Genomic DNA, 57,671 nt, shown 5'->3' with positions numbered 1-57,671 from the left:
CTGCTGGAGCCTCCCGGAGAGTAGCCCGCGAGTAACGCATTCTGCGTAAAACCGGTTAATGATGAAGCGCCGGTGATCCCGGCGGCCAGTTCGTGCATCGCCGTTTTGCCCAATAAAATTGCGCCTTCCTGCCTTAGCCTGGTGATTAGCGGTGCATCCTGTCTGGCGATAATCCCTTCTAACGCGACGGATCCGGCGGTGGTGGGCCATCCGGCCACATCGATGTTGTCTTTTATCAGAATGGGAATGCCTTCCAGCTTTCCCGGAGTCGCACCACGGGCGCGCTTTTCATCGCTGATGAGTGCAGCTGCACGGGCTTCATCTGCAAATAACCCTGTGATGGCATTGAGTGCAAGCCCGGTTTTATCGGCACTTTCAATGCGTGCAATGGCGAGCTCAGTAAGTTCCTGAGAAGTGACGAGCCGGTCATCAAGAGAACGCAGCAATGAAGTGACAGACGCTTTAGCGTAATCATCCGTTGTCATTCTATTTTTCCTCATAAATTGTTGAAGATTTCTGGCCGTGAGTGACCTCCAGAACACGGCCGTAAGAAGCCCCCGGAAAATGGGAGCTGAACCAGAGCGCGTTATGTTCTTTGCACCAGTCGATGGCTTTCTTTCTGGATTGTTCCGCTAAAGACTTATTCTCACAAAATACAGAATTCCAGTGAGGATGCGCAAACTGCACCGGGTTGTGCATGATATCGCCGGTAAAAAGCGCGTAAGCACCGGCTGATTGTAAGGTGATGGAGGCATGGTCAATACTGTGTCCCGGCGTGGGCATAAACTTCAATATTCCGGCAAAAAGTGGTGATGTCTGAATATTAATCGTTTCCAACTTTCCATTTTTAATAAGCGGTAAAATACTGTCTTCATATAACGCCTGGCGTTTTTCATCGGTTTTACAATGTTCTAATTCTGTTTCGGAGCAAATATAGCGGGCATTAGGGAAAAGAGGTTTCCACTCGCCCTCATGGCTCTCAGTATTCCACCCGACATGATCAGTGTGTAAATGCGTTAACAAAACATAGGTGACGTCTTCGGGGGAACATCCGGCCTGATTGAGATTTTGCAGATAGTGAGTATTCAGCTGATGAAATAGCGGAACATTATTCCTGTTGCGATGATTTCCGGTGGCCGTGTCAATAATAATAATATTGTTGGCCGTTTTAATAACCCAGCTGTGGATAGAGAGCTCAATACGTTTATCTGCATCGCCAGCCATATCACAAAGGTGGTCAGGGAACAGCGACGTTAATTTAAATGATGCGGTTTGCTCGGTGATTTTTGAAATTCTACAATTTCCGACGGTCACTGAAATGTGCATATTACTCCCGATAATGTTTGGGCAGGTTGATTGTTAACCTGTTAAGGTCGAAGTATGATTACGCCCACCTGATTATTCAAATCGATTAAAATCATGAAAGATATCAATGAAAATGATTTTGGTAAAATAGACCTTAACCTATTGATCGTACTGGTCATTATGGTTGATGAACGCAGTGTCACCAACACTGCGAAACGGCTTCATCTGGGCCAGCCCGCGATGAGTGCCGCCTTAAAAAGATTGCGTGAGATGTTTGATGATCCGCTTTTTATCCGCACGTCAGAAGGCATGCTCCCCACCTCCCGTGCAGAGAAGCTTGTCGCATCTTTCAGGCCAGCACTTCAAAACGTTCATCGCACAATTTTCGATTTCCCTGTATTTAAACCCGCGACAGACATTCATAATTTTCGTATTGGGATGAGTGACTGGGTCGAACACTGGCTGATGGCCGACTTACTGGAAATAGTCAGTGCCGAAGCACCGGGAATAACCCTGACGGTATTAGCAGCCGATCCTTATAATGATTTGCAAATGATCAAGGATGATAAAGCCGATGTGATTATTTCGGTCGGAAAAGACGTGACGCTGGAAGCGGGCAGAGAAAATCTGGTGCAATTTGGTTTTAAAACCGTATGGGACAGAAAGCAAATTGATATTAAAAAACCGCTGCGTATTGAGGATTTTATAAAATATGGCCATCTTCTGGTTTCGTACAGAGGCGCAAACCAAAGTCTGATTGATCGCCAGCTCGCATTGTCAGAACGCAAAAGAACAGTGAAATATGTCACGCCAAATTTTGCATCACAGCCGCTTATTTTGTCGCGTCTGCCCGTGTTTACCACGGTGCCTGAGGGATTAGTCGATGTCTGGTGCAAACTCTATAATTTTGATTTCGATGATGTCCCGGTTGAAACATCAAAGTATCACCTGTCACTGTTATGGAATAACCGGCGTGAAAAGGAACCGGCGATAGAATGGATTTTGCACAAATTAAAAGCGCTGATATTGGACAAAACAAAAAGCATTCACTCTGAAGAATGAATGCTTTGAGTTACCGCGTACGAAGGCCAAAAAGCTTATTGGGCATCCAGATAATGCTTTAGCGTCATCCGCAGATCGGGCGTTAATTCTTTGATGTTTTTAAGCATCCAGCGTAAATAAGCCGGGTCGTCTTCGGCGATTTCTGCAATCTTTTTACCGCGATACTTGCCGAACATCATGGTGCTGATCAGCGCAGGTCTGCCGGTGATAGTGACCATTTCTTCCGGCGTCCAGTCGGATTCATCCATGATGCGGATGAGTAACGCGGCGGTAATATAGCAGTCAAAAAGCGCACGGTGATGATGCAGTTCTGCCGGGGTTTTCACGTCGAGTTTCAGGGATTTGTACAACGCCATATTGCTGTACTTAATCCCCGGCCATAAACGGCGCGCCAGCTTAACGGTACAAATCCACTGGCCGGACATTTCAGGCAGCATGCGCTGGTCAAAACTGGCGTTATGTGCGACGTAATAAGGGCTGCCGTGGTAGCGGGGAATCACGTCTTCAATCCACGGTTTATCGGCAACCATGGCCTCGGTGATTTTGTGGATCGCCATCGCCTGATGACTTATCGGGCGATCGGGACGCACCAGATCGCTCATCGGATTGACGATCCTTCCGTCCTCAATATCGACAGACGCCACTTCCACCACGCCGCCCTGCAATCCGCAGGTTTCCGTATCAATAACTCGCAACATATTCCACTCCAGAGACCGCCGGACACGTTCTAAAAACGTTAGCCTAACGGAATGATTTCCTCATGCCCACTTTTCTCATCACAAAAAGCACCCGGGAATATCCCACACAGTCCCTCCGCCTATTTACTGTACAGATCACACTTCGCTCTGCTTTCGTGAAAATGCTCACATCGTCCCGTGCAGATGCCCAAACTTACACGGATATTTTCGGCTTTTAGCCGTGGCAATGCGCGAAAAAACTGGCTAACTTCAATAATGAAACGCTATTTTATTTATGTTGGATTGCGGTTTTAACACAATGTGAGCGTGCTCACAAGCCAGGCAAGAACGCAGTCCGGGGGCGCTCTGATGAGCGTTAACTCTCTCAGTAATGGCAGGTATCGCTGTGAAAATAAGTTCTGTTGAAGTCACTGTTTTTACTTATCCGACCCGTCGTGTTTCAGACAGCGCGGGTCATTCGCATCCGGGTGAAGAAAGTCAGGTGAAAATGGCGATGCTGACGATTACCACTGACGAAGGCGATTGCGGCTATTCGTTCGCGCCGCCGGAAGTGGTGCGTCCGCACGTCGTGAACGCATTTTTTAGAAAAGTGCTGATTGGCCAGAATCCGTTTGACCGCGAACGTCTGTGGCAGGATCTGGTTCACTGGCAGCGCGGCAGTGCGCATCAGCTGACCGAGCGTGCGCTGTCGTTTGTCGAGCAGGCGCTGTGGGATCTGATCGGCCGCAAGCTGAATATGCCGGTACACAAACTGCTGGGCGGATTCCGCGAAAAAGTCCCGGCCTACGGCAGCACCATGTGCGGTGACGAGCTGAAAGGCGGCTTGTCGACGCCGGATGAATTCGGTCAGTTTGCCGAAAAACTGGTGGCACGCGGTTATCAGGCTATCAAGCTGCACACCTGGATGCCGCCGGTGGCGTTCGCACCGGATCCGAAAATGGACATCAAAGCCTGCGCCGCTGTGCGTGAAGCGGTCGGGCCGGACATTGAGTTGATGCTCGACGGTTATCACTGGTACAGCCGCAGTCAGGCGCTGACCATCGGCAAAGCACTGGAAAAACTCAACTTCGCGTGGTTCGAAGAGCCGATGGAAGAAGAAAGCATGGCGTCTTACGCGTGGCTGTCGGAAAACCTGTCAATCGACGTGATCGGCCCGGAAAGCCTGGGAGGCAAACACCACAGCCGTGCGGACTGGGTGAAAGCGGGTGCGTGCGACATTCTGCGCGCCGGTGCAAACGGCGTGGGCGGCATTTCGCCGTGCATGAAAGTCGCCAGTCTGGCCGAAGCGTTCGGCATGGATTGTGAAGTTCACGGCAACGGCGCGGCCAGCCTGGCGGTGGTCGGTGCGATCCGCAACTGTCGCTGGTACGAACGCGGCCTGCTGCATCCGTTTCTTGAATATGACGAACCCGCCGCCTACCTGAACAGCATTGTTGACCCGATGGATGAACAGGGTTTTGTGCATCTTTCTAACCGCCCCGGCCTCGGAGAGGACATCAATTTTGAATATATAGAGACCCATACCGTCAGCCGCGACTGACCTGCGGGCAGAAAAAATAATAAACCTCTGACTCTACCCGGAAGGTACATCATGAACTCTGGCACACCCCTCAGGGCGTGGTTTTTCGCGCTCCTGTTGTCGGTGAGCTGCTGGCCGGCGCTGGCGAAAACGCCGCCCGACCAGCTGATCATCGGCATGAACATGAATAACCTGCTGACGCTCGATCCCGCAGCGATGACCGGCAACGACATTGTCGGCATCGTGGTGAATCTTTATGACCCGCTGATTGAGCTTGATCCGCAACAACTGACCAACGTGCGTCCGGCGCTGGCGACCTCGTGGGAGGTCAACGATGCCGGAAATCTGATTACATTTCATCTGCGCGAAGGCGTGAAATTTCACTCCGGTAATCCGGTCACCGCGGACGATGTGGTGTGGTCGATGCGCCGCATTCTTCACCTGAATCTGGCGCAGGCGTCGGTGTGGAAGTCCTACGGATTCACCAAAAAGAACGTCGATGAAATGGTGCGCGCGCCGTCGCCTGATACCGTTGAAATCCGGCTGCCTAAACCGAACGACCCGAAACTGGTGATTTATTCGCTGGCCGCGCTCGGCAGCGTGGTGGCGTTGGACAGCAAAACCGTGCAGGAGCACGAAGTGAACGGCGACTGGGGCAACCGCTGGCTGACCACCAACGAAGCGGGTTCCGGCCCGTTCCGCCTCGACAGCTGGCAGGCGAAAGATGTGCTGAACATGAGCCGTAATCCGCAGTACTGGCGCGGAGAACCGCGACTTTCCCGCGTGGTCTTCCGCCATTTTCAGGAATCCCAGACCCTGCGCCTGATGATTGAAAAAGGCGACCTGGATATTGCCAACAATATGGCGGTGTCCGACGTGACCGCGCTCAGTCATGATCCGGCAATGGTTGTGGATCAGGTGAAAAAGGGCACCATTTATTACGTGGCGATGAGCATGAAAGAGCCGCACTTCGCCAACCCGAAAGTGCGCGAGGCGGTACGCTATCTGATTGATTATCAGGGCATCGGCAAAGCACTGATGACCGGTTACGGTATTGTGCATCAGCGTCCGATTCAGGTTGGCATGCCCGCCACATTGCCGGATCCGGGCTACAAACTCGACATCCCGCGCGCCAGAGCATTACTGGCGGAAGCCGGATATCCGGACGGTTTTGACACCACGCTGCGGGTGCTGGCCGACCAGCCATTCCTCAATATCGCGATTGCCGTGCAGTCCACGCTGATGCAGGCGGGTATTCGCGCCAAAATCGTCACCGGCACCGGCAACCAGATTTACGGCGCGATGCGTGAACGTAAGTTCGCCATGCTGGTAGGGCGCGGCGGCAGCGGCGTGGAACCACATCCGCATTCCAGCCTGCGTTCGCTGGTCTACAACCCGGACAACAGCGATGCGGCGCGCCTCACTAATTTCCAGGGTTGGCGCACCGGTTTCTACGACAAACAGCTGAATACGGATATCGATCAGGCGCTGCTCGAACGCGACCCTGAAAAGCAAAAGCAGGATTACTTTGCGATACAGGAACGTTACGACGCGCTGATCCCTGCGCTGGTGCCGGTTTCGCAAATGGTGGATTCCATCGTGGTGCGCACGGACGTAAAAAATTATCTGCCTCACCCGTCGGCAACCACTTTCCTGCGCGACGTCTACAAAGATGACGCCGTTGACGCACAACAGGCGGGAGGTAAAGGGTTATGACCACGCAAGCTCATACTACGCAAAAACAGCCCACACAAACCCGGACCTGGCATTCCGGCATTCCCGCCGGACGCATCGGCAAACGACTGGTTCAGGTGGCGGTCACGCTGTTCGGCCTGTTGCTGCTGACGTTTTTCATTGGCCGCGTGATGCCGGTGGACCCGGTGCTGGCAATTGTCGGGCCGGACGCCGACCACAGCACTTATCAGCAGGTTTATCATCAGCTTGGTTTTGATAAACCGCTGTGGACGCAGTTTAGCATCTACCTTTCCGGGCTGGCGCACGGCGATTTAGGCAACGCGCTGCTGACCGGCAAACCGGTGACGCAGGACATTCTGCGCGTTTTCCCGGCCACCATGGAACTGGCGACGCTGGCAATCATTCTCGGCGCTGGCGTCGGCATTCCGCTTGGCGTTCTGGCGGCGGCAAAACGCAACAGCATTGCCGATTATGTGGTGCGTATCATCAGCCTGGCCGGGTATTCCACGCCGATATTTTGGGTCGGCATGATGGGATTGCTGGTGTTTTACGCCTGGCTCGGTTGGGTCGGCGGCGCAGGACGCCTGGATTTCAGCCTCGACGGGCAGGTCACGCGGCACAGCGGATTTATGCTGGTCGACGCGCTGATCGCCGGAAATGGGGAAGTCTTCCGCAACGCGCTGAACCACCTAATCCTGCCCGCGTCGCTGCTTGGTTTTCACTCGCTGGCGTACATCAGCCGTATGACCCGCAGCTTTATGCTGGCGCAGCTCTCTCAGGAATTCATCATCACCGCCCGTGTCAAAGGGCTGAGCGAATGGGATGTGCTGTGGAACCACGCGTTCCGCAACATTCTGGTTCAGCTGCTGACTGTGGTCGCGCTGGCCTATGGCTCGCTGCTGGAAGGCGCGGTGCTGATCGAAACCGTCTTCTCCTGGCCGGGTTTTGGTTCCTATCTCACCAGCAGCCTGATGCTCGGCGACATGAACGCCGTGATGGGCTGCGTGCTGGTGGTCGGTATGATTTTCGTGGTGCTGAATCTGCTCTCTGACCTGCTGTATCAGGTCTTTGACCCGAGGACAAAAGTATGACGATTTCCCTCGATTCTGTGGTGCTCAGCGCGGGCGACGAAAAGCGCCAGCGCGTGAAGCGGGCATTTGGCCGCGTCGGGCATTTTCTCTGGCAGATGGCGTGCAATCCGCTGACCGCCATCGGTGGCGCGATTGTTCTGGTGTTAATGATTGTGGCGCTGTTCGCCCCCTGGATTGCGCCGTTCCACCCGCTGGTGCAGGACCTCAATAACGCGCTCATCCCGCCGTCGGCGGCGCACTGGTTTGGCACCGACGAGTTTGGCCGCGATATCTTCAGCCGTCTGGTTTACGGTTCGCGGATCACGCTCTACATCGTGCTGCTGGTGTCCGTCACCGTCGGGCCGCTCGGGTTATTACTCGGCGTGACCGCCGGATATTTCGGCGGCAAAACCGACATGGTGCTGATGCGCGTCACCGATATTTTCATCTCCTTCCCGAGTCTGGTGCTGGCGCTGGCGTTTGTTGCCGCACTCGGGCCGGGGCTGGAACACGTGGTGATCGCGATTACGCTCACCGCCTGGCCGCCGATTGCGCGTCTGGCACGCGCCGAAACGCTCTCGCTGCGTCAGGCCGATTTTATCTCGGCGGTGCGTTTGCAGGGTGCGTCTCCGGTGCGGGTGTTGTGGCGTCACATTGTGCCGCTGTGTCTGCCGTCGGTGATCATCCGCATCACCATGAATATGGCCGGTATTATCCTGACCGCCGCCGGGCTCGGCTTCCTCGGATTAGGCGCACAGCCACCGGATCCGGAGTGGGGCGCGATGATTTCCAGCGGCCGTACTTACATGATGGAGTGCTGGTGGGTGGCGACGATCCCAGGTCTGGCGATCCTGATTAACAGCCTGGCGTTCAACTTCTTAGGAGATGGCCTACGTGACATCCTCGATCCCCGAAATGACTGATGCTCAGGCGTTACTCGACGTGCGCGATCTAAACGTCAGTTTTGTGAATGGCCGCCAGGCGACGCACGCGGTGCGCGGCGTTTCCTTCCAGCTCGGACGTGAAAAGCTGGCGATCGTCGGCGAGTCCGGTTCCGGTAAATCCACCGTCGGACGTGCGTTGCTGCACCTTCATCCGTCAAAAGCCCAGATTACCGCCAGCAAAATGCAGTTCGCTGATGTGGATTTGCTGAATGCTACCGCGAAGCAAATGCGGCAGGTGCGCGGGAAGCGTATCTCCATGATTATGCAGGATCCGAAATACTCGCTGAATCCGGTGCTGTGCGTCGGCGACCAGATTGCCGAAGCGTGGCGCTCGCACCATAAATGTTCGTATAAAGATGCCAAATGCAAAGTGCTGAACATGCTCGACGTGGTGCGGATCCGTGACCCGGAACGTGTGTATGGCCTGTATCCGCACGAAATTTCCGGCGGGCAGGGGCAGCGCATCATGATTGCGATGATGCTGATCACCGATCCGGAAATGGTGATTGCCGACGAACCGACTTCGGCACTCGACGTTTCGGTGCGTTTACAGGTGCTGGCGCTGCTCGACGATCTGGTGAAAACGCGTGGTCTGGGGCTGATTTTTATCAGTCACGACATCAATCTGGTGCGCAGTTTCTGCGACCGCGTGCTGGTGATGTACGCCGGACGCATTGTGGAATCCATCGCTGCCACCGATCTGGATAACGCGCAGCACCCGTACACGCGCGGCCTGCTGAATGCACTGCCGGACATGGATAACCGCCGTTACCCGCTGCCGGTGATGCAGCGTCAGGCCAGCTGGCTGACCGATTAAGGAAACTGAAATGTCTCAAAAAATCATGATCGACGTCCGCAACCTGAACCTCACATTTGGCGAAGGCGCGAAAATCACGCAGGTGCTGACGGATGTCAATATCGCCGTGCGCGAAGGCGAAATTTTCGGGCTGGTCGGCGAATCGGGTTCGGGAAAAACCACCGTCCTTAAATGTCTGGCGGGGCTGTTTACCCACTGGAAAGGGGAGCTGGAAATCGACGGGCAGCAACTCGAACAACGGATTGGCCGAGAGCGTTGCCGTCTGGTGCAGATGGTCTTTCAGGATCCGTACGGTTCGCTGCATCCGCGCCATACCATCGGCGATATTCTGGAAGAACCGCTGCAAATTCACCGCATCGATCAGCGGGATGCGCGCATCAACGCTATCCTGGAAAAAGTCGGTCTGAACCGCGCCTTTCGCAGCCGCTATCCGCATCAGCTTTCCGGCGGACAGCGCCAGCGCGTGGCGATTGCCCGCGCGCTGATCCTCAAACCGCGGGTGTTACTGCTCGACGAACCGACCTCGGCGCTGGATGTTTCCGTGCAGGCTGAAATCCTCAATTTGCTGTTCGATCTTCAAAAAGAGGAAGGACTGACATACCTGATGGTCACGCACGATCTCGGCGTTATCGCGCATCTCTGCCAGCGCGTGGCGGTGATGAAATACGGCAAAATCCTCGAAACGCTGGAAACCGATGCACTTCTGCGTGGCGACATTCAGGACGACTACACCCGCGTTCTGGTTGACGCCAGCCGCGATTACAGCCGCGAAATGGCGGCGAAAGTGATGTTGTGAAAAACACGGACTTCTCGTTCATAGGGCTATCAGCCGTATAACGTTGACGTTTCAGCCAGCGCGTAAAGTGCTGGATACGGCTGATAGCCGTATCTGAATCGAGAGATCATCATGTCTAAAGAAGCGGTGTTCCCTCGTGACGCAAGAAATATAAAGAGTGCGCGTGTTTAGCTGAAGACCAGTCCGGATTTGAAAGATATGTTGCGCTAAGCGTATCTGGATGCCGATCCCGCCGTGATTAATTTCTATGCCGGGTTGGGATTTGCCCAACTGGATGCACTGCCGAATGCATTAGGGGCAGTGCCCATGCTCCTCGGGATTCAGCATATTCTTGCCGCCTGAAACCGCGGGGGTATTAACCCCGCCGTTTCGCAATCCATCCACGCAAAATTCCTTCGGCGCTGACGGTCACAATCCCCAACATAATCAGCAACGCACCGAGGATGAAATTCACTTTCAGCGGTTCGTGCAGCAACACTACGCCCGCGATGATGCCGAAGACCGGCGTCATGAAGGACAAAATGCCCAGACGCGACGCCTGATAACGGCGCATCAGGCTGAACCACGCGAGGTAGCTGGCGAAGGTGACGATGACGGTCTGGAACAGCATACTGCTGACGGAAACCGGGCTGAGGCGAAAATGCGTTTGTCCGGTCAGCCATGCCAGCCCGCCGAGCAGCACGAACGCGCCTGCCAGCTGATAAAACAATGTCATCGTTGCACTGCCAGACGATAATTTACTGCGGCGCACGACGATAGTGGTCATGCCCCAGAACATGCCGGCCAGCAGACCGAAAAAATCCCCGAGCAGCATATTGCTGGCCTGCGGTGCAGTGGCTGAATGCCCGCCAAACAAAAATGCCACAATCACGCCGATAAACGTGATGCCAACGCCCGACCACTGCAGCGCGCTCAGCCGTTCTTCCGGCACCAGAAAATGCAGCCCCAGTGCGGCAAAAATCGGCGCGGTATACAGAAATACCGCCATGTGCGCCGCCGTGGTGAAGCGTAATCCTTCGGCGACAAACATAAATTCGATGGAAAACAGCAGGCCGACAAGCAAACCGGGGCGCAGGGTTTCATGGCTGAACGGGATTTTCCGCTGGCGCACCAGCATCAGGATCAGCACCGCCAGCCCGGCGATCCCCGAACGCAGCGCGACCTGCAACAACGGCGTAATATCAGCCGCCGCGCTTTTGATCGCCACCTGCTGTACACCCCAAATTACACACAATCCTACCATCACGCTGGTAGCCATTCCGTCCAGCGGTTTACGCGCTTCCATTTCCATTCATCCGGTAAAAACTCAGGCCGACAGCTTAGCGCGAAACTAATGATTCAGAGAACGCTCAGTGTGCGGTGGCGCGTTTTTTCCAACGCAAACCGCTGAGTGTGACGGCCATGACGGAAAGCACGGCCAGCGCGGCAGCAGGGGCAAAAACGCTCCACCATGCGCGCTCGATATACGGCATGCCTTCGGCCAGCACGCGTCCCCATTCCGGTACCGGCGGCGGTGCGCCCAGCCCGAGAAATCCGAGTGACGCCAGCGCCAGCGCGATCCCCGGTAAACGTAACATCGCATGGCGCAGTAGCGGGCCACACAGCGCGGGCAGCACGTAAAACACTGTGCGGCGGATGGCGCCCACGCCGACGACCGGCAGCATTTTCATGTACGGGCGCGCCTGAATTTCGCTGACCAGCGCAGCGGTATGTGCCGCGAGCGGTGCCCAGCTTACGGCGGTGACAGCAATCGCCGCGCCGGTCGCGGTCGGGCCATTGACAGCGGCGACAACTAATCCGGCAATCACCGGCGGCAGCGCGTTGGTGACTTCAATCGGTCCGGTCATCGCGCGGGGAAATGCACCAATCAGCAGACCGGCGGCGAGACAAATCAGCGACACCGCCAGCGCCTGCAAACAGGTGTTGAGCGTGCCGTGCGCCACGCGGGCGAGAAGGTCGCGCCCCATCGCATCGGCCCCGAAAGGCAGCGCCAGTGACGGCGATTGTAAGCGCAGATACTCCGACGCCAGCGGGTCACGCGGCAAACCGGCGAGCACCATCATCAGCAGAATCCCCAGACACAGCAGCGGGATCCACACCCGCTGTTTTTCCGGCTGAGCAGTCTGCGCCGGCACCGGCACCGCGCCGAGTTGCAGCGCCCGCCCCAGCAATAGACGGCGTCCGCCGCCCGCCAGCGTTCCCATAACTGACGCCAGCAACAGCAGGATCAGCACGCCCGTCTGCAAGGCCGGTAAATCTCCGGCAGCCGCCGCGCCCAGCGTGGCGCGTCCGAGTCCGGGAATGGCAAAAACCTTTTCCACCGCGATGGCGCCGCCGGTCAGCGAAACCAGCACCAGCCCGGTTAGCGGCATAACGCCCGGCAGCGAACGGGCGATCACCGCCAGCGCGGTATGGCGGCGCGAAATACCCAGCACGCTCCAGGTTGTCAGCCAGCTTTCGCCAAAGGTTCCGGCTAGCGCATCGGAATACAGCCTTCCCAGATAACCACCCGCAGGCAATCCCAACGCCAGCGACGGTAAAACCGCGTACTGCCAGCCGAGCCAGCCGTAAGGCGGAAAGAATTGCAGCCAGACAGCGCCGGTGATCAGCAAAAGCGACGCCAGCAAAAACTCCGGCAGCGCGGTCAGCAGGGCGGCGAAAAAGCCTGCGGGGCGCGGCGTATGACCGCGTAACCCGCGCATCAATGTGCCAGCACACAACAGCAGCGCGAGCACCAGCGCCACCAGCGCCGACGATGCCATTAACGTCAGCGAAACGCCGGTCGCCCGCAGCATGCCCGGCAAGACCGGCAATCCTGAAACCCACGAAACGCCCGCATCGCCTTGCAGCAAACCGCCGAGCCAGTGCGCCAGTGCGTGCCATGGTCCCTGATCTAACCCAAGCGACAGCCGGATAGCGTTCAGCGTTTCCGCCGTTGCTTCCTGCTCGCCGGAACGGGCGCGCAGCAATGACAGCGCCGGATCCGTGCCGGACAGCCACGGCAGCAGGCCAATCAAAACCACAACGGCGGCCAGCGTCAGCACGCGAGAAATCAGCGGTATCAGCGTGTTCGACGGGCGCGGACGTAACCGGCTGACGCCCGCGCAGGTCCGGCAATATATCGATTCGCTCATCAGTCGGCCTGAGAGTTGCGCTGTGTGGCGGCGTTGATCAGCGTGCGTTCACGCGGGTCACGCAGCGCATCACGGACATTTGCGGCTTCGCCCTGGATCACGCGCTCATGCAGCATCGGAATGGCGGCGTCGGTGGCGAGGATCTGATTTTCAGCCAGCATAATGGCCCTGCGACGCGCTTCTCCGGCGGGAAAGGCGGAGGCGCGTTGTAGTGCTTCATCAATTTCCGGACGGCAAAGTTGCGCGATGTTGAACGACCCTTTGCAGGAGAAATCGCTGTAGAGATACGCCACCGGATCGCCGGAATCCAGCACCGTCGCGCGGGATAAAATAAAGGCGTCGAATTTACCCGCGAGCGCATCGGTTTCAATTTGCGAATACTCGCGCACCACCTGTTTCACAGTAAATCCGGCGGCGGTGAGCTGTTGCGCCAGATACACCGCCACTTCCGGGAGTTCGGCGCGGTCGCTGAAGGTCGCCAGCGTGATGGTTTCACCGGCCGGTTTACGCGCCGTCGCCGGATGCGCGACCGGTTGGCGTAACGGCGCCGCCCACGGCAGCGCGGGGCCGAGCAGACCTTGCGCCACATCGGCGCGTTTTTCATAAACGTTATCCACCAGTTGCTGACGATTGATGGCTTCGCGCACCGCCGCCCGCAACGCCGGATCCTGCATCACGCCGAGCCGCGTGTTGAGATACAGCGTGTTAGTGCGAGGCATCGGCACCTCGTGGATTAAGCGTTGATCGAGCAACGGTGCCTGAGATACCGGAATGGCTTCGACAATATCTGCCGTACCGGTGCGTAATGCCGCGCCACGTGCCGTGCCGTCCGGCACAAAACTGACATCGATGCCGCTGGCTTTGGCTTTTTCGCCCCAGTAGCCGTCAAAGCGCTCGAGCCTGGCACTGCTGGTGCCGTCAACCTGCACCAGTTCAAACGGGCCGGAACCGGTGTGGCGCGGGTCAACCACGCCGCTGGCGTTGTAGGCTTTTTGCGACAGAATCGCCAGCTGCGGGCTGGAGAGGCGCTGCGGCAGCAGAGGATCGGGCTGCGCTGTGGTGATAATCACAGCGTATTCGCCGTCAGCTACAGCGGTGAGATGAACGCCGTCGAGAATGCGCGGCTTCGGTGCTGCACGGGCGGCAACGGTCAGGGAATTTACGACCGCCGCCGCATCCAGCGCCGTGCCGTCGTGGAATTTCACAGCATGGCGCAGCTCGAGACGCCAGCTGTTTTCGCCGGTTTGCTGCCATTTTGTCGCCAGCGCCGGTTGGGCTTCACCGAGCTTATCGAGCACCACCAGCGTTTCCGCCGTGCTCCAGCGCGAGAGCTTGAACGCATCGTCGCTGAGCGGCGTCAGGCCGGAACGCGGCGGTTGCAACATCGCCAGCCGCAGACGGGAATCTGCACTATTTTCGGTGGTTTTATCGGCTTCATTAAAGCAGCCAGTCAGTAAAAGTGCAGCAGAAAGCAGCCCGGCCAGCGGGCTTAAACGTAACGCAGACATCAGAAGTTCCTTGTCAGATTGCAGGAGGAGGCAGCTGGCGGCAGATTCGCCACATTGCCAGCGCGCTTAAAAACGGAACGGCGGCCAGCGCCAGCCAGGGGATCACCGCACCGGGCGACGGCACCAGCGCATCATCGAGCAATCCGCCGAGCAGGAAATTTCCCGCCAGTACTGCGATACCGCCCATCGACGAGAGCGCTCCGTAATGCGCGCCGAGATTGTGCTGCCCGGCGAAACGCGGAATTAAATCCATGCCCACCGGCACAATCAGCATCTGCCCGACGGTCAGCAACGTGATCAGCAAAACTGACGGCAACAGGCGCAACCAGCCTTCCGGCGGCACGGTCCAGGCAAACATCGCCACGGCGGCAAAGGCGGAAGAAAGCAGAAGAAAACCGGCGGGCAAAATGACCCGCGCGCCAATGCGGCGGGAAAACCGCGCCAGCGGCATTTGCAGTACGATCACCAGAACCGATGCCAGCACAAACAGCGGCCCAAGATCTTGTTCGCCGCCGCCGGAACGACGCAGTTCCACCGGCAGCGCCAGATACAACTGGTTGTAGCTGAACAGATACGCGCTGTAGGCCACGATGAACGCCACGAAACGCGGCTGACGGAAGGTTTCCCACCACGGCACAATTTTCAGTTCGGCAGCGCGCTTCGGCGCAGCGGGCAGAGTGAAAAACAGTACCACCAGTGCAACCATAAATAAGCCGGAACCGGCCAGCGCCACCGGCTGGAAACCGTAGCCGGAAAGCAGCGAACCGAGCAGCGGCCCGAGCACTGCGCCGAGTTCCGCACAAACGGCTGACAGCGCAAACCATTCGGCGCGGCTGCGTTTTCCGGCTTTCTCGCTGTGCGTTCCGGCCTGCGCCAGCAGGGCTTCAATCGATGGTGAAAACAGCGCGCCGCCTATGCCGGTCAGGCAGGCACCGAGTATCACCGGCGTCAGCGTGTCGGAAAGCCCGAGCAAAAGGTATCCGGCTATGCGCACCACGCAGCCGCAGAGGATAACGATCCGCGCGCCGAAACGGTCGGACAACGCGCCGCCGAGCAAAAACATCCCCTGCTGCGAGAAGGTGCGCAGGCCGAGCACCAGCCCGATCGCCCAGCCGGAAAGCAGCATGTCATCGCGCAGAAACAGGGCGAGAAACGGCACCACTGCGTAAAAACCGATGTTAAAGACCAGATTGCTGCCCAGCAGCAGCGGAGGCCAGGGCGCAGACGTGCGGATTTGAGAGCGGGTGAACATCGGGTTATCCGTTAACGGTCAAAGGTAAATGAGGAACAGCCGCCAGCAACTGGCGGGTATGCGAATGGCGCGGAGCGAGCAGCGCATCCTGCGTCGGGCTGTCTTCGATAATTACGCCATCGTGCATGATCAGCAGGCGTTCGCACAGCCCGGCAACCATCGAGATATCGTGGGTGACCATCAGCAGCCCCATGCCATTTTGTTGCGTAATCTGTTGTAAAAGTTGTTTGATTTGTTCACGCAGCGGTAAATCCAGCCCGCTGACCGGCTCATCGGCAATCAGAAATTCCGGGCGGATTGCCAGTGCGCGGGCAATCGCCACGCGCTGTGCCTGCCCGCCGGACAGCGCACCCGCCGCGCGATACATCAGCATTTCCGGCAGGCCAGCCTGCGCCATTACCTGCGTCACGCGCGCTTTTATCCCGCCCTGAAAACCCAGACGCTTCAGCGGTTCAGCGATAATCTGCCCGACATTCTGATTGGGCGGCAGTGAACCGGCCGGATCCTGCGGAATGTATTGCACCCGCCGGCGGTATTCACGCAGCGAACGGGCAGAGCCGGGCCGGACAGGTTTTCCGTTGCAAAACACATCGCCGCTGTCCGGCGCGTCCATCGCCAGCAAAATTCTCAGAAGCGAGGATTTCCCGCAGCCGGAAGCGCCCACCAGCCCGACGCGTTCGTGGCGACCCATGCGTAACGATAAATGTGAAAACAGCGGTGCTGATTCTTGTTTTTTTCGCCAGAAAAAACCCGGAACGGTCAGATTTCGGCTGACGTTGTGAAGGTGCAAAAACGGTTCGGTGACGAGTTGCAGTGAAGGATTCATCAGACGGCCACCGCGCTTAACGTGGAGGCATTCCCATGCAGTGCCGCGCTGTGTTTTGCCGCCTGAACCAGACGCCTGGTGTAGGCGTGTTGGGGATTATTCAGTAGCTGTGCCATCGGGGCGGACTCCACCACACGCCCGTTTTCCATCACCAGCGCCCGTCCGCAAAGTTGCGCGGCAACGGCGATGTCGTGCGTGATAAACAACAGCGCGCGCGGTTGTTGAATATTTTCACAGACATCACGCATTACCTGCAAAACCCGTTGCTGCGTGAGCACGTCGAGCGCGGTGGTCGGCTCATCGGCCACCAGCAACGCAGAAGATGACTGCATTGCCAGCGCGATACACAAACGCTGCCGCTGGCCCCCAGAAAGTTCTGCCGGATACCGCGCCGTAAAGTTTGGGATTTCACCCAGTCCGACCCGTTCAAGCATTTCAGCAACTTTGTCCGCGCTGGCCGCAGGCAGGGCGAGATTCAGCTGTTTGCCGAGGGTCATCAGGGGATTCAGCGCGGTGGAAGAGTCCTGAAACACCGTCGCGACGCGGCTTAGCGCGCAGCGCGCCACAGGATGTTTACCGCAGACTTCAATGCCGTTTACGCGAATGTTGCCGCTGAGCTTTGCGCCCGCAGGCGGCGTGCCGGTGATCGTTTTCGCGGTCAGCGATTTGCCCGAGCCGGAAGCGCCGATCAGGCAAACCCGTTCGCCCGCGTTTACTGAAAAACTCAGATCGGCGACACGTTTTTCACCCGCGATTTCCAGCGTAAGCCCCTGAACCTCAAGGACCGGTTCGACATTTTTTGCCCTGTCAGCAGTCATTCCCTTCAACCTGTTCATCGCAGTGGTGTATTTGATATGTGATAACATAACAAATTGTGTCAATTTGATGCAAAAGGTTTTGTGAGTTTTTATCCACTGCTTGTTGTTTCACGTCCTGCACTTTTTTGCCCACTCCGAAAACAACAGGGCAAAAAAGTCCTCCACCTGCACAACCCTGAGCAACGCCCCGGCTGGCCGCCAATGTTAGGTTAAAGGCATCTTTTTACGGCCGCGTTTTGCATGCAGGTCATCTGAGTAAGGTAGCTGAATTAATGGCGAATTCGTTTTTCTCCAGCCCGCGCGTGTATTTCGGCGACGGGGCGTTAACTGCGTTAAACACCCTCAATAATAAAAAGGTCGCGATAATCACCGACGCTTTTATGGTGAGCTCGGGAAAGGCCGCTTCCCTGAGTGCGCATATGCCGCGCGCGACAGTGTCGGTTTACGGTGACGTTAGGCCGGATCCGGATATCGACATTCTGAAAGAGGGCGCAGCGCAATTTAAAACCTTCAGGCCTGACGTGATTATTGCACTGGGCGGTGGCTCCTCGCTGGACGCAGCAAAGGGCATAAAAGTGACGCTCGAAGAGCACTATCAGCAGCACCGGATTGAGCTGATTGCGATCCCGACCACCAGTGGTTCGGGTTCCGAAGTGACGTCATACGCCATTATTTCCGACCCGCAGAATGGCCGTAAATATCCGCTGGTATCACAGTCGCTGGTCCCGGATATCGCGATCCTGGATCCGCAACTGGTGCTGAGCGTGCCGCGCCATATTGCCGTCGATACCGGCATGGACGTGCTCACACACGCCATCGAAGCGCTGGTTTCAACCGGTGCGAATGATTTCAGTGATGCGCTGGCAGAAAAAGCCATTGCGCTGGTGTGGCGCTATTTGCCGCAGGTTTACAGCAACGAACAGGACATCTGCGCCCGCACACATATGCATAACGCCTCGTGTATGGCAGGCATGGCGTTTAACTCAGCCGGACTGGGGCTGGTTCACGGAATGGCGCACGCCCTCGGCGGGATGCTGCATATTCCGCACGGTAAAATCAACGCCATGCTGCTGCCGCTGCTGATTGAATTTAACAGCGAACAGGCCAGCGCGCAGACCACGGAACGCTATGTGAAACTCGGGAAAATCCTGGGGATTGAGCAGGGTTATGCGTCGCAAATTATCGCGCAGACCGTGGCGAGAATTCGCGCGTTAAACCAGCACTTTGGTATTCCGGCAACCTTAAAAGCACTCGGCACCGACAGCGCAATGTTTGAGTCGTTGCGCCAGCCGCTGGTCCACGCCACGCTGGCGGACGGATGTACAGCGTCGAATCCGCGTCAGCCCACAGAACAAGATATCGACCGGCTGCTTACGCAGATCGCCGGATAACCCCATTTTCTTACTTACCGATCAGGGTCGTTTACGTCATGAATTACAGCCAGCAACAAGCGCAGTGGATCACACAGCAAATCGTGCAGGAACTGGCGGCCGGAGGACAATTGCCGCAGCTGGCTACCGCCGGAAATGCCCCGCATCTGCAAGTGCCGGTCGGCGTTTCAAACCGCCATATTCATCTGTGCCGCGAAGACATGGATGTGTTGTTTGGCGCAGGCTCCACGCTGACGCGCATGAAAGCGGTGAAACAGCCCGGCCAGTTTGCGGCGGAAGAAACGGTGACACTGCGCGGCAAAAAAGGTGACATCAGTAATGTGCGCATTCTCGGGCCGCTGCGCAGCACCACGCAGATTGAGATTTCGGTGGCCGACAGCTTTGTGCTCGGAGTGAAAGCGCCGTTGCGCATGTCAGGCGATCTGCTCGATTCGCCGGGGCTGGAGATTATTGGCCCGCGAGGACAAGTGGTAAAACCGCACGGCGCGATTGTTGCCTGGCGGCATATCCATATTTCGCCGCAGGAAGCCGAGCTGCACGGCTTACGCGACGGAATGGAAATTAATCTTGCAGCCGGAGGGCAACGTGCTGGCGTACTGAGCCACGTCGTGGTGCGTGTCAGCGCCGATGCGGTGCTGGAATTGCATATTGATGTGGAAGAAGCCAACGGCTTCGGCCTGCGCAACGGCGATTACGTCAGCCGCTATACCGGATAGTTATTTACCGGCCAGAAAGAGGAAAACCATGGAAAGTCAGGTGCTGTCCCGGTGGCTTGATACGGTTATCGCCAACCTGCTGGCAGAAAAAAAGCAGACGGTGAAAACCGTGCGCGTGGTGATCACCGGCAGCGATGTGACCACGTTACCGGTGACGCTGCGCGGCATGCTGGCACTTGAACACGCGGGTTACCGGCTTCGGGTCGCGTTCTCTCACAGTGCGATCCTCGGCGGTCTAAAAACCGCCTTGCTTGCTGAAATGAAGGATGGCGTGATTGTCGATGACAAATGTGCTGACGAACCGCTTGCGGACGGAGAGGATTACGACAGTCTTTATCTGCCTGCGCTTTCGGGCAACAGCCTGACCAAGATTGCGCTCGGCATTCGCGACAATCTCGCCACCGGCTGGGTTTTTCATGCGCTGCAGAAGCAAAAATACGTGGTTGTGACCTTGCCCCCTGAACTTCTTAACGCGGCTGACAGTGGATTTCCACTGCCGCTGATGGCGCGTCTCACCGGTTATGCGGATGTGATCAGGCAATACGGTATTGCGGTGACGGGGACAAATTCGGATGTGCAGGCCAGTGCAAACATCACCACCGGCAAAAAAAGGCTGATCACCCTCAGTGATATCCGCCAGCACCGTACCACGCAGCGGTTACGTATCGACAGCAACACGCTGATCACGCCTGCTGCGCAGGATGAAATTCGCCGACAGAACATCACCGTGATCCGGTGAACCGGGAGGGAATATGTATCTGGCAAAAGTCACCGGCGCGCTGGTTTCCACGACCAAGCACGCCTCACTTAACGGCACAAAATTACTGATGGTTGCACGGCTCGATGAACATTATCAGCCGACCGGCAGCGCGCAGGTCGCCGTGGATTTTGTCGGTGCGGGCAATGGCGAGATCGTCATTATCACCACCGGCAGCTCGGCGCGCATGAGTAACACCAAAGAACATTCCGTGATTGATGCCGCGGTGGTGGGCATCGTTGATCCGCACGAACTGTCTTGAGGAACCTCTATGCCAGCACACGATGAAATGCAGCTCGACGGCTGGATCCAATCGGCCATTTCTGCTCAAAACACGCCATCACGGCGGACGATGAGTCTGGAGGATTGCGCGGCAATGGCGCAGTACGCGGCGCGGGAAGCGCAGGCCATCGGTATTCCGATGGTGTTCAGTCTGGCCAATGCCTGCGGGCATCAGCGTTACTTTTTCAGCATGGAAGAAGCGCTGCTGGTCAGCCACCGGCTTGCCACGGAAAAAGCCTGGACCGCCGTCGCGCTGAAAATGGCGACGCATGAACTTGCCATGCAGATACAGCCCGGCGAGGAACTTTACGGGCTGCAACAGGCAAGCGGAATTTGCTGCATCGGCGGTGGCTTACCGTGCTGGTCAGACGGGGTACTGCTGGGCGCGATTGGCGTAAGTGGCGGGACGGTGGAACAGGATTTAACCGTGGCGCGCAACACGCTCCGGCGTTTCAGTGCCGCACGTTACGCGGTTACGCCCTCGCGCTGACAAACACTCTTCTTAAACCGGTAATGATTAACAGGGGTCATCATGTCCTTCGCTTCACTGATATTGGTTATTAACTGCGGGTCATCCTCGCTGAAATTTTCGCTGATCCCGGTCGGGGACGGTGCACCGGTGCTCTCGGGGCTGGCGGAAAGGCTGGGGCTGGACAATGCGACGATGACGCTCAAAGACCTGACCGGCCAGAAATCCACGCTCGCGCTGAGCGAGGCGAGCCACGTTTGCGCGCTGAAAACGTTATTTAGCGAACTGGCCGAGCGCCAGTGGTTGCGGGCGGTACATGCCATAGGCCATCGCGTGGCGCACGGGGGCAGCGAGTTCAAACAGTCAGTGCTGATCAGCCCGGAGGTCATTGAAAAAATCCGCGCGCTTTCCGCACTGGCACCGCTGCACAATCCGGCCAATCTGACGGGTATCGAAGCGGCGATTGCGCTTTTGCCGGATGTCGCGCAAATCGCGGTGTTCGACACGGCGTTTCACCAGACGCTGCCGCCTGCGGCTTACACTTATGCGATCCCGCATGAATATCAGGAACGTTATCAGGTGCGGCGATACGGTTTTCACGGTACGTCTCACCGGTATATTGCCGCACAGGCGGTATCTTTGCTGGCTCTGGACCCGGACGACCACGGCATTCTGATTGCGCATCTGGGTAACGGTTCTTCTGTGTGTGCGGTGCAGAACGGAGAAAGTGTGGATACGTCGATGGGCATGACGCCGCTGGAAGGGCTGGTGATGGGGACGCGTTGCGGCGATCTGGATTTTGGTGCGGCGGCGCATATCGCGGCCTGTACCGGGCAGACGATGGATGCACTGTATAAAATGGTGAATAAGCAGTCCGGTCTGTTCGGATTGTCCGGAATATCGAGCGATTGCCGGACATTGCAGGTGGCGCGCAGCAACGGCGACCCGCGTGCCACACTGGCAATCGACGTGATGGTCCACCGGCTGGCCCGCCATCTGGGCGGGCATCTGGCGTCGCTTAAACGCCTGGATGCCCTGATTTTCACCGGCGGCATCGGCGAGAATTCTGCGCTGGTACGGGAACTGACCATTGCACGCCTGAGTGTTTTTGGTCTGAAGCTGGACGCACAAAAAAATCAGGAAACCTGCGGTGGCCGTTTTGGGCTGATTTCACAACCGGATACGCCGAAAATTGCCGTGATCCCGACCAATGAAGAAAAAATGATTGCCCGTGATGCGCAGGCTATTTCCACCGCCAGGTAATCCCGGATTCTGATTATTAAGTTCTGTGTATTAAAGAATAAATAAAACTGAGATCTGAATAATAAATTCCCTTATTCATGGGCGGGTTTCGTGCGTGCCGGTTACAGCATTTTTATTAAATCAGCGCGATTTAATGCAGATGGATTTTATTGTCCGGTAGTTTACCGGAATAACAAGATAGTCCGGCTGACGGGCAAAACATTTTGTCCGAAAATCCTTACTATCATCGTGCGTGAAGTGTTTACGTGCAGGATGAAAACCCCGCGGCGGTTGCTTTATTGACTTTCGCGTTTACCGACATTCCCACTCAATATCAGAGGTCGTTATGCAACAAGAAGCATTAGGTATGGTTGAAACTAAAGGGCTGGTTTCTGCAATTGAAGCGGCAGATACCATGGTCAAATCCGCCAATGTCACGCTGGTTGGTTATGAAAAAATCGGTTCCGGTTTGGTCACTGTTATGGTGCGCGGCGACGTCGGCGCAGTAAAAGCAGCCACTGACGCCGGTTCTGCGGCAGCCCTGAAAGTGGGTGAACTGGTCTCTGTCCACGTTATTCCGCGCCCGCATATCGAAGTGGAAAAAATTCTGCCAAAAGCCGTCGGTTAATAACGCCAGAGGATACTGACCATGAGAGATAATCTTGTTGAGCAGATTATATCTGAAGTAGTGAATAAACAGATTGATGAGAATGGCAAAGGCAAAACAGCCGCCAGTATTGCCGGTTGTGGTCTGACAGAATTTGTCGGCACCGCGCTCGGCCATACTATTGGTCTGGTCATTGCCAATGTCGATCATCAATTACATGACGTCATGAATATCGACAAGAAATATCGCTCTATCGGTATTCTGGGTGCGCGCACCGGCGCAGGTCCGCATATTTTCGCAGCGGACGAAGCCGTGAAAGCGACCAACAGCGAAGTGATCTCGATTGAACTGGCACGTGATACAGAAGGTGGCGGCGGACACGGATGTTTAATCATTTTCGGCGCTGCTGATGTGTCGGATGTCCGTCGCGCCATTGAAGTGGCGTTGTCAGAAATCGAACGCACTATGGGCGACGTTTATGGTTCACCGGCGGGACATCTCGAATTTCAATATACCGCCCGCGCCAGTTTCGCCCTTAACAAGGCATTCGGCGCACCGATCGGCAAATCTTTCGGCATGACCTGTGCCTCTCCGGCCGCGATTGGCGTGGTGATTGCTGACGTCGCAGCGAAATCTGCGGTCATCGAACCGGTCGGTTATGCCAGCCCGTCTCAGGGAACCAGCTTTAGTAACGAAGTCATCTTCACGTTCGCCGGGGATTCCGGTGCCGTCCGCCAGGCGGTGATTGCGGCGCGCGAAGTGGGGCTGAAACTGCTCGCCACGCTCGACCCGGCGCCCATCAACTCCACCACCAAACCTTACATCTGAGGGTTCACCGTGCGAAGCGATGTGAAGTAAGGAACTGACAGCATGAATGATATTGAAATTGCTCAGGCGGTATCGAACGTTCTGAGCCGGTACACCAAAATTGCACCGGAAGCGGCACCGCAGGCCGCGCCAGTGCAGGCGGTTCAAAACAGTGATTCGCTGGATGCCATTGTTGCCCGCGCGCTGGCACAACAGTCAGCGCCCGCACCACAGGCGGCGACCTGCGATACGGGCAACGGCGCATTTGAGTCGATGGACGAAGCGATTTCTGCCGCCGTGCTGGCGCAGGTTCAGTATCGCCATTGTTCGATGCAGGATCGCGCCACGTTTATTCAGGGGATCCGTGACGTATTTCTGCAGGAAAGCACCTTGCAGGAGATTTCCCGTCTGGCGGTGGAAGAAACCGGCATGGGGAATTACGCCGATAAACTGACGAAAAACCGCGTCGCGGCGCAGAAAACGCCGGGGCTGGAAGATCTGACGACCGGCGCGCTGAGTGGCGACAACGGCCTGACGCTGACGGAGTTTTCGGCCTACGGCGTGATTGCGTCGATTACGCCGACCACCAATCCCACCGAAACCATCATCAATAACAGCATCGGGATGCTGGCCGCGGGCAATACCGTGGTGTTCAGCCCGCATCCGCGTTCCCGCAACGTTTCACTGATGACGGTGGCGCTGATTAACCAGAAATTGGCGAGCCTTGGCGCACCGGCCAATCTGGTGGTTACGGTCACGCAGCCTTCACTCGATAACACCAGCGCATTAATCAAAGACCCGCGTATCAATATGCTGGTGGCAACCGGCGGGCCGTCGATTGTGAAAACAGTGATGTCTTCCGGCAAAAAAGCCATCGGAGCGGGAGCAGGTAATCCGCCCGCCGTGGTCGATGAAACCGCAGATATTGAAAAAGCCGCCCGCGATATTATCCGCGGATGCAGTTTCGACAATAACCTGCCTTGCGTTGCTGAAAAAGAGGTCATCGTGGTCAATCAGGTAGCGGACTATCTGATTCACTGCATGAAGAAAAGCGGCGGGTATCTGTTGTGTGACCCAAAACTCATCCAGCAACTACAGGCGCTGGTGATGAACGAAAAAGGCACCGGACCGGACACCGCGTTTGTAGGCAAAGATGCGCGCTACATCCTGCAACAACTGGGCGTGAACGCACCGGAAGACACCAAAGTGATCCTGGTGGAAACCGAAAGAACGCATCCTTTTGTGATCCACGAACTGATGATGCCGGTGCTGCCGGTGGTGCGCGTCGAAAACGTCGATGAAGCCATTGAACTGGCGGTGAAAGTCGAACAGGGCAACCGTCACACGGCCATCATGCACTCTACCAATGTCGATAAGCTCACCAAAATGGCCCGTCAGATCCAGACCACTATTTTCGTGAAAAATGGGCCTTCCTATGCCGGATTGGGCGTCGGCGGTGAAGGACATGCGACCTTTACCATTGCCGGGCCAACCGGAGAGGGGCTGACGTCAGCGAAGTCATTCGCCCGGATCCGCCGCTGCGTGATGGTCGAAGCCCTTAACGTCAGATAAGGGGCGATGGTGAAAAAACGCATCATAAACGCACCGACGCCAGACATCGTGGCCATGATAAAACGCAGGATGCCTGGCGAATTCCGTTCACGACTGGATCTCATCCGTATCGATGCGATTGGCATGATTATGTTGCCGGTGCCGGATCTTTATTTCTACGCGGATGCTGCCAGTAAAAGTGCGAATGTGGTGGTCTCGGAAATATTTGGCAGCTGCCCGCAACATATTACGACGCTGGCCATATTTGGTGAGGTCGCTGCGGTGAATGAAGCCATGCGAATAATAGAAGACGATAACAATACCGCGTTCTGATTATCCGCCGATGAAAAAACAAATTACTGCCGCAAGGTTAAATAATTAATTTCGGGAGTTATTCTATGTTAGAGAAAGGTTTTTCTAATCCGACCGAACGTGTTGTCAGACTCAAGAATATGATCCTGCATGCCAGACCGTATGTGGAATCTGAGCGCGCCGTCCTGGCAACGAATGCCTATAAAGAAAATGAACACCTGCCGGCTATTATGCGCAGGGCGAAAGTTGTTGAGAAAATATTCAATGAGCTGCCGGTCACTATTCGTCCGGACGAACTGATTGTTGGTGCGGTCACTATTAATCCTCGCTCGACGGAAATCTGCCCGGAATTCTCTTATGACTGGGTAGAAAAAGAATTTAATACCATGGAACACCGGGTGGCTGACCCGTTTATTATTCCTAAAAAAACCGCAGACGAACTGCATGAAGCGTTTAAATACTGGCCGGGCAAAACCACCAGTTCGCTGGCAGCGTCTTATATGTCAGATGGCACCAAAGACAGTATGGCCAGTGGTGTTTTCACCGTCGGCAACTACTTCTTTGGCGGCGTCGGACACGTCAGCGTGGATTACGGCAAAATCCTGAAAATCGGTTTCCGTGGCATCATCAACGACGTTACCCGCGCACTGGAAAATCTGGATCGCCGCGAACCGGGTTATATCAAAAAAGAGCAATTCTATAACGCCGTGATCATCAGCTATCAGGCGGCGATTAATTTTGCTCATCGTTATGCGCAGGAGGCCACGCGTCTGGCGCAGCTGGAAAGTAATCCGGCGCGTAAACGCGAACTGGAACAAATCGCGCAAAACTGTACCCGTGTTCCGGAAAACGGCGCGAGCACGTTCTGGGAAGCCTGCCAGACCTTCTGGTTCCTGCAAAGTATGTTGCAGATTGAGTCCAGCGGCCATTCCATTTCTCCGGGTCGTTTCGACCAGTACATGTATCCGCATCTGGCGGCGGATAAATCCATTTCTAAAGAATTTGCTCAGGAACTGGTGGATTGCTGCTGGATTAAGCTTAACGACATCAACAAAACGCGCGATGAAATCTCAGCACAGGCATTTGCCGGTTATGCGGTTTTCCAGAACCTGTGCGTGGGCGGACAAACAGAAGATGGCCGCGACGCGACTAACCCGCTGACCTACATGTGTATGGAGGCGACGGCGCATGTGCGTCTGCCGCAGCCGTCGTTCTCCATTCGCGTCTGGCAGGGCACGCCGGATGAATTCCTGTTCCGCGCTTGTGAACTGGTGCGTATGGGGCTGGGCGTTCCGGCAATGTACAACGACGAGGTGATTATTCCGGCGCTGCAAAACCGTGGCGTGTCGCTGCACGACGCCCGCGATTACTGCATCATCGGCTGCGTTGAACCGCAGGCACCGCACCGTACAGAAGGCTGGCATGACGCGGCGTTCTTCAACGTGGCAAAAGTGCTGGAAATCACCCTCAACAATGGCCGCGCAGGCAACAAACAGCTGGGGCCAGTGACCGGTGAAATGACGCAGTACACCGGCATCGACGATTTCTTTTGCGCGTTTAAGAAGCAGATGGCGCACTTTGTTCATCAGCTGGTGGAAGCCTGCAACAGCGTGGATATTGCGCACGGAGAACGCTGCCCGCTGCCATTCTTATCTGCGCTGGTGGATGACTGTATCGGGCGCGGCAAATCGCTTCAGGAAGGTGGCGCTATTTACAATTTCACCGGCCCGCAGGCGTTCGGGATTGCCGACACCGGGGATTCCGTCTACGCGATTCAGAAACAGGTATTCGAAGATCGAAAACTGACGCTGAATGAGCTGAAAAGCGCGCTGGACGCTAACTTCGGCCACGCCGTCGGCGGCACACCGCACGCTGCCGCCGGGAAATCTTCGCTAGGCGAGCAGGAAATTCACGAGATGGTGAAACGCATCATCGAAACGCACGGGGCTCTGGATGCGGCGGCGATCAAAGCGGAAGTCTATCGCCAGCTTGCCAGCAATACTGCGGCACCGGCGGGCAACGGTTCCCGTTTTGAGGAAATCCGCCATATTCTGGAAAATACGCCGTGCTTTGGTAATGACATCGACGAAGTGGATCTGGTGGCGCGTCAGTGTGCGCTGATTTACTGTCAGGAAGTCGAGAAATATACCAATCCGCGCGGCGGCCAGTTCCAGGCCGGTATCTATCCGGTGTCGGCTAACGTGCTGTTTGGTAAGGATGTTTCCGCGCTGCCGGACGGGCGCATGGCGAAAGAACCGCTGGCCGACGGTGTTTCTCCGCGTCAGGGGAAAGACACGAAGGGCCCAACCGCCGCGGCAAACTCCGTGGCAAAACTCGACCACTTCATTGCCTCAAACGGGACGCTGTATAACCAGAAATTCCTGCCGTCTTCGCTGGCCGGGGAACAAGGTTTGCGCCACTTCAGCGGGCTGGTCAGAAACTACTTTGATAAGAAAGGGATGCACGTTCAGTTTAACGTCATCGACCGCAAAACCCTGATTGAAGCGCAGAACAATCCTCAGCAACATCAGGATCTGGTTGTGCGTGTGGCCGGATACAGTGCCCAGTTCGTGGTGCTGGCGAAAGAAGTGCAGGATGACATTATCAGCCGTACTGAACAGCAGTTCTGATTAATCAGTTTCACCGGCGGGCCATGTATTACAGCATGGCCCTTTTTAAAATAACCTGTGGCGCTGATGTGAGCGAAGTCATGAATAAAGTCGATTACGAAATGGAAGGCGTGCTGTTTAATATTCAGCGCTATTCTCTGCATGATGGTCCGGGTATCCGTACAATTCCATTTTTTAAAGGATGTCCGCTTGCGTGTAAATGGTGCAGTAATCCGGAATCACAACGTCCTCAGCCGGAATTAATCTTTAAAAAGAATGACTGTATCCGTTGCGGTAAATGTATTGACGTCTGCAAACAACAAGCGCTGTCGATAAATAATGCTTTCTTTGTCGATCGCGAACGTTGTATTCAGTGCGGCGAATGTACACAGGTCTGCCCGACGCAGGCGCTGGAAATGAAAGGCAAACGCATGACGATTGCCGAAGTGATGCGCGAATTGCAGAAAGAAGAAAATCTCTATCGCCGCTCCGGGGGCGGGATCACACTTTCCGGCGGTGAACCGCTGGCGCAACCGGCGTTTGCCCGCGAACTGCTGAAAGCCTGCAAAGAAAAGGGCTGGCACACGGCGATTGAAACCACCGGTTTCACCACGCCGGAAGTGATTGCCGACGTGTTCCCTTACGTCGATCTGGCGCTGACTGACATCAAAGCCATCAATCCGGCCGTGCATCAGGCGAACACCGGAATGGGCAACCAGCAGATTCTGGAAAACTTGCTGCGCATTTCATTCCTGACCAAAGTGATTGTCCGTATTCCGGTGATCCCCGGTGTCAATGATAATACGGATGAAATTCATCAGATCGCCGAATTTGCCCGCCTGATGTCCAATGTCGATACGATTCATTTATTGCCGTATCACGAATATGGCGAAAATAAATATGGCTTGCTGGGGCGCATTTATCCGATGGGTGACCCGGAACGTACCGGCGAATCAAAAATGGAAATATTAAAAAAAGAAGTGGAGTCATTAGGGTTTAATTGCCATATAGGCGGGTGATGTTCCGGCCAGGAATATCAAAATAACAATAATCAAAATCAGGATTATTATATGAATGATTCAGTCAAAACGCAGTGCCTTGCGGAGTTTCTCGGTACCGGATTATTTCTGTTTTTTGGCATCAGCTGTCTTGCCGCAGTGAAAGTCGCAGGGGCCAGTTTCGGGTTATGGGAAATCTGTATTGTGTGGGGGCTGGGAATTTCGCTGGCGGTGTATCTCACCGCCGGGATTTCCGGCGCGCATCTGAACCCGGCAATTACCATCGCACTGTGGTTATTCGCCAGCTTTCCAGGCCGGAAAGTGATGCCGTACATTATCGCTCAGGTTGCGGGAGCGTTTGGCGGCGCACTGCTGACGTATCTGCTATATCACAATCTGTTCACGGAATTTGAAACTGCCCATCAGATGGTGCGCGGCAGCGTGGAAAGCCTGCAGCTAGCCAGCATTTTCAGCACGTACCCGGCGGCGGCGATCAGCGTCTGGCAGGCGGCTTTTGTGGAAATTGTCATTACCTCGATTCTGATGGGGCTGATCATGGCGCTGACCGATGATGGTAACGGCGTGCCACGTGGCCCGCTCGGTCCGTTATTAATCGGGATCCTGGTGGCGGTGATTGGCGCATCAACCGGGCCGCTGACCGGGTTTGCCATGAATCCGGCACGCGATCTTGGCCCGAAATTATTTACCTTCTTTGCAGGCTGGGGCGAAATGTCGATGACCGGTGGTCGCGATATTCCGTACTTCCTTGTGCCCGTTATTGCGCCAGTGATCGGTGCGTGTCTGGGCGCGGCGGTTTACCGTTTCTGCATCAGCAAAAATTTACCGGGCAACGTCACCGCGTAAGAAGAATTCCCGTCTTAAAGCTCCCGAATGTGAAGCAATAAAAACGGCAGTGAAGGCGAAGGGCTGATGATTATTGCCCTGACCCGCACTGCCGTTTTATTGTTAAAAGCGCTACGCTTTTTTACTTCCCCGTTGCGGGGAATTTTTCTTTGTATTGACCGGTGTCGCCGGTTCCGGTTTTTTCTCTTCTGGCGTCTCTGAAACGATAGGCTCAGTGACAGGTTCTGGCGCCCATTCCATGCAAGATATTTGCGGCGTTTCTTCGATATTGACCACCGAAATGGCTGCCGTTTGTGGTACGGCTTCAGGTTCCGATTCGGCAGGCGTGATGCCTTTTGTTTCGGCAGAGTAAATCAGACTTTCAATATATTGCGCGGTGCGGGCGATGACTTTGTGGGCGTAAACGACACCCACTTTGCGCGCGGCGATGACGCCAGCGGCGACGGCGGCATTGATCGCGCCGACTTCTCCTTCCAGCTTGATCGTGACCATTCCGCCGCCTTTGGTCAGCTCATAACCGACCAGCGTGACATGTGCGGATTTCATGGCCGCATCCGCGGCTTCAACCGCCGCCACCAGCCCGACGGTTTCTATTAATCCCAAACTTTGCCCGGACATAAATTTCTCCTGTTGATGGATTCATTGTGGCGCGCGGTGACCGCCGCCTGTGCGTATTCAGTTGTCGTCGCGCATTGCCTGCGCCTTATCGGTTTTTTCCCAGGGGAAAATGTCGCGGCCAAAATGGCCGTAGCAGGCGGTCTGACGATAACGGGGAACAAGCAGATCCAGCATCGAAATGATCCCGGAAACGCTCAGATCGAAATGGCGTTCGACCCGCTGAGTCAGTTGTTCTGCAGTCAGCGGGCTGCTCCCAAAAGTATGTATGCGGATGGCGACCGGGCGCGGCAGGCCGATCGCCCAGGCCAGCTGCACTTCGCAACGTTTTGCCAGCCCGGCGGCGACGATATTTTTCGCCACATAACGTGCGGCATATGCGGCCGAGCGATCCACTTTCGACGGATCTTTGCCGGAGAATGCACCGCCTCCGTGGCGGGCGACGCCGCCGTAGGTATCGACGATAATTTTTCTGCCCGTCAGACCGCAGTCGGCCGCCGGACCGCCGGTGACAAATTGCCCGGCGGGGTTGATCAGCAAACGGGTTTGGGGCGTGAACCAGCGGGAGGGGATCACAGGTTTTACGATTTCCTCAATCACCGCCTCGCGCAGTTCGGAAAGGGAAATCTCCGGATCATGCTGCGTGGAAACCACTATGGTGTCGGCGGCCGTGATCTGACGGCGGTGATAGCGCAGCGTGACCTGACTTTTGGCATCGGGACGCAGAAACGGCAGACGGCCAGACTGGCGTAAAACCGCCTGTCGCATCATCAACCGGTGCGCCAGCATCAGCGTGGCGGGCATAAGTTCGGGCGTTTCGTCGCAGGCGTAACCAAAGGTGATCCCTTGATCGCCCGCGCCCAGGAATTTGGGTGCAGAACCTCTAATCCCCTGCGCAATATCCGCAGACTGTTTCCCCAGCATATTCAGCACGCCGCAGGTTTTGGCATCAAAACCCAGACGGGAATGGTTGTAGCCGATTTCACCGATCGTGTGGCGGATAACGGATTCGACATCAACACTGGCTGTGGAGCTGATTTCGCCCGCGACAATGACAATACCTGTTTTGAGCATGCATTCGCAGGCCACGCGAGCCTGCGGATCTTGCAAGAGGAAGGCGTCCAGAATTGCATCGGCAATCTGGTCGGCCATTTTGTCCGGATGCCCGGGGGCAACCGATTCAGAGGTGAAAAGAGAGTCGTCCAAAGTCGCGCCACGTTTTTCAGAGGGGTCTCCATGGTAGGTGGCAAGCGGCGAAACCGGCGTGAACTATCTTGTTGGCAGGGTGGACTTTTTTGCCCACGCGTCGGGTAAGCGCACAAAATCAGGCGTACCCGACGCGGTCAGGTTAAACAGGTTCCGGCGCGACAATTTTACGGAAATCGGACGGCGCCATTCCTGTCTCTTTTTTGAAAATCCGGCAGAAATAATTAGCATCCTGATACGACAGTTCCAGCGCGATGGCATTGATTTTGAGGTCACTGAACTGCAATAACGATTTGGCGATGCTGATTTTCCGGCTGGCGATGTAATTGGAAAAGCCGGCACCGGTGATCTTCTTAAACGCACGGCTGAGATAGCAGGAACTGACAAAAGAGCGGGCGGCGATTTCGTCAAGCGTCAGGTTATTCAGGATGTTTTTTTCGATGTGGAATTTCGCGCGGTCGATGAAGTCCATCGTGCCACTGGCATGCTTAAGTGAATAATCAAATACCTCTTCGCTGGCGCCGAGCAGGGCAGACATCGCCCGGTAATACGCGCTGGCAGGTATACCGTACTGGTGAATTTCCTGAATGAGCGCCGCCATTTTTTTGGCGGCAGCCAGGCTTTTATCACCCTGCGCAGTGATTTGCTGATACAGGATTTCGAGAATATCTGTCAGCAGTTTGCGCTGACTGACGCCGGATGGGGTACTCACACAGGCGTCATCGAGAGTTTCGAACAAAAAGCCATGCCACCGGGCGTAATCACAGCTTTCTATCATCACCACGATTTTCTGTTTCAGCGCCCGCGACGCAGCAATGTCGACATCATTCACTTCCAGCGTTTTTTTGATGGCGTCAGTCAGCGTGCTTTTTTTTACCGGCTTTAACAGGTAATCGTCTACTTTTAAATTCAGCATGCTGCGTACAATTTCGAAATCATCATTGGCGGTGGTGACAATCACTTTTGTGTCGCTGTTTTTGGTGCGCAGATATTCGATGACCTGATTTCCGTTGGGCAGCGGAATATTAATATCGACAAACATCATGTCAATTTGCTCGAGATCGTCAATCAGCTGGATGGCTTTTTTTCCGGTCGAGGCTTCATGAACTACGGCATTCTCGACATATTGCGAGACAATGCGTCGCAGGGATTCCGATTCAATTAATTCGTCTTCAACAATAACAATGTTGTACATACTTATTTCTCCGGTCGGTCAGGCTTCCAGCATGGGAAACTTCAGTGTGATAGTGGTGCCCATTCTGGGTTTATGTGCGCTGGAAATTTCCAACCCATAGCTTTCCCCGAATAACAACTGAAGCCGGTTTTTAATATTATTGATACCGATGCCGCCTTTCTGGCGGTTTTCATCGCCGGATAAAATATTGGCGATATCGGCCTGTGAAATGCCATCCCCGTTATCACTGACTTCCAGAATGACATCGTGCCCGTTGTCGCGGGCGCTGATCCGCAGCTGGCTGCTGGTATCGCGCGGTTCGACCACGTAGTTGAAAAAGTTTTCAACCAGGGGTTGTAAGATCAGGAACGGACAAACCACATCAGAATACTTTTCCGGGATGTCGCAGTGATAATCGAAGCGATCATGCATTCTGACTTTCTGAATTGACATATAGCTGGTGACATAATTAATTTCGTGACTCAGCGTAATCAGCCCGTGATTATTTTTGCGTAATAAATAGCGCATCATATCGGAAAAATCATGCACCATCGTTTCGGTTCTCTGGGCATCTTCCAGATAGGCCAGACGGCCAATGGTATTTAATACATTAAATAAAAAGTGCGGGTTAATCTGATAAGACAACGCTTTAAATTCGGCCTCATGTAATGAACGCTCAATTTCAACGCGTTTGCGCAGTTCGTCGGTGAGTTCGAGATCTTTGCGGTGCAGCTCACGCTGAATATTATTGGTGTGTGCCTGCTCGACCAGATAAGAAGAAACGTGCAGCAATGTTGATGCAGTCGATTCAAAACGGTCGTACGGCATCCGCTTGGCGTCCTGATGCAGGTCGATCAACCAGGCGTTTTCTTTCCATATTTCATGATTATCGAGAATGTAGGGAATGGTATTTTCTTTCTCTTTTTCGACCTTTACCTGACCGGAGATAAACGCGCCAAGATAATGGTCGTTGATCATGATCGGCACAGCAAATTCCACGAATCCGCAGTAGCAGCGATAGACCACCGGTTTCCCCGCCTGCATGGCCGCGCGGCCTCCGGCGTTATCGCTTTCATAGCAGTGTGTCGCAAGTGCTTCATTGAGCCGTGAGCGGGCACAAAAATCCGAGAACCCGCTGGCCTGTGTCACCGGCACGCCGTCCTGATCGACCACAACAAGTGCGATCATCATGGATTTACTGAAATTATCCTGGAGGGTCTGAAGTCTTTTTACATCAAGAAATTCATGCAGTTTATATTTGTTATTCATTAAGTTTACCTGCAGTACAAATAGTAAAATATTCACAATATAAATATACAGGAGAGGGCGTTTCTGTATTTTGAAACGCGTCACAGGTGGGTTGATTCGACTGGTGGGATAATGTTAATTTACATGCGGGGATGTTAATTCTCTTGAGGAATAAAAGTGTGATCAAAAAATTATATGGGTATTGCTATTATTCGTGGTTAAAACTTGCAGTGTTATTTTAATTGTAAGCATTAGCGGAATTTAATAATAATCCGATGAAAATAAAATCCCTGGTAATATTATTCCGGGAGAATATTTTACATTCATTACCTGTGTGCCCGCCCGCCATTCATGGCGACGAAATGCCAGATTTTTTACCGACAGCCACAACTGTACGCCTCGCGAAAATAACGTAAGTAAACCGTAACAGAATCCCATGTTTTCCGAAAATCAAAACATCCCCGATGAACCTCGGATATTTCCCACAGTCTGTTAGCGAGGTTATTTCTTCTGAAAGCAAAACTTTTTTGTTTTCAGGAAATTCGGTGAGTTGAAAAACGGCGTGCACGGATCACATGACAATGAAAAAATTACTCTTAGCGTCGCTGCTGTTGAGCAGCACGGCGGCTTTTGCCGCTGACGGTTTTGTCGTCAAAGACATTCACGTCGAAGGTTTGCAGCGCGTGACCGTCGGTGCTGCGTTGCTGAGCATCCCCGTGCGGGTGGGAGATACGGTATCGGATGACGATATCAGCCAGACGATCCGTTCGCTGTTTGCGACCGGAAATTTTGACGATGTGAAAGTACTGGAAGAGGGCAATACGCTGATTATTCAGGTAAAAGAGAGGCCGACGATCGCCAGCATCACCTTCTCCGGTAACAAAGCCATCAAAGACGATATGCTGAAACAAAACCTCGAGGCTTCCGGGGTTCGCGTCGGCGATGCGCTGGATCGCACCACCATTTCCTCGATTGAACACGGTCTGGAGGATTTCTATTACAGCGTCGGCAAATACAGCGCCAGCGTGAAAGCCGTGGTGACGCCGCTGCCGCGTAACCGCGTGGATGTGAAGCTGGTCTTCACGGAAGGAGTATCGGCAAGAATTCAGCAAATCAATATCGTGGGCAACAAAGCCTTCACCAATGACGACCTGATCGCGCACTTCCAACTACGTGATGAAGTCCCGTGGTGGAACGTAATCGGCGATAAAAAATACGAAAAACAAAAGTTGTCCGGTGATCTTGAAACGCTGCGCAGTTTTTATCTCGACCGGGGTTACGCGCGTTTTAACGTGGATTCCACGCAGGTCAGTTTAACGCCGGATAAGAAAGGCATTTATATTACGGTCAATATTACCGAAGGTGCGCAATATAAAGTTTCCGGCGTGACGCTGACTGGTTCGATGGCCGGACATTCGGCCGAAGTTGAAGCGCTGACCGCTGTTCCTGCGGGTGAATTATATAACGGTGCAAAAGTCACTAAAATCGAAGGTAATATTAAAAATATGCTGGGACGTTACGGATATGCTTATCCGCACGTCACCACGCAGAGCGAGATCAATGACACTGATAAAACCGTCAAACTGCATATTAACGTGGATACCGGAAACCGTTATTCAGTGCGCCGGATCCGTTTTGAAGGGAACGACACGTCGAAAGACGAAGTACTGCGCCGTGAAATGCGGCAGATGGAAGGCGCGTGGCTGGGTAATGATCTGGTGCAAAAAGGCAAGGACCGCCTGAACCGCACCGGCTATTTCGAGACAGTCGATGTCGATACGCAGCCGGTGCCGGGTTCCACCGATCAGGTTGACGTGGTGTACAAAGTCAAAGAGCGTAACACCGGGACATTCAATGTCGGCGTGGGTTACGGCACGGACAGCGGCATCAGCTATCAGCTCGGCGTGACGCAGGATAACTGGCTCGGCAGCGGCAATACGGTCAGTTTTAGCGGCACGCGTAACTCCTATCAGACGTATGTGGAAGTCTCGGCGACCAACCCGTATTACACGGTTGACGGCGTCAGTCTGGGCGGCAAAGTCTTCTACAACCACTACGACGCCGAAGATAACGATCTGGCGGCGTACAACCTGCAAAGTTACGGCACCGGCGTTAATCTTGGCCTGCCGGTCAGCGAAGACAATACGTTAAATCTCGGGCTGGATTATGTTCACAGCACGCTCAGCGACATGGAACCGCAGGTGGCGGTATGGCGCTATCTGAACGCCAGCGGCGTGCAGCCGGGCGTGGTGACCTCCGGCAACAGCACGGCAGAACTGCGTACCAACGACTTCTTCGCCAGCGTCGGCTGGGCGTATAACGATCTCAACCGTGGCTTCTTCCCGTCATCGGGCACGCGCGCCAGCTTAAGCGCAAAAGTCACGACACCGGGCTCGGACGACAGTTATTACAAAATTACGTTTGATGCCAACCACTACATTCCGCTGAGCGACAAATCCGACTGGGTGCTGATGGGACGCGCGAAAGCCGGTTATGCTGCCGGACTGGACGGTAACGACGTGCCGTTCTACGATAACTTCTACGCGGGTGGCTCCAGTTCGGTGCGCGGGTTCTCGTCCAACACCATCGGCCCGAAAGCGGCGTATTACAAATGTGCGACCACGGATACGTCGTATTCCACCTGCCCGGTGGAAAAATCCAGCGACGCCGTGGGCGGAAATGCGATGGCGATCGCCAGCGCAGAACTGTACGTGCCGACGCCATTTATCAGCGAGAAATACGCCAGTTCCGTGCGCACATCGTTCTTCGTGGATTCCGGTACGGTGTGGGATACGAAATGGCAAAATACGGCAGCGACGGAAGCCGCAGGTATACCGGATTACAGTGATCCGACACATATTCGTGTTTCCAGCGGTATTTCACTGCAATGGCAATCGCCGTTAGGTCCTCTGGTATTCTCCTATGCGCAACCGCTGGTGAAATATGCAGGCGACAGTGCGGAACAGTTCCAGTTTAATATCGGTAAAACCTGGTGATAATATTAGAGGTTTACAAAGTTATTACTTTATACAGACGCAATGAGGATAGAAAATGAGACGTATTCAATTATAATGTGCGCATGATGTTTATTGAGCAACCATTTATGGTAAAACATCATGCCATTATAATATTGTTGGAGTTCTTCCTTCTTTGAGGCCGTCCCTGTACGGCCTATTTTTTTTATTTGAAATATCGGGGTTTTATATTTCCACTCTGTGATTCAATCAAAAAAATACCGCATCCCTGCGGTATTCACTGTATATCTTTTTAAACTCTTCGCGTTATTTCACACCGCCGCCGAGCGACTGCCACAGCGTGATGCGGTTTTCAAAATCGGTCTGCTGTAAGGCAATCAGATCTACCTGTGCAGACCACAGCGAGCGCTGGTCGGTCAGTACGGTCAGGTAATCGCCTGCGCCGGTTTCATAGCTGCGGCGTGCCAGGTCATAACTGCGTTGCGATGCGGCGACGTATTGCCGCTGGGCATCCAGTTGTTCGCTGAGCGTTGCGCGACGGGCGAGGGCGTTAGCAACGTCCTTGAACGCGCTCTGAATGGATTTTTCATACGCAGCGATCAGGCCTTTTTTCTCGGCTTCGGCGTACCGCAGTTGCGCGGTATTGCTGCCGCCTGTGAACAGCGGCAACGTCAGGCTTGGGGCGAATGACCAGACGTTAGCGCCGTGGCTAAACAGGTTCGACAGCGAACTGCTGCCGACGCCTGCGCTGGCGGTGAGTGACAGCGTCGGGAAGAAGTTTGCCCGCGCTGCGCCGATATCCGCGTTGGCGCTTTTGAGGTTATGTTCGGCTTCCTGCACGTCCGGGCGGCGCAGTAACACGGAGGACGAAACACCGGCAGGCACCAGCGCGATGGCCTCCGGCGACAAATCTTCCAACGTGCCCGGCAGCAGGTTTTGCGGCACGGTTTCCCCCACCAGCAGGTTCAGTGCGTTGATGTCCTGCGCAACCAGCGTCTGATAACTGGCGACGCTGGCGCGGGCAGACTGATACACCGCCATGGATTCGCTGACATCCGGCCCGGAAGCCACACCTTCTTTCTGGCGCAACTGGGTGATACGCAGTGAATCCGCCGCGCTTTTTTGAGTGTCCAGCGCCAGCTTCAGGTTGCTGTTATCCGCCGCCAGCGTGACCCACGCTGTGCTGGTTTCTGCAATCAGCGTCAGGCGGGTGTTCTGCGCGGTGGACTCACTGGCCAGCCAGGTTTCTTTCGCCGCCGTGCTCAGGCTGCGGTTGCGGCCAAACAAATCAATCTCAAAACTGCTCACCGCGCCGTCGGCGGTGGCGGTGCCGGAAACCCCCGCATCCTGCGTGCGGCTGCGGGTTTGCGTCAGTTCAGCATCCACCGTGGGGAACAGGCTCGCGCGCTGCTCCCCGTAAAGTGCTTTCGCCGCTTCGATATCGGCAATCGCTTCCTGCATATCGCGGTTGCTGGTCAGCGCCTTCGCGACCACCGCATTGAGACGCGAATCGGTCATGATGTGCTGCCAGTCGGCGAGCACGGTTGTGGCGGCAGGCTGCGCTCCCTGTGCAGGCCAGACGGCAGGCACCGGCGCGGCAGGGCGCTGGTAGTGCGGATCCAGTGAAAGACAACCGGCCAGCAGGAACGACAACGAAATAATACTCAGACGAAAAATCATGCTTACTCCTGCGCGTCTTTGTGGCCGGTGAAGACTTTTTTCACCAGAACGAAGAACAGCGGAACAAAGAAAATAGCCAGTAATGTGGCGGTCACGGTGCCGCCGATAATGCCGGTACCAATGGCGATACGGCTGTTAGCCCCCGCACCGGTTGCAACCGCCAGCGGCATGACCCCGGCGATAAAGGCCAGTGACGTCATCAGAATCGGGCGCAGGCGGGTCCGCGCCGCAGAGAGCGCCGCCGCCGTTAGCGTGCTGCCCTGTTTGAGCGCCGCCTCGGCGAATTCAACGATCAGGATGGCGTTTTTCGACGAGAGCCCGATAGTGGTCAGCAACGCGACCTGGAAATACACGTCGTTATTCAGGCCGCGAAGCTCGGCGGCAAGGGATGCCCCAAGCAGACCGAGCGGGATCACCAGAATGACGGAGAAGGGGACAGACCAGCTTTCGTACAGCGCGGCGAGGCACAGAAACACCACCAGAATCGAGATGCCGTAAAGGCTCAGCGCCTGCCCGCTGGCCAGCTTTTCCTGCAATGACAATCCGCTCCAGGCCCAGGTGGAACCGGCCGGGAGTTTATCTGCCAGCGCTTCCATTTTTGCCATTGCGGCACCGGAACTGTAGCCGTCGGTGTTTTCACCCTGAATCTCATAGGAGGTTGAACCGTTGTAGCGCGCAAGGCTTTCCGGGCCATAGGTCCAGTGCGTGGTGGCGAACGCGGAGAACGGCGTCATGCTGGTGCCGTCGCTGCTGCGGACAAACCATTTGTTCAGGTCAGCCGGTTTGGAACGGAACTGGCTGTCGCCCTGAATGTACACTTCTTTTACGCGGCCACGATCAATGAAATCATTGACATAGGTTCCGCCCCATGCGCTGCTCAGCGTATCGGTGACGTCACTCAGCGTTAACCCGAGCGCCACGGCTTTGTTGTTGTCAATATCCACCTGAAGCTGTGGCATCTGCGGTAAATCGTTGGCGCGGACCGATTGCAGCTCCGGGCTTTTTGCCGCCATCGCCAGCATTTCTGTCCGCAGTTTCATCAGCTCTGCGCGGCTGGTGCCGCCAGTTGACATCAGCTCAAAAGTGAAGCCGTTGCTTTGCCCCAGACCGTCCACCGATGGCGGTGTCATGGCAATGACTTTTGCATCGCGGATCACCGCGAGATCTTTCATGGCGCGTCCGGCGATAGATTGCGCGGTGTTGGCCGTGCCGGGGCGGTCGTCCCAGTTTTTGAGGGAGACGAAGGCCATCCCGGCGTTCTGGCCGCTGCCGCTGAAGTTAAAGCCGGTGATGGTGAAAATGACGTTGGTGTTGTCTTTTTCTTTATCCATAAACCACTGTGTGACACGGGAGTTCACCGCTTCTGTGCGGTTCGCCGTAGCGCCCGCCGGCAGGGTGTACTGCACCATGATCTCGCCCTGATCTTCGGACGGCAGGAAGCTGGTCGGCAGTTGCCACATCAGCAAGCCCATCAGTGCCGCCATCGCACCGTAAATCAGTACCATCGCGACCGGGCGACGCTGAACGTGCGTGACGCCATTCTCATAGCGATGCTCAGTGCGGGAATACAGGCGGTTGAAGCCGCCAAAGAAACCGGTGGTTGATTGCGGTTTATGGCGCAGAAAAGCGCCGCACAGTGCGGGTGTCAGGGTCAGCGCGACCACAACAGAAAGCGCCATCGCGGAGATAATCGTGACCGAGAACTGGCGGTAAATCACGCCGGTCGAGCCGCCGAAAAAGGCCATCGGCAGGAAGACGGCGGAGAGTACCAGTGCAATCGCCACCAGCGCACCGGAGATTTCACCCATCGATTTTTCGGTGGCATCGCGGGCAGAAAGCCCTTCGTCGCGCATGATTCGCTCGACGTTTTCCACCACCACAATGGCGTCATCCACCAGCAAACCGATCGCGAGCACCATCGCAAACAGCGTCAGGGTATTGATCGAATAGCCAAACAACGCCAGAACGCCGAACGTCCCAAGCAACACCACCGGCACCGCCAGCGCAGGAATGAGTGTGGCGCGCAGGTTCTGCATAAACAGATACATCACCACGATCACCAGCAGGATGGCTTCGACCAGCGTTTTAATCACGTCCTGCACCGACACTTTAATGAATTCGGTGCTGTCTTTCGGATACGCAATGTCATAGCCCTTCGGCATGCTGCGCTGGTATTCGCTGATGGTATTTTTCACCAGCGTGGCGGTGTCGAGCGCATTGGCACCCGGCGACAACATGACTGCCATACCCGCAGCCGGATGGCCGTTCAGCTGAGACGTTGCGGTGTAATCTTCACTGCCCATTTCAACGCGCGCGACGTCACTGATACGGACAATCGCACCGCCGGTATTGCCTTTCACGATGATGTTGCGGAACTGTTCCGGCGTTTGCAGGCGCGACTGCGCACGCACGGTGGCAGTCAGTTGCTGAGTGCTGGAAGACGGCAAACCGCCGATTTTACCGGCAGAGATCTGTACGTTTTGCGCTTCAATCGCGGTCTGAACGTCAGATGGCATCAGGTCGTAAGCCGCCAGTTTGGTCGGATCCATCCAGATGCGCATGGCGTATTCCGCCCCAAACACCTGCAAACTGCCGACGCCGCTGACGCGCGCCAGCGGATCCTGCATGTTACTCACCAGCCAGTCGGCGATGTCCGAGCTGGTGGCTTTGTCGGTTTTGTCATACACCGCCATGATCAGCAGGAAGTTGGACTGCGATTTTGTGACGGTCACGCCTGCGGTTTGCACTTCCGTCGGCAGGCGCGATTCGGCCTGCTGCACTTTGTTCTGCACCTGAACCTGCGCGGTATCCGCGTTGGTGCCCTGTTTGAACGTCACCGTGATATCCACAGAGCCGTCAGAACTGCTGCTGGAGCTGAAGTAGAGCAGATTATCCAGGCCGGTCAGCTGCTGTTCGATGACCTGCGTGACGCTGTTTTCCAGCGTTTCTGCGGATGCGCCGGAATAGGTCGCCTGGATTTTAACGGAAGGCGGTGCGACGTCCGGGTACTGCGCGACCGGCAGCGTGCGGATCGCCATAACCCCGGCCATCATGATCAAAATGGAAATCACCCAGGCAAAAACCGGCCGACGCACAAAGAAGCGGGAAAACATCAGGCGGCTCCTTCTGTGCTTTGGGCTGCGGTGGCGTCGTTATTCACTTCCACCGGTTTGACGTTGTCGCCGGTTGAGACTTTGTCGCTGCCTTCCACCAGCACGCGGTCGCCTGCCTGTAAGCCTTTGAGGATCAACCAGTTTGTGCCGCTGGCGTCGCCGGTCACGACATCACGTTGCTCAACTTTGTTTTCTGCGGAGACGACCAGCGCGGTGGCATCGCCTTTTGCATCGCGGGTGATGCCCTGCTGCGGCGCAAGAATCGCGTTTTCGACCACGCCTTCATCGACGTCAGCGCGGATAAACATCCCCGGCAGCAAAACGTGTTTCGGATTGGGGAACACGGCGCGCAGTGTCACGGAGCCGGTGGCTTCATCGACGGCTACTTCGGTCAGCTCCAGACGGCCTTTTTCGGGATACACCGAGCCGTCTTCCAGCGTCAGCGTCACGCTTAAGGTGTCGCTGTTGGTCGCCAGCGCGCGTTTGCGCAGGCCGAGTAAATCCGCGCTGGAACGGGTGAGATCCACATACATGGAGTCGAGATTACGGACGGTAGCCAGCGCGGTGTCCTGCGCGGCAGAGACCAGTGCGCCCGGCGTAACGGATGAAATGCCAATCCGGCCCGCAATTGGCGATGTCACGCGCGTCCAGTCGAGATTAATTTTTGCCGTTTCCAGCGCTGCCGCTTTTTCATCAACGCTGGCGCGATCTTCCGCACAGGCTGACTGGGCGTCTTCGGCGTCCTGCTGCGACACGCCCTGTTCCTTCACCAGCACGGCGTAGCGTTTGGCTTTCTGGCAATCGGAAATCACCAGCGCTTTGGCACTTTTCAGCGCAGCGGCTGCCTGATCGTAGGTGGCTTTATAGGATGACGGGTCAATCTGGTATAACGCCTGCCCGGCTTTGACCGTGTCGCCTTCGGTGAATAAGCGTTTCTGAATAATACCGCCGACCTGCGGACGCACATCGGCGGTTAACGTTGCGGTGGTGCGCCCGGTTAATTCGCTGACCAGATTAAAAGATTGTGCTTTTAGCGTGACAACGCCCACGTCGACGGGCGGGGCAGATTGCTGAGCGGTCTGCGAATTATCACAACCGCTCAGCCCCAGGATAATGAATAATGGCAAGAATCTGGATGGCATTTTGGTGTCCGTAAATAATAACAAAATAAAAAAAGGCAACAGATATCCTTCACTGCTTATTGAATAAAGCAGCGGGGATAACGTCAAATTTAATTAAATAAGGTCAGGAAAGTTTAAAGTTCGTTGATCTTTCGTGTCGCCTCATTGACATATTCAATTATCTGAGCGTATTTCTCGGGTGTGACTTCTCCGTTATACGATTTAGCCCGTACCGTGATTTTTAAATTCTCTATGGCATAAATCAGTTCAGGCGCAGGTGGGGGATTGTTTTTAATCACCAGTGTTTTCATTTTTTCTTCAATGACGCGAATTTCTTTTCGTTTGAGCGCCAGAAATGCCGAACCGTCAGGTGTCATAGTGAACTGCTTTTTACCGCCTTCAATGTCGGTGGCGGTGGCGAAACCCTCTTCGACAATCAGCGTTAAAATGGGGTAAATCACGCCGGGACTGGGGATGTACGCGCCCATTGAATAGCCTTCGATGGTTCTAATGATTTCATAACCGTGTGCCGGATTGATCTGAATAAGATGCAGCACAAATAACGTCAGTTCCTGACGCGTAAACAGCTTACTTTTGCGGCGGGCGGTGGGCCCTGAGTTTGTCATCGTTTTGCCTTCTGCCATGAACCGGATGGCCTCAAGATATATCTTGTGCAGTTTTAGGGTCAAGATAGTTCTTGAGTGAAAGTTAAGTGTAAGTTTTTAGTTAAGTTGCTATTTTGTAAGGTTTTAAAATTCGCATTTTTGCTGAGGCCTTCCACGCACTGACAAAACTTAACGTTTTTCACTATCGCTAACGTATTGATTTAAAACATTTTGAAAAATGATGTGACAAAGGCTGGTTTTACACTGTAAGCATTGCGAAAAAGTCAGCCGCAGCGGCGCTGAAGCACGGAAAAAGCGATGTCATCCGCCACGTCCTGCACCAGTTTTTGCCGGATTATCACCTGTTCCTGCGTGCCGCCGTTTACGGCGCGCTGATGCTGCGTCTGACAGGTGAGTTGCGCGCTTTCATTTGCGTGATTCAGCTGCCAGGTGGCGGCTATCGTCGCTTTCTCACCTTGCCAGACGTCAAACTGTTCCACCGACACGCGGATACCGATCACCGGTTTGCCCGCCGGTGGCATCAGACTGCGGATGTCCGTCGTCTTCAGCGAACGTTCAAGCCGGGCGGTCAGCGCCGCACGGATTTCCTCGGGCAGCGGCGCGGCCCAGAGTGCATTATCCGACATCAGCAGTTCGCCGTTGCGCTGATGGACCATCAGTTGCGGCTGATTGAGCCGCTCCGCCACGTTCACCGGTTTCACGCGGATGACAAAAGGCGCGGCGCTGTTAGCCGCGGGGGCGGCTCCGGCGGCAGTGGTCAGCGTGTAGTAGTGCGGAGCGGAAGACGCACAGCCGGTTAAAACCAGCAGGGTAAGCGCCGTGTAAGCGGTTCGGGCAAGTTTCATGGCTGTTCCTTTTTGTCATCCTGTCTGCCGGTCAGAAGCGCCTGCGGCTGACGCGTTAACAGGCCGGTCAGGGTGCGCAGCGAATACAGCGTTCGCTGGAATTCGGCCAACGTTTGCAGGAGAGGCGAATCCTCCGCCAGCAATAATTGGGCGCGGGTCAGGGTCTGATTTATCGTGCTGAGCGTCTGCGTGGTTTGCGGCAGAACCTGGCTGTTCACCTGAATCAGCGTCTGGTTGAGATTGCCCAGCGTGGCGTTGAGATTATTGCCAATCGACTCAATGGGCATTTTCGATACCTTGCCGATGAGTGTGGCGAGCTGTTCCTGGAGATGATCAAATCCGCCATTCAGCGTCGGAATGCGCAATGGTCGCACATTGATATCGTAAGAAACCGGTGCGGCGTTCGGGATAAAATCGAGCGAAATATACAGCTGGCCGGTCAGTAAATTCCCGGTGCGCGCCTGTGCGCGAAGGCCGTGCCTGACCATATCCCGCAGGAAAAGAGCGGCCTGTTTTTGGGCATCTTTTTCTGGCTTGGGCAGTTTCTCCAGCACCTGACCGAGCCGGTTCGGGTAAACCTCGATCGTCACTACTGAAATAAAACGTGAACCGGCAGGCTCGTAATCCAGATCGATGGCGGTCACTTTGCCGAGTTTCACACTGGAGAATTCCACCGGCGCACCGGTTTTCATTCCGCGTAACGATTGCTGGAAACGCAGCTGAAGGATTTGCGGCGTGCCGTCCTGCGGTGCCATGGCGGACGCCTGATCGTCAGCCAGCGTAAAAACGCTGTGATCGGGGGAAGGTGTGGCGCCGGAAGCGGCGTCCGGTGGATTGGCAAAGGCAATGCCGCCGGCAATGACCGACGCCATAGTCTGCGTTTTCAGCTGTAAGCCTTCGGAATCGAGGGATAAATCCAGACCGCTGGCATTCCAGAACCGCGTGGCAGAGGTGACGAAACGGTCATACGGTGCGTCGATAAAGACGTTCAGGCTGACGCCTTTGCCGTCCGGGCGCAGCGCGTAGGACGACACCCGGCCCACGGGCACGCGGCGGTAATAGACGGCGGAACCGATATCCAGCGAACCGAGATCGCCCGCCACCACTTCAAACTGCCTGCCGGGCATACCGTTGATGACCGCCGGTGGCGATTCCAGCCCCTGAAAAACCGAACCGTTTTTGGCGGATGTGCCGGTATCCAGGCTGATATATGCGCCGGAAAGCAGCGTGTCGATGCCCGAAACCCCGCCCATACCGACGCGCGGACGCACCACCCAGAAGCGTGTATCGGCTTTCGCCAGGTTTTCGGCATTTTTCATCAGTGACACTGTCACGAGTACGCGCTGGCTGTCCGGGCTCAATGTAATGGATTTCACCAATCCGACGGTGACATCTTTGTATTTCACCTCGGTTTTTCCGGCCTGTAATCCGCTGGCGGTCTGGAACGTGATCGAAATCTCCGGCCCGGCGGAGGCCCACATCTGAAGAAACAAAAACAGCCCGATTACCGCAGCGGCGACAGGCACCAGCCAGACCAGCGACGGACGCCAGCGGCGCGGCGTGATTTCAGGTGCCGGAGAAACGTGTTCACTCATTCTTGTTATTTTCCCAAATCAAACGCGGGTCGAACTTCATGGCGGCCAGCAGGGTAAAAATCACCACAGCACCAAAAAAGACAATGCCGATGCGCGGTTCGGCAGTGCTGAAACCGGGGAACTGCACCAGTGCGGCGACCAGTGCCACGACCATGACGTCGAGCATCGACCAGTAACCGATATATTCCGTCAGGCGGAACATCCGGGCGCGACGAACGCGGCTTTTGGCCTGGCCTTTTCCAGCGGCAAGCAACAGCCCGCCGAGGATCAGGAATTTGGTGCAGGGCACGACCACGCTGGCGATAAAAATGACGGTGGCGACGCCGTATGAACCAGACGCCCAGAATTCTGCGATACCGCCCAGGATGGTGTTTTCACCGCCGTGACCGGCAAATGAGTTGTACATCACCGGCAGTAAATTGGCGGGTAAATACAACAGCAGAGCGGTCAGCAAAAACGCCCATGACTGGCTGCGGCTGTCGGGCTGGCGCGGGTGCAGCGCCGCATGACAGCGCGGACACGGCAAACGATGAACGCCAGAAACATGCTCGCAGACCAGCCCGCAAACGTGGCAGCGAACGAGCCCCTGTGGTAACGCCTGAACGGGCATCACGGGCGGTAGCCGCGGAGGGTTTTGAGTGTCCATAACGGCTGGAAATCCTGATGGTTGATCACCGGTAACAGCAGACATAATCCGAGCAATGCCCATGTGCCGGGACCGGTGGTGATTTCAACCAGGCCGGAAAGTTTGATGGCGGCAATCAGGATACTCAGCAGCGCGACTTCCGCCATGCTCCACGGTGCCAGCCCGGCGAGCAAACGCATTGCGGAGGCAAAACCGGGCGCGGCTTTTTTCCTGCACGCGTGAAATAACACCCAGCCGAGCAGCAAAATTTGCAAACACGGGCAGACAATCATCAGCAACGCCACCGGGATCGCCAGCGGCGACGCATAGCTGTTTGCCAGCGCCATCGCGGTTTGCCACAGCGTGGCCGCCTGCGACTGGCCGTGGAAGCCGATTTCCAGCACCGGAAAAACATTGGCGATGATAAAAAACAGCGCCGCCGTGAGGGTGAGCGCGAACCATTGTTCCAGACTCAGCCAGCTTCCCCGATACAACACCGCCCGGCAGCGCGGGCAGTGTGCGGCCTCGCCGGGCCGCACGGATTTTCGGGTATACAGGCTGTCGCAATGTTTGCAGATGATTTGCTGCGGATAGATTTTCATCACGAGCCCTTTCTGATTCAGCCGGTTATTTCAGCTGTTCCTGCAACTGATCCGCGCCTTTCTCCAGCCCGGTTTCTGCGGCACTCAGCGCGCCAAAAGTCGCTCCAATGTTCAGTGAGTTGGGGTACTGGCGGGAAATATAGGATTTGAGCAACTGATTGGTCGGCGCATCGTAGATCTCCACCGCATAACTCACCGAGCCGGTAAACGACCCTTGTTTGCCGCGGATTGACTGCACGATGTTGTACGGCCCGCCCATCAGGTCAAAGCGTGTGAACGTTCCGACAAACGGCGTACTGGTTTCCGCGCCGGTCAGCGTCAGACGAATGCGCAAGGTTCCCGGCGTGATGGCGTTGGTCAGCGGGAACCGTTCCGCCACGCTTTTGCCGAAGACCTGCTGCATGTGCGCCGCCAGTTGTTGTTTTTGTTCAGGAGAGACGTCATCAAACTGGGCATCCGCTCCCTGATAAATCACCACCGGATCCACAATGGCGCGGGAATATTTATTCCAGTCGACCGGCGTGTTGTAGCTGAAAGCGATATGCCCGGATTCATCCTGTGTGTCAGGTTTCATCTGGGAAGAAGAAGTGACCCCGGTGTAGGGCACAGGCTGGGTACTCGCGCACCCCGTTAATAAACCTAAAGAAATCAAAGCTGCCAGCGAATAGCTGTTTTTTAACGCAGACATACGTCTTACCTTCTTTTGAAAAAATGCAGCGGGATGTCGGTTTACTTTTTCATTAAACCGTACAGTACGGTACATTTATGAAGTAAGACAATTCTCCTGTCAAGAAAATGTACAGGTGGGTTCAGTTATGAAAGTAAAAAAGAGAAAGTGTGACAAATAGCGGTTTACGGCGAAGGGCGAACAAACGGGTTCCGGCAAAGGGTGACACCTCTGCCGGATTGGCTTTATTTACCTCATCTCATCCGCCAAAATTGCGCGGACTTCTTCCAGCACCGCAGCCGCCTGTGTCACGCCTGCTGCGGTTTGCTCTTTTGCCCACGCGGCCTGAGTCTCCGGATAACGGCTCACCGTTTGCCAGTGTTCCACTTCGCTGTGCTGAAGTTCACGAACGTTTGCGCCGTCTTTGCGCAGCGCATCCAGCTGGTTTATATAGCCGTTGTCCATCGCCTGACCGGCAGTTTTGTAGGCGGTTTCTGCGGCGCGGTGAATAGCATCCTGATCGGCTTTCGCCAGCCCGTTCCAGACTTTTTCATTCATCACCAGCAGATAAACGTGGCCGAGCCACAGCTCGCGGGAGACTAAAACCTCCGGTGCCATTTTCTGAATTTTCAGGTCATAACCGCTGTCCACGTTGACCATAATGCCGTCCAGCGCGCCAGTCTGAAACGCTTTCACCGTTTCCGGGCCCCACGGCATCGTGACCGGCTTCGCGCCCGCATTTCGCAGGAAATCCTGATGCCAGAAACTCGCCGAACGCCATGTTGTGCCCCGGATATCTTGCAGATTCTTCAGCGGATGCGTGCTGAAAAATGCCACCGGATAACCGGTACCGAAGAAAATGTTCACGACGTTTTCGTGATGTAATTCGGCAGGAAAAGCCGGGATTTCGGCGTAAACGCGGCGGAAGAATGTGATCTGTTTGTCACCGGTCGGCCCGGCGGGAAAGCTTTTAAAAATCTGATGCAGCGCCAGATCCTTGGCCGCGTATTCCGGCACAACGGTGCCCATATTCGCTGCAGAACCCTCACGGATTACGCCCAGCGCGTTATAACCGGTCGCCCGTTCGCTGCCCCAGTGCGCGTTAATTTTCAGGCGACCCTGTGATTCTTTTTCAATCGCCGGGAAGAAAACGTCATTAATGAAGCGGGTACGCGTGCCGCCCAGCGGTTCATGATCGGTGTAGTTCAGCAGGGTGGTGGCGTTTACGCAGACGGGTGACAGCAACAGGACGAGCACCAGCGCGAGCGGTTTTCTGATTAATTCCATGTAATCTCTCAGTGAAATATTGATGGGGAAAACAGGAAGTCTATCGGTTTCCGGCGGATGCGGTTATGCGTCTGCGCACCTTCCTGTCGTGATCCACCGACATAAAAAAAGCGCCATGTTTTCACATAGCGCTCAGGTTTTCGGGTGATGAACTATCGCTTAGAAATCGACATTCACGCCCAGCTGGAAGCTGCGGCCTGGCATCACGGCCAGCGCTTTATTGTATGCATCCTGATTGGTGGTTTCAGTCAGGCTGCGGCTGCTAAGGTAATCCCAGTACTTACGGTCGGTGATGTTATACACGCCGCCGCTGAGTTTTACGTTTTTGGCCACTTTCCAGTACGCCGTTGCATCAAGCAAACCGTAGCCTGGAACATTCATGTATTCCGTGGTGGAATCCGTGATCGGTGTACCGGCGTTGGTGTAGCTCTGACGGTTGGTCGCTTCGGCTTTTTTACCTTTCACGAAGGTTGCGGTCAGCGCCGTACCGTAGATGCCTGACGGATCATCCCATGCTACACCGGCTACAAATTTCATTGGCGGAACGCTGTCGATATCAACGTATTTGTCGCCCGCATAGCTGGATTTAGATTCACCCTTGGCGTAACCCAGTGCGAAGCTGGTGCTCAGACCGTCAACGCTGCTGAACCACGTACCGTAGTTGATTTTGGTGCTCAGATCGCCACCGTAGATAAACGCTTCATCGCGGTTTTCGGCCTGATAAATCGTATAAATATTGGAAGGCACGTTGGTGAACATGCCCGGGTTGGCTGCGCGGGTGTAACGGGTGTTGGCGATGAAGTTTTTGTACGTGTTGTAGAACACGGCCGTTTTGAAGGTCACGCCTTCAGTCGCTTCACCTTTCATGCCCCATTCGAAGTTGTTGCTGGTTTCGGTTTTCAGATTGGTGTTACCGATCAGCGCATATTGCTGAGAAGCGGCATAAGAAGAACCGAGGTTCCAGGAACCGTAAAGCTGGCTGGCATCCGGGAACTGCGCGCCACGACGGTATTGCAGGTAAGTCATCAGCTTAGGCGTGATGTCATACGTGAATGCCAGTGATGGCAGAACCTGCGTATCAGAGTTGGCTTTACCGTACAGAGTAGAAACCTGGCTTTCAGACACGGTGCTGTTAGATAAATCGGACAGGTCTGTCGCTTTCGTATTCTGGTACGCCACACGCACCGCAGGCACGATGCCGAAGTTATGGCCGTCGAGGTCAAACTTCATGGTGTCTTGCAGGAAACCGCCGAGAACGTAAGAACGGCTGTTGGCTTCCGGCTGCATGATGGTGGTGTAAACACTCTGATCCGGGCTTTCGCGGAACGGACGTTCAGTGTTAGAGATGCGACCGTTGATCCCGGCACTCAGCTCGTGGCGACCCAGCGTTTTGAGCCAGCTGGTTTCCGCGCCATAGGTGCTGACGTCGTAATCTGAATAGACGTTCATCATCTGCTTGCTGGCGTTCGGCATGTAGGTGTTGTCGTGCGCCTGGGTGTACTGGTAATAGACCTTGGAGACCACGGCGTCGGCGAAATCGTTGAACGGTGTCCATTCGTCTTTCAGACTTGCGCCCCAGCGGCGGGTGTTACTTTGCTGCTGCGCGGTGCCCAGAATGGAGCTGCCTGCGCTATTCCACGCGTCGTAATGGGTGTGATTGATTTTCTCGTAGTAATCGAGCGTGCCGGTGAATTTATGTTCGTCGTTTGGCTGCCAGATACCGGACGTCATGATGGCGTTAGAGTGCCAGTTCGCCGGATAAGCGTCGTGCGTCCCGCTGTTATTGCTGGTTTCCTGACCGTCGCGGCGGCTGATCGCCACAACGCCACGCAGGGTTTCGTCACCGGCAGCGGCGGTGATGCCGTTGTGCCATGAACGGTCTGAAGAATCATAATCAGACTGGTAACCGAAATAGGTTTCTTTGCCCGGACGCAGGTAATCGTCTGCGGTTTTTGGCAGGAAGGAAACGGCACCGCCGATGGAAGTGTTGGCGCGTTCGGCTGACGTTGCGCCGGATTCGATATCCACCTGACCGTAAATATACGGGTCGATGTAATCACGGCCGATGCCGGAGGTGCCTAAACCAGCGCGGCTGGCATAGCTGCGGCCGGTAGCACTTGGCTGTGGAATGCCGTCAACGTCAATGCTGACGCGGTTGCTTTCCAGACCACGAATGTTATAGCCGGTGTAACCGCTGCGGTCGAAGCCGCTTTTACCGTTGCCGGAACCGCCACTTGAGCCGGTCGCGGTGATCAGTGGCTCATAACGCATGATGGTACCGAAATCGTTACCGCCACGTTTTTGCATTTCTGCCGCAGTGATGGTGGTTTTTGAGCCTGGCGTTTTATCCGGTAGGGTCTCGGTGACGGTCATTACTTCTTCATTGTTCTGTGCCAGATCCTTCGCACTGCGCACCACCGGTTTCTTTTTGATGGTTTCTGTAGATTGCGCTTTGTTTTGTGCCAGATCGGTGTTGTCTTTAACGGCTTCCGCTGCGTTTACGTTAAAGGTGGTGGTGAGAATCGTCCCCATGAAAATGACGTTTTTCACCAAACCCTGCTGTGTAAAGGATTTGAACATTTGTTTTTAGTCCTGCACTAATTTTTTTAAGTTCTGCTCGCATTTACTGCCTTTCGACAAATTCAGACGCGCTTGTCATCTGCTTTATTCTTCCGTGAAAAAGCCGTTGTCCTTATAAAATATGGGTTTAATTACAGTCCTTACCCATTTCAGCTTTGTGAGAATGATAATGATACTGATAATTGTTATCAACAAATTGGTAAATAAAAATGCGCTTCTTAACGAAATCTTTGCACTTCGTTCTGAAAAATGGGCTACGCGGGTCGCTTTACAAGGCACAAACCCGTCGATAAAGTGGGGGCATCAGGGAACTGTACCGTACAGTTTCGCCGCGACGGTTTTTGGCCGTGGCCGTAAAATCAACGTCAGGAGGGAAGATGAAAGTCCGCACCGAAGCCCGCAGGGAGGCGATTATCGATGCCGCAGCGCAATTGTTTCAGGAAACCGGTTACGAACGCGCGTCAATGAATGAGCTCGCCCGGCGTCTCGGCGGCTCCAAAGCCACGCTCTACAGCTATTTCCCGTCGAAAGAGGCGTTGCTGGTGGCGGTGGTGAAAGCCTATGCCACCGGGCATCTTTCGGACGCCGTCAGTGATCTGACCCAAACGTGGGCAGATGCCGATCTCGAAACCATCCTCACCCGTTTTGGCGAAAGAATGTTGCTGGTGCTGACTAATGATGTCTCCGCGCTGGCGGTGTATCGCATGGTGATCGCCGAGTCCGGGCATTCTGAAATCGGCACGTTGTTTTATGACGCCGGGCCACGGGAAAGCGTCGATATCCTGGCAACATTCCTCGCCAGCGCGATGGAGGGAGGGCAACTGGCGCAGGCCGATGCGCATCTGCGCGCCTTACAATTTCTGGCGCTGGTGACGGCGCAAACCAATACGCGCGTCTACCAGCGTAATCCGGCACCGCTGGAAATTGCGGAAATCCGCCACATGGTGAGCAGCGCCGTCGACATGTTTTTGCGCGGCGCGGTGCGTTAATTCACGAGGTGCGTTCTGCTGCACAAACCGCCAACCGGCCTTCTCCACGATGGCCGGTTTTTTTTGAAGTCGTTGCATAAAATATTACTAAGATATATCTTTCACTGAATTGAGAATCATTCACGTCCTGAGCGCGCTCCCGACGATAAGTTTCGCCACCATGAGAGAAAGAATATGGAACACAAACGCACTGAATCTTCCGCCGCCAACCTGCCGGTGCGCGTTAAGAACGAACTGGTTTTCCGCCACATCACGGTAAAAAGCGCTGAAACTGTTTCCGGCTGTTTTAAACGCATTGTACTGAATGGCGACGAGCTGAAAGGTTTTACGTCCCGCGGTTTCGATGACCACATCAAACTGTTCTTCCCGGCGAATCCGGGCGACGTGATTGTTCCGCCGACCGCCACAGAAGACGGCATTGCCTGGGGCGATGGCCCGCGTCCGGTTAACCGTGAATACACGCCGCTGCATTTCGATGCGCAAACCCACGAACTGACGCTGGATTTTTATATTCACGACGGCGGCGTGGCCAGCGAATGGGCCGACAATGCCAAACCGGGCGATAAGCTGATTATTGGCGGGCCACGTGGTTCCCTGATTATCCCGACGACCTACCGGTGGCAGCTGTATCTTTGCGATGAAACCGGTCTTCCAGCGGTGAAACGCCGCCTGCGTGAACTGAAAGAGGCGGCTGTAAACGCAAAAATCACCGTGCTGGTCAAAGTGAAAGACGTGAGTTGCATCAGCTATCTGGATGAAGAAAAAGATTTCAACGTCGAGTGGATCGTCAGCGATGAGTACCAGGGTTATCGCGAAGATGACGCGGTTGTGCAGAAACTGAAAAGTCTGATGCTGCCGGAAAATGATTATTACGTCTGGGCCACCGGCGAAGGGAAATTTGTGAAAGGCCTGAGTGATTATTTGACCGAAACCCGTGGGCTGGACGCAAACTTTGTCCGCTGCGTGGCGTACTGGCACGCGAAGTAATGCTGATGCATAAACACCGTCGTGAAAGAATGTTCGAAACCGGTGATATCCGCTTATTAATGCTGCATTTTCTGCAACAACGTTCCGCACACGGTTATGAACTGATCAAAGCCATCGAAGAGCTATCCAAAGGGGAATACACCCCGAGCGCCAGTATTATTTATCCGAATCTGACTTTTCTGGAAGATCAGGGACTGGTTCTGGCGAATCAGGAAGAAGGCGGGAAGAAGCAATATACGATCACCGCAGAAGGGGGGGTATTGCTGAATCAGCAGGGCGAGTTACTGACGACGGTGACTGAACGGCTGCATTCGCTGGCGATCCTGTCGAATAACCGCAGCATTCCGGAAATGCAAAGAGCGATTAATAACATCCGTTCGGCGCTGAATTTACGCCTCGCGAAAGGGCCCATCGAACAGGAAACGCTGTATAAAATTACCGATGCGTTAGATCGCGCAACCAAAGAAATTGAGCGTAGCTAGAGTTGAGTGCAGTCAAGGCTGAAAACAAAAAGCCCCCGGCGTCATTTGCAGGGGGCTTTTTTGTGATATCCGTTCTGACTTAATGGCCCCAGCGGCTTCTCAGGTAACGCACGGCTTCCTGCGTTTGTGGCTGGTTCAGGTAATTTTCCCGAAACAGAATAGTGCCGCTGATGCCGGGTAACGATTCATTCATATCAAGCTGTTTCTTCAGCTCCGGCACGCCACCGCGGGTGGTCCATTCAGGCTCATTCTTCGACGGCTCGCCCACTTTATACAGCGCAATGCCGATATACAGGCGCGTGTTGTTCGGTTTCACGACATCCGCCCACCATTTCGCCAGCACGTCATAGCGCGCCGCCTTGCGGGAGAACGGCCAGTAAAGTTGCGGCGCAATGTAATCGAGCAAACCCTGCTTCACCCAAAGACGCGTATCGGCATAGGCTTCGTCATACGCCGCCGCGCCGCGTGTGTCGGAACCGGCAGGATCGAACGACAGATTACGCCAGACACCGGCAGGGCTGACGCCGAATTCAACGCCCGGTTTCAGCTGGCGGACGGTGCGGGAAACCTGTTCGATTAGCATCTGCGTATTGTGGCGACGCCAGTCCGCTTTTGAGCTGAATCCCTGACCGTATTTTCTGAACGTCATGCTGTCGTCGAGCACCGAACCGGGTGTTTCTGCATAGAAGTAGTCGTCAAACTGCACGCCATCGACCGGATAACGTGCCACGACTTCGGCAACGATGCTGGTGATCCAGTCACGCGCTTCAGGAATGCCGGGGTCAAGCACCAGACGATCGCCTGCGGTGCGGATCCAGTCGCGGTGCAGCACATAAACGCTTGCCGGACTGAGTGACAAGGTGCGATTCAGCTCGGCAATCGTTGAGGGTTTGGTATTCACAGTAACGCGATACGGGTTGAACCACGCATGCACTTTCATGCCGCGCTTGTGCGCTTCATCGAGCATAAATTTCAGCGGGTCATAACCCGGATCTTCGCCAATCGTGCCGGTCAGCATATCGGACCACGGCAAAATTTTGGATTGCCACAGCGCGGTGCCGTCCGGTTTAACCTGGAAGAACACGGTGTTGATGCCAAGAGATTTCAGGTTATCGAGCTTGTCGGTGAGAGATTTTTTCTGCTGACTGATGCGCAGGGCAGGGGGGCTGACATTCACCGAAGACACCGGCGGCCAGTCGAGGCGGGAAACCGTCGCCAGCCATACGCCGCGCACCGGTTCTTTATTCTGCTCACCTTTTGGCGCAAGAGGTTGCTTTGCGACCGGCGGCAGCGGCGTGACCAGTGATTTCGGCGGTGTGGATGAACAACTCGCCAGTAACAGCGCCATGGCAATAAGAACGCCTGACTTTTTAGCCGGAGTTGCGAAGGGCAAAACAGGGGAAGAAGCGATGATAAACTCCGGGACTTTCATGTCGTTTTTAGAATGAAAACATTTTCGTAGTATTCGAATTAAAGTCAACCAGTCAGGCGCTTATCATCGCATCGGGCATGATCCGGATGCGGTAAAAATTCCGCTTATTCGTGCTCAGGCCACGGCGTCAGGATTTCGTAGCCATCTTTGGTCACGGCGACCATATGTTCCCACTGCGCGGACAACGAGTGATCTTTGGTGACCACCGTCCAGCCGTCGGGCAGTACTTTATTCTGCTTTTTACCGGCGTTCAGCATCGGTTCGATGGTGAACAGCATGCCTTCCTGCAAAACCAGACCGCGGTTTTTCTCGCCATAATGCAGCACCTGCGGATCTTCGTGATATCCCATGCCGATACCGTGACCGCAGTATTCTTCCACGATGGAAAACCCTTCGCGTTTCGCGACGGCGGCAATGGCATAACCGACGTCACCCAGCGTTGCGCCGGGGCGGACGACTTCAATGCCGGCCATCATGGCTTCATACGTGGTGTCCGTCAGGCGGCGGGCGAGAATGCTCGGCTCACCGGCGTAATACATGCGGCTGGTGTCGCCATACCAGCCATCTTTGATCAGCGCGACGTCGATGTTAACGATATCGCCTTTTTTCAGCGCTTTGTCGGACGGAATGCCGTGGCAAATCACATGATTGATGGAGGTACAGGTCGTTTTCTGATAACCGTGATAGCCGATATTGGCCGGGATCGCCTGCAATTCGTTGACGATAAAATCGTGGCAGATGCGGTCCAGTTCATTGGTCGTGACGCCGGGCACAACGTAAGGCGTGATCATATGCAAAACCCGGGCGGCCAGTTTGCCTGCGATGCGGGCTTTGCTGATACCTTCCGGCGTTTTTATCATCCGGTTATTGTTAACAAAATACGCGCTGTCTAAACCACTATTCATTACTTGCCTTCCTGTGTGTGCCGCCTACGTTTAAGAGCGTACGGAAACTGTCGGTGTTCTCATCGGATTCCATGCTGCAACGCACCAGCAGCCGGGAGATTTCGCTGTGCGTCATGTCGGGATGGGTTTCCATTAACATGCCAATTTTCATCCAGTGTTCGGCCTGCGCATTGATCGAACGCGTATAAGCCAGGCTGGCGATGCGTAAGTTTTCATGCATCAGTTCTGAAATCTTGATGATGCCCATAAGCGTGCCTCAGTAGTATACGAAACATATATGTTTTATATACTAACCGGAAAAAAGCCGCAGCTCAACCCGTGCCGCTCATGACACCTTTCCGTGGTTGACGTATATTGTGTTCAGTTTTCAATTTCTTATCGTATAAATCACATCAAAAGGTTCACATGAAATCTACAAGCAAGTTACTTATTGGCCTTGTCTGTGTCATGGCACTTTCCGGCTGCGCGCGTACTGAGCCGGTATTAACGCCGCACACCACGTTGACCACCCATAATTCAGAGAATCAGATCCGCACCGCTATTATCGACGCCGGGCAGAAACGCGGCTGGATAATGACGGATGGCGCACCGGGCGTGATTAACGGTCATCTGAATAACCGCGAGCACAAAGCAGATATCCGCATAACCTATAACACCACCGGTTACACCATTAATTATGTTGGCAGCACCAACCTGTTGGCAGAGAAAGGTGAAATTCACCGCAGCTACAACCATTGGGTGAACAACCTCGATAACGATATTCAGATCCGCCTGGCGTCCAGCGCGACGAAATAAAGTGTGTCCAGGTCACGTCGTTATTCATGACTGACTGTTCATGAAAAGCCTCCGTTAAGAAACGGAGGCTTTT

Annotated in this window: 52 protein-coding genes and 1 pseudogene (1 of these 53 running past the window's edge); 26 read left to right on the top strand and 27 right to left on the bottom strand. The window is 55.0% G+C overall.

Translation table 11 applies throughout. The annotated features are described in order from the left end of the window. On the bottom strand, positions 1 to 485 hold the start of the coding sequence (locus ACLBVC_RS21505; protein ID WP_410151302.1) for an amidase. 874 nt of this gene lie to the left of the window's left edge; the window shows 485 of its 1,359 coding nt (coding positions 1–485); it begins with the start codon at positions 483 to 485; its stop codon lies beyond the left edge, outside the window. A 1-nt stretch (position 486) separates the two neighbouring features. After that, entirely contained in the window at positions 487 to 1,326 is an 840-nt protein-coding gene (locus ACLBVC_RS21500; RefSeq protein WP_410151301.1) for an MBL fold metallo-hydrolase, read from the bottom strand. Between the two features lie 93 nt (positions 1,327 to 1,419). Between ACLBVC_RS21500 and ACLBVC_RS21495 the strand changes: the two genes are divergently transcribed. Beyond that, on the top strand, positions 1,420 to 2,367 hold the full coding sequence (locus tag ACLBVC_RS21495) for a LysR family transcriptional regulator (RefSeq protein WP_410151300.1): 948 nt from the start codon (positions 1,420 to 1,422) through the stop codon (positions 2,365 to 2,367). A 35-nt stretch (positions 2,368 to 2,402) separates the two neighbouring features. Here ACLBVC_RS21495 and exoX read toward each other — a convergent pair whose 3' ends face one another. Beyond that, positions 2,403 to 3,065 carry an exodeoxyribonuclease X gene (exoX, locus tag ACLBVC_RS21490; protein ID WP_410151299.1) on the bottom strand — a complete coding sequence of 221 codons (663 nt, stop codon included), beginning with the start codon at positions 3,063 to 3,065 and terminating at the stop codon, positions 2,403 to 2,405. A 385-nt stretch (positions 3,066 to 3,450) separates the two neighbouring features. Between exoX and ACLBVC_RS21485 the strand changes: the two genes are divergently transcribed. The 7 genes and pseudogenes from ACLBVC_RS21485 to ACLBVC_RS21455 all read left to right on the top strand — a co-directional run. Beyond that, the gene (locus ACLBVC_RS21485; protein WP_410151298.1) at positions 3,451 to 4,605 is read left to right on the top strand and encodes a mandelate racemase family protein; all 1,155 of its coding nucleotides are present in this window, start codon (positions 3,451 to 3,453) and stop codon (positions 4,603 to 4,605) included. 156 nt (positions 4,606 to 4,761) lie between these two features. After that, positions 4,762 to 6,300 (top strand): ABC transporter substrate-binding protein, encoded by a 1,539-nt coding sequence (locus ACLBVC_RS21480; protein ID WP_410151320.1) that lies wholly within the window; start codon positions 4,762 to 4,764, stop codon positions 6,298 to 6,300. After that, the gene (locus tag ACLBVC_RS21475; RefSeq protein WP_410151297.1) at positions 6,297 to 7,370 is read left to right on the top strand and encodes an ABC transporter permease; all 1,074 of its coding nucleotides are present in this window, start codon (positions 6,297 to 6,299) and stop codon (positions 7,368 to 7,370) included. Before ACLBVC_RS21480 ends, ACLBVC_RS21475 begins: the two co-directional genes overlap by 4 nt. Then, the gene (locus ACLBVC_RS21470) at positions 7,367 to 8,272 is read left to right on the top strand and encodes an ABC transporter permease (protein WP_410151296.1); all 906 of its coding nucleotides are present in this window, start codon (positions 7,367 to 7,369) and stop codon (positions 8,270 to 8,272) included. Before ACLBVC_RS21475 ends, ACLBVC_RS21470 begins: the two co-directional genes overlap by 4 nt. Continuing rightward, positions 8,244 to 9,110, top strand: a complete 867-nt coding sequence (locus tag ACLBVC_RS21465; protein ID WP_410151295.1) for an ABC transporter ATP-binding protein — start codon at positions 8,244 to 8,246, stop codon at positions 9,108 to 9,110. The genes ACLBVC_RS21470 and ACLBVC_RS21465 overlap by 29 nt, the downstream gene beginning before the upstream one ends. 25 nt (positions 9,111 to 9,135) lie before the next feature. After that, entirely contained in the window at positions 9,136 to 9,906 is a 771-nt protein-coding gene (locus tag ACLBVC_RS21460; protein WP_410151319.1) for an ABC transporter ATP-binding protein, read from the top strand. 213 nt (positions 9,907 to 10,119) lie between these two features. Continuing rightward, positions 10,120 to 10,248, top strand: a pseudogene (locus ACLBVC_RS21455) (GNAT family N-acetyltransferase); the annotation flags it as partial. Between the two features lie 13 nt (positions 10,249 to 10,261). On the opposite strand, the gene ACLBVC_RS21450 reads toward ACLBVC_RS21455, so the two are convergent. From ACLBVC_RS21450 to ACLBVC_RS21425, 6 genes are all read right to left on the bottom strand, one after another. Next, entirely contained in the window at positions 10,262 to 11,191 is a 930-nt protein-coding gene (locus ACLBVC_RS21450; protein ID WP_410151294.1) for a DMT family transporter, read from the bottom strand. Between the two features lie 64 nt (positions 11,192 to 11,255). After that, entirely contained in the window at positions 11,256 to 13,040 is a 1,785-nt protein-coding gene (locus tag ACLBVC_RS21445; RefSeq protein ID WP_410151293.1) for an ABC transporter permease subunit, read from the bottom strand. Further along, a complete protein-coding gene (locus ACLBVC_RS21440; protein WP_410151292.1) occupies positions 13,040 to 14,548 on the bottom strand; it encodes an ABC transporter substrate-binding protein in 1,509 nt (502 codons plus the stop codon). The genes ACLBVC_RS21445 and ACLBVC_RS21440 overlap by 1 nt, the downstream gene beginning before the upstream one ends. Positions 14,549 to 14,561: 13 nt before the next feature. Further along, a complete protein-coding gene (locus ACLBVC_RS21435; RefSeq protein ID WP_410151291.1) occupies positions 14,562 to 15,800 on the bottom strand; it encodes an MDR family MFS transporter in 1,239 nt (412 codons plus the stop codon). 4 nt (positions 15,801 to 15,804) lie between these two features. Then, complete coding sequence (locus ACLBVC_RS21430; protein ID WP_410151290.1) at positions 15,805 to 16,626, bottom strand: ABC transporter ATP-binding protein; 822 nt, start codon at positions 16,624 to 16,626, stop codon at positions 15,805 to 15,807. After that, positions 16,626 to 17,444, bottom strand: coding sequence for an ATP-binding cassette domain-containing protein (locus ACLBVC_RS21425; RefSeq protein ID WP_410151289.1), 819 nt, complete (start codon positions 17,442 to 17,444; stop codon positions 16,626 to 16,628). The genes ACLBVC_RS21430 and ACLBVC_RS21425 overlap by 1 nt, the downstream gene beginning before the upstream one ends. A 272-nt stretch (positions 17,445 to 17,716) precedes the next feature. On the opposite strand from ACLBVC_RS21425, the gene ACLBVC_RS21420 reads away from it, so the two are divergent. From ACLBVC_RS21420 to pduF, 13 genes are all read left to right on the top strand, one after another. Beyond that, a complete protein-coding gene (locus tag ACLBVC_RS21420; protein WP_410151288.1) occupies positions 17,717 to 18,835 on the top strand; it encodes a 1-propanol dehydrogenase PduQ in 1,119 nt (372 codons plus the stop codon). 38 nt (positions 18,836 to 18,873) lie between these two features. Next, entirely contained in the window at positions 18,874 to 19,551 is a 678-nt protein-coding gene (gene pduL / locus ACLBVC_RS21415) for a phosphate propanoyltransferase (RefSeq protein ID WP_410151287.1), read from the top strand. Between the two features lie 28 nt (positions 19,552 to 19,579). Next, the gene (locus tag ACLBVC_RS21410) at positions 19,580 to 20,290 is read left to right on the top strand and encodes a flavoprotein (protein ID WP_410151286.1); all 711 of its coding nucleotides are present in this window, start codon (positions 19,580 to 19,582) and stop codon (positions 20,288 to 20,290) included. A 13-nt stretch (positions 20,291 to 20,303) separates the two neighbouring features. Next, on the top strand, positions 20,304 to 20,570 hold the full coding sequence (locus tag ACLBVC_RS21405) for a EutN/CcmL family microcompartment protein (protein ID WP_410151285.1): 267 nt from the start codon (positions 20,304 to 20,306) through the stop codon (positions 20,568 to 20,570). A 9-nt stretch (positions 20,571 to 20,579) separates the two neighbouring features. Further along, positions 20,580 to 21,080 carry a GlcG/HbpS family heme-binding protein gene (locus ACLBVC_RS21400; RefSeq protein WP_410151284.1) on the top strand — a complete coding sequence of 167 codons (501 nt, stop codon included), beginning with the start codon at positions 20,580 to 20,582 and terminating at the stop codon, positions 21,078 to 21,080. 42 nt (positions 21,081 to 21,122) lie between these two features. Continuing rightward, complete coding sequence (tdcD, locus tag ACLBVC_RS21395; RefSeq protein WP_410151283.1) at positions 21,123 to 22,322, top strand: propionate kinase; 1,200 nt, start codon at positions 21,123 to 21,125, stop codon at positions 22,320 to 22,322. Positions 22,323 to 22,647: 325 nt separating this feature from the next. Next, positions 22,648 to 22,929 (top strand): propanediol utilization system shell hexameric protein GrpH, encoded by a 282-nt coding sequence (gene grpH, locus ACLBVC_RS21390; RefSeq protein ID WP_095925478.1) that lies wholly within the window; start codon positions 22,648 to 22,650, stop codon positions 22,927 to 22,929. Between the two features lie 21 nt (positions 22,930 to 22,950). Next, a complete protein-coding gene (gene pduB, locus ACLBVC_RS21385; protein ID WP_410151282.1) occupies positions 22,951 to 23,736 on the top strand; it encodes a propanediol utilization microcompartment protein PduB in 786 nt (261 codons plus the stop codon). Between the two features lie 42 nt (positions 23,737 to 23,778). Continuing rightward, the gene (locus ACLBVC_RS21380; RefSeq protein ID WP_410151281.1) at positions 23,779 to 25,287 is read left to right on the top strand and encodes an aldehyde dehydrogenase family protein; all 1,509 of its coding nucleotides are present in this window, start codon (positions 23,779 to 23,781) and stop codon (positions 25,285 to 25,287) included. 9 nt (positions 25,288 to 25,296) lie between these two features. After that, a complete protein-coding gene (locus tag ACLBVC_RS21375) occupies positions 25,297 to 25,599 on the top strand; it encodes a BMC domain-containing protein (protein WP_101078001.1) in 303 nt (100 codons plus the stop codon). A gap of 65 nt (positions 25,600 to 25,664) precedes the next feature. Next, positions 25,665 to 28,208, top strand: a complete 2,544-nt coding sequence (grpM, locus tag ACLBVC_RS21370; protein ID WP_410151280.1) for a glycyl radical diol dehydratase GrpM — start codon at positions 25,665 to 25,667, stop codon at positions 28,206 to 28,208. A gap of 80 nt (positions 28,209 to 28,288) precedes the next feature. Further along, entirely contained in the window at positions 28,289 to 29,206 is a 918-nt protein-coding gene (locus ACLBVC_RS21365; protein WP_410151318.1) for a glycyl-radical enzyme activating protein, read from the top strand. Between the two features lie 51 nt (positions 29,207 to 29,257). After that, entirely contained in the window at positions 29,258 to 30,049 is a 792-nt protein-coding gene (pduF, locus tag ACLBVC_RS21360) for a propanediol diffusion facilitator PduF (protein ID WP_410151279.1), read from the top strand. Between the two features lie 111 nt (positions 30,050 to 30,160). Here the strand turns inward: pduF and ACLBVC_RS21355 are convergent, their stop codons facing one another. The 4 genes from ACLBVC_RS21355 to ACLBVC_RS21340 form a co-directional block, all read right to left on the bottom strand. Beyond that, positions 30,161 to 30,667 carry a BMC domain-containing protein gene (locus ACLBVC_RS21355; RefSeq protein WP_410151278.1) on the bottom strand — a complete coding sequence of 169 codons (507 nt, stop codon included), beginning with the start codon at positions 30,665 to 30,667 and terminating at the stop codon, positions 30,161 to 30,163. A 57-nt stretch (positions 30,668 to 30,724) separates the two neighbouring features. After that, positions 30,725 to 31,870: a methionine adenosyltransferase gene (gene metK, locus ACLBVC_RS21350; protein WP_410151277.1), complete on the bottom strand. Its 1,146-nt coding sequence runs from the start codon at positions 31,868 to 31,870 to the stop codon at positions 30,725 to 30,727. Between the two features lie 142 nt (positions 31,871 to 32,012). After that, the gene (locus ACLBVC_RS21345) at positions 32,013 to 33,065 is read right to left on the bottom strand and encodes a response regulator transcription factor (RefSeq protein ID WP_410151276.1); all 1,053 of its coding nucleotides are present in this window, start codon (positions 33,063 to 33,065) and stop codon (positions 32,013 to 32,015) included. Positions 33,066 to 33,083: 18 nt separating this feature from the next. Next, positions 33,084 to 34,313 (bottom strand): sensor histidine kinase, encoded by a 1,230-nt coding sequence (locus tag ACLBVC_RS21340; RefSeq protein ID WP_410151275.1) that lies wholly within the window; start codon positions 34,311 to 34,313, stop codon positions 33,084 to 33,086. Positions 34,314 to 34,867: 554 nt separating this feature from the next. Between ACLBVC_RS21340 and bamA the strand changes: the two genes are divergently transcribed. Next, positions 34,868 to 37,288, top strand: a complete 2,421-nt coding sequence (gene bamA, locus ACLBVC_RS21335; RefSeq protein WP_410151274.1) for an outer membrane protein assembly factor BamA — start codon at positions 34,868 to 34,870, stop codon at positions 37,286 to 37,288. Between the two features lie 285 nt (positions 37,289 to 37,573). Here bamA and ACLBVC_RS21330 read toward each other — a convergent pair whose 3' ends face one another. The 11 genes from ACLBVC_RS21330 to ACLBVC_RS21280 all read right to left on the bottom strand — a co-directional run bounded on the left by ACLBVC_RS21330 (position 37,574) and on the right by ACLBVC_RS21280 (position 51,960). Further along, the gene (locus ACLBVC_RS21330) at positions 37,574 to 38,944 is read right to left on the bottom strand and encodes an efflux transporter outer membrane subunit (RefSeq protein WP_410151317.1); all 1,371 of its coding nucleotides are present in this window, start codon (positions 38,942 to 38,944) and stop codon (positions 37,574 to 37,576) included. Positions 38,945 to 38,949: 5 nt separating this feature from the next. Beyond that, positions 38,950 to 42,060: an efflux RND transporter permease subunit gene (locus tag ACLBVC_RS21325; protein WP_410151273.1), complete on the bottom strand. Its 3,111-nt coding sequence runs from the start codon at positions 42,058 to 42,060 to the stop codon at positions 38,950 to 38,952. After that, complete coding sequence (locus ACLBVC_RS21320; protein WP_410151272.1) at positions 42,060 to 43,202, bottom strand: efflux RND transporter periplasmic adaptor subunit; 1,143 nt, start codon at positions 43,200 to 43,202, stop codon at positions 42,060 to 42,062. The genes ACLBVC_RS21325 and ACLBVC_RS21320 overlap by 1 nt, the downstream gene beginning before the upstream one ends. 113 nt (positions 43,203 to 43,315) lie before the next feature. Next, entirely contained in the window at positions 43,316 to 43,825 is a 510-nt protein-coding gene (locus tag ACLBVC_RS21315; RefSeq protein ID WP_410151271.1) for a PadR family transcriptional regulator, read from the bottom strand. 245 nt (positions 43,826 to 44,070) lie between these two features. Next, positions 44,071 to 44,652: a PqiC family protein gene (locus ACLBVC_RS21310; RefSeq protein ID WP_410151270.1), complete on the bottom strand. Its 582-nt coding sequence runs from the start codon at positions 44,650 to 44,652 to the stop codon at positions 44,071 to 44,073. After that, complete coding sequence (locus ACLBVC_RS21305; RefSeq protein ID WP_410151269.1) at positions 44,649 to 46,247, bottom strand: PqiB family protein; 1,599 nt, start codon at positions 46,245 to 46,247, stop codon at positions 44,649 to 44,651. Before ACLBVC_RS21305 ends, ACLBVC_RS21310 begins: the two co-directional genes overlap by 4 nt. After that, complete coding sequence (locus ACLBVC_RS21300; protein ID WP_410151268.1) at positions 46,240 to 46,893, bottom strand: paraquat-inducible protein A; 654 nt, start codon at positions 46,891 to 46,893, stop codon at positions 46,240 to 46,242. Before ACLBVC_RS21300 ends, ACLBVC_RS21305 begins: the two co-directional genes overlap by 8 nt. Further along, positions 46,857 to 47,474 carry a paraquat-inducible protein A gene (locus tag ACLBVC_RS21295; protein WP_410151267.1) on the bottom strand — a complete coding sequence of 206 codons (618 nt, stop codon included), beginning with the start codon at positions 47,472 to 47,474 and terminating at the stop codon, positions 46,857 to 46,859. The genes ACLBVC_RS21300 and ACLBVC_RS21295 overlap by 37 nt, the downstream gene beginning before the upstream one ends. A gap of 25 nt (positions 47,475 to 47,499) precedes the next feature. After that, positions 47,500 to 48,162, bottom strand: coding sequence for a DUF3313 domain-containing protein (locus ACLBVC_RS21290; protein WP_410151266.1), 663 nt, complete (start codon positions 48,160 to 48,162; stop codon positions 47,500 to 47,502). Positions 48,163 to 48,390: 228 nt separating this feature from the next. Beyond that, positions 48,391 to 49,428, bottom strand: coding sequence for a TRAP transporter substrate-binding protein DctP (dctP, locus tag ACLBVC_RS21285; protein WP_410151265.1), 1,038 nt, complete (start codon positions 49,426 to 49,428; stop codon positions 48,391 to 48,393). 159 nt (positions 49,429 to 49,587) lie between these two features. Further along, positions 49,588 to 51,960, bottom strand: coding sequence for a TonB-dependent receptor domain-containing protein (locus ACLBVC_RS21280; RefSeq protein WP_410151316.1), 2,373 nt, complete (start codon positions 51,958 to 51,960; stop codon positions 49,588 to 49,590). 425 nt (positions 51,961 to 52,385) lie between these two features. On the opposite strand from ACLBVC_RS21280, the gene ACLBVC_RS21275 reads away from it, so the two are divergent. From ACLBVC_RS21275 to ACLBVC_RS21265, 3 genes are all read left to right on the top strand, one after another. Beyond that, positions 52,386 to 52,997: a TetR/AcrR family transcriptional regulator gene (locus ACLBVC_RS21275; protein WP_410151264.1), complete on the top strand. Its 612-nt coding sequence runs from the start codon at positions 52,386 to 52,388 to the stop codon at positions 52,995 to 52,997. A gap of 174 nt (positions 52,998 to 53,171) precedes the next feature. Then, positions 53,172 to 53,984, top strand: a complete 813-nt coding sequence (locus tag ACLBVC_RS21270; protein WP_410151263.1) for a siderophore-interacting protein — start codon at positions 53,172 to 53,174, stop codon at positions 53,982 to 53,984. Positions 53,985 to 53,989: 5 nt separating this feature from the next. Further along, positions 53,990 to 54,466, top strand: coding sequence for a PadR family transcriptional regulator (locus ACLBVC_RS21265; protein WP_410151262.1), 477 nt, complete (start codon positions 53,990 to 53,992; stop codon positions 54,464 to 54,466). A 79-nt stretch (positions 54,467 to 54,545) separates the two neighbouring features. On the opposite strand, the gene ACLBVC_RS21260 is transcribed toward ACLBVC_RS21265, so the two are convergent. The 3 genes from ACLBVC_RS21260 to ACLBVC_RS21250 form a co-directional block, all read right to left on the bottom strand. After that, positions 54,546 to 55,898: a glycoside hydrolase family 10 protein gene (locus tag ACLBVC_RS21260; RefSeq protein WP_410151261.1), complete on the bottom strand. Its 1,353-nt coding sequence runs from the start codon at positions 55,896 to 55,898 to the stop codon at positions 54,546 to 54,548. A 104-nt stretch (positions 55,899 to 56,002) separates the two neighbouring features. Beyond that, on the bottom strand, positions 56,003 to 56,803 hold the full coding sequence (gene map / locus ACLBVC_RS21255; RefSeq protein ID WP_410151260.1) for a type I methionyl aminopeptidase: 801 nt from the start codon (positions 56,801 to 56,803) through the stop codon (positions 56,003 to 56,005). Next, positions 56,796 to 57,050: a ParD-like family protein gene (locus ACLBVC_RS21250; protein ID WP_104925134.1), complete on the bottom strand. Its 255-nt coding sequence runs from the start codon at positions 57,048 to 57,050 to the stop codon at positions 56,796 to 56,798. The genes map and ACLBVC_RS21250 overlap by 8 nt, the downstream gene beginning before the upstream one ends. A gap of 158 nt (positions 57,051 to 57,208) precedes the next feature. On the opposite strand from ACLBVC_RS21250, the gene ACLBVC_RS21245 reads away from it, so the two are divergent. Next, positions 57,209 to 57,598 (top strand): hypothetical protein, encoded by a 390-nt coding sequence (locus ACLBVC_RS21245; RefSeq protein ID WP_152326614.1) that lies wholly within the window; start codon positions 57,209 to 57,211, stop codon positions 57,596 to 57,598. Positions 57,599 to 57,671: the final 73 nt, after the last annotated feature.

Origin of the sequence: Rahnella selenatireducens (genome assembly GCF_046449555.1) — a bacterium.
In the GTDB taxonomy this organism is placed as follows: domain Bacteria; phylum Pseudomonadota; class Gammaproteobacteria; order Enterobacterales; family Enterobacteriaceae; genus Rahnella; species Rahnella selenatireducens.
This window is presented reverse-complemented; position numbering and strand designations above follow the sequence as displayed.

What these genes read in the sequence shown, in the direction of transcription:
- ACLBVC_RS21345 (WP_410151276.1), bottom strand. Translation starts at nt 33,065, where the DNA reads ATGTACAACATTGTTATTGTTGAAGACGAATTAATTGAATCGGAATCC.
- ACLBVC_RS21355 (WP_410151278.1), bottom strand. Translation starts at nt 30,667, where the DNA reads ATGTCCGGGCAAAGTTTGGGATTAATAGAAACCGTCGGGCTGGTGGCG.
- ACLBVC_RS21495 (WP_410151300.1), top strand. Translation starts at nt 1,420, where the DNA reads ATGAAAGATATCAATGAAAATGATTTTGGTAAAATAGACCTTAACCTA.
- ACLBVC_RS21290 (WP_410151266.1), bottom strand. Translation starts at nt 48,162, where the DNA reads ATGTCTGCGTTAAAAAACAGCTATTCGCTGGCAGCTTTGATTTCTTTA.
- ACLBVC_RS21480 (WP_410151320.1), top strand. Translation starts at nt 4,762, where the DNA reads ATGAACATGAATAACCTGCTGACGCTCGATCCCGCAGCGATGACCGGC.
- ACLBVC_RS21280 (WP_410151316.1), bottom strand. Translation starts at nt 51,960, where the DNA reads ATGGGGACGATTCTCACCACCACCTTTAACGTAAACGCAGCGGAAGCC.
- map (WP_410151260.1), bottom strand. Translation starts at nt 56,803, where the DNA reads ATGAATAGTGGTTTAGACAGCGCGTATTTTGTTAACAATAACCGGATG.
- grpH (WP_095925478.1), top strand. Translation starts at nt 22,648, where the DNA reads ATGCAACAAGAAGCATTAGGTATGGTTGAAACTAAAGGGCTGGTTTCT.
- ACLBVC_RS21315 (WP_410151271.1), bottom strand. Translation starts at nt 43,825, where the DNA reads ATGGCAGAAGGCAAAACGATGACAAACTCAGGGCCCACCGCCCGCCGC.
- ACLBVC_RS21365 (WP_410151318.1), top strand. Translation starts at nt 28,289, where the DNA reads ATGAATAAAGTCGATTACGAAATGGAAGGCGTGCTGTTTAATATTCAG.
- ACLBVC_RS21450 (WP_410151294.1), bottom strand. Translation starts at nt 11,191, where the DNA reads ATGGAAGCGCGTAAACCGCTGGACGGAATGGCTACCAGCGTGATGGTA.
- ACLBVC_RS21425 (WP_410151289.1), bottom strand. Translation starts at nt 17,444, where the DNA reads ATGACTGCTGACAGGGCAAAAAATGTCGAACCGGTCCTTGAGGTTCAG.
- dctP (WP_410151265.1), bottom strand. Translation starts at nt 49,428, where the DNA reads ATGGAATTAATCAGAAAACCGCTCGCGCTGGTGCTCGTCCTGTTGCTG.
- ACLBVC_RS21475 (WP_410151297.1), top strand. Translation starts at nt 6,297, where the DNA reads ATGACCACGCAAGCTCATACTACGCAAAAACAGCCCACACAAACCCGG.
- ACLBVC_RS21500 (WP_410151301.1), bottom strand. Translation starts at nt 1,326, where the DNA reads ATGCACATTTCAGTGACCGTCGGAAATTGTAGAATTTCAAAAATCACC.
- ACLBVC_RS21300 (WP_410151268.1), bottom strand. Translation starts at nt 46,893, where the DNA reads ATGGACACTCAAAACCCTCCGCGGCTACCGCCCGTGATGCCCGTTCAG.
- ACLBVC_RS21340 (WP_410151275.1), bottom strand. Translation starts at nt 34,313, where the DNA reads ATGAATAACAAATATAAACTGCATGAATTTCTTGATGTAAAAAGACTT.
- ACLBVC_RS21265 (WP_410151262.1), top strand. Translation starts at nt 53,990, where the DNA reads ATGCATAAACACCGTCGTGAAAGAATGTTCGAAACCGGTGATATCCGC.
- ACLBVC_RS21270 (WP_410151263.1), top strand. Translation starts at nt 53,172, where the DNA reads ATGGAACACAAACGCACTGAATCTTCCGCCGCCAACCTGCCGGTGCGC.
- ACLBVC_RS21325 (WP_410151273.1), bottom strand. Translation starts at nt 42,060, where the DNA reads ATGTTTTCCCGCTTCTTTGTGCGTCGGCCGGTTTTTGCCTGGGTGATT.
- ACLBVC_RS21260 (WP_410151261.1), bottom strand. Translation starts at nt 55,898, where the DNA reads ATGAAAGTCCCGGAGTTTATCATCGCTTCTTCCCCTGTTTTGCCCTTC.
- tdcD (WP_410151283.1), top strand. Translation starts at nt 21,123, where the DNA reads ATGTCCTTCGCTTCACTGATATTGGTTATTAACTGCGGGTCATCCTCG.
- pduF (WP_410151279.1), top strand. Translation starts at nt 29,258, where the DNA reads ATGAATGATTCAGTCAAAACGCAGTGCCTTGCGGAGTTTCTCGGTACC.
- ACLBVC_RS21320 (WP_410151272.1), bottom strand. Translation starts at nt 43,202, where the DNA reads ATGCCATCCAGATTCTTGCCATTATTCATTATCCTGGGGCTGAGCGGT.
- ACLBVC_RS21310 (WP_410151270.1), bottom strand. Translation starts at nt 44,652, where the DNA reads ATGAAACTTGCCCGAACCGCTTACACGGCGCTTACCCTGCTGGTTTTA.
- ACLBVC_RS21420 (WP_410151288.1), top strand. Translation starts at nt 17,717, where the DNA reads ATGGCGAATTCGTTTTTCTCCAGCCCGCGCGTGTATTTCGGCGACGGG.
- exoX (WP_410151299.1), bottom strand. Translation starts at nt 3,065, where the DNA reads ATGTTGCGAGTTATTGATACGGAAACCTGCGGATTGCAGGGCGGCGTG.
- ACLBVC_RS21410 (WP_410151286.1), top strand. Translation starts at nt 19,580, where the DNA reads ATGGAAAGTCAGGTGCTGTCCCGGTGGCTTGATACGGTTATCGCCAAC.
- ACLBVC_RS21400 (WP_410151284.1), top strand. Translation starts at nt 20,580, where the DNA reads ATGCCAGCACACGATGAAATGCAGCTCGACGGCTGGATCCAATCGGCC.
- ACLBVC_RS21250 (WP_104925134.1), bottom strand. Translation starts at nt 57,050, where the DNA reads ATGGGCATCATCAAGATTTCAGAACTGATGCATGAAAACTTACGCATC.
- ACLBVC_RS21440 (WP_410151292.1), bottom strand. Translation starts at nt 14,548, where the DNA reads ATGTCTGCGTTACGTTTAAGCCCGCTGGCCGGGCTGCTTTCTGCTGCA.
- ACLBVC_RS21380 (WP_410151281.1), top strand. Translation starts at nt 23,779, where the DNA reads ATGAATGATATTGAAATTGCTCAGGCGGTATCGAACGTTCTGAGCCGG.
- ACLBVC_RS21435 (WP_410151291.1), bottom strand. Translation starts at nt 15,800, where the DNA reads ATGTTCACCCGCTCTCAAATCCGCACGTCTGCGCCCTGGCCTCCGCTG.
- pduB (WP_410151282.1), top strand. Translation starts at nt 22,951, where the DNA reads ATGAGAGATAATCTTGTTGAGCAGATTATATCTGAAGTAGTGAATAAA.
- bamA (WP_410151274.1), top strand. Translation starts at nt 34,868, where the DNA reads ATGACAATGAAAAAATTACTCTTAGCGTCGCTGCTGTTGAGCAGCACG.
- ACLBVC_RS21460 (WP_410151319.1), top strand. Translation starts at nt 9,136, where the DNA reads ATGATCGACGTCCGCAACCTGAACCTCACATTTGGCGAAGGCGCGAAA.
- ACLBVC_RS21275 (WP_410151264.1), top strand. Translation starts at nt 52,386, where the DNA reads ATGAAAGTCCGCACCGAAGCCCGCAGGGAGGCGATTATCGATGCCGCA.
- ACLBVC_RS21430 (WP_410151290.1), bottom strand. Translation starts at nt 16,626, where the DNA reads ATGAATCCTTCACTGCAACTCGTCACCGAACCGTTTTTGCACCTTCAC.
- ACLBVC_RS21470 (WP_410151296.1), top strand. Translation starts at nt 7,367, where the DNA reads ATGACGATTTCCCTCGATTCTGTGGTGCTCAGCGCGGGCGACGAAAAG.
- ACLBVC_RS21295 (WP_410151267.1), bottom strand. Translation starts at nt 47,474, where the DNA reads ATGAAAATCTATCCGCAGCAAATCATCTGCAAACATTGCGACAGCCTG.
- ACLBVC_RS21445 (WP_410151293.1), bottom strand. Translation starts at nt 13,040, where the DNA reads ATGAGCGAATCGATATATTGCCGGACCTGCGCGGGCGTCAGCCGGTTA.
- ACLBVC_RS21405 (WP_410151285.1), top strand. Translation starts at nt 20,304, where the DNA reads ATGTATCTGGCAAAAGTCACCGGCGCGCTGGTTTCCACGACCAAGCAC.
- pduL (WP_410151287.1), top strand. Translation starts at nt 18,874, where the DNA reads ATGAATTACAGCCAGCAACAAGCGCAGTGGATCACACAGCAAATCGTG.
- grpM (WP_410151280.1), top strand. Translation starts at nt 25,665, where the DNA reads ATGTTAGAGAAAGGTTTTTCTAATCCGACCGAACGTGTTGTCAGACTC.
- ACLBVC_RS21305 (WP_410151269.1), bottom strand. Translation starts at nt 46,247, where the DNA reads ATGAGTGAACACGTTTCTCCGGCACCTGAAATCACGCCGCGCCGCTGG.
- ACLBVC_RS21245 (WP_152326614.1), top strand. Translation starts at nt 57,209, where the DNA reads ATGAAATCTACAAGCAAGTTACTTATTGGCCTTGTCTGTGTCATGGCA.